The organism is Endozoicomonas atrinae, assembly GCF_001647025.1.
Classification (GTDB): Bacteria; Pseudomonadota; Gammaproteobacteria; order Pseudomonadales; family Endozoicomonadaceae; genus Endozoicomonas; species Endozoicomonas atrinae.
The window spans coordinates 1-44,384 of record NZ_LUKQ02000016.1 but is presented as its reverse complement, the minus strand read 5'-3'; the positions used below and the strand labels follow the sequence as shown (position 1 = coordinate 44,384).

Genomic DNA, 44,384 nt, shown 5'->3' with positions numbered 1-44,384 from the left:
GATCATCCTGAGTTTTAATCTGACTGGCTATTTGATCTACCAGTTTTTCGTTGATTTCAACGCTCATTGTTATTCTCCATTTTGGAGTATTAACGACAAGCGTTTACACAATTTAAATTACATTCCCGACTGAAAGTAGTCTATAACTGCTTTACCAATCCGCTGAAGGAATAATGCCATGTATCCTTCTGACCTGAGTGGGAACTCCTTAAACCCCTGTTTCCAGATTCAGGCTACGATACCCCAAAAAATGGAAGAGCACGTGATTGGAGTTATCGCCTGATACTCAATGCCATTTTCTACATCTCAAAATCAGGGTGTCAGTGGCGAATGCTTCCATCAGACTTTCCTCCATGGAGCACTGTACATACCTATTTCCGGAAGTGAAAGATTGATGTCACATGGAAAAAAGTACATGACGCACTTCGTGACATGGTGCGAGAACAAGCCGGTAAGGAAGCTCAACCAACAGCAGCCTGCATAGACTCCCAGTCTGTAAAAACATCGGTAAAAGGGGATGTCGAGGCAGCCCTATAGAACCGACCTATGCTGATAGATTCATTTTCGGTCTTCACGATGCGTCTCCTCTGTTGACATGAATCCCTGTAAGGCTTCACTGGCAAAGCCTATGTATCCATTTAGAATACCTTAGCTCCGCTATCAAAAATAAACACCTGAAATGATTATCCGGTACAATCGGCCTTCTGGCTCCGGAGTATTGAGAAGGCCTTGTATGTGTAACTAGTGGTGTGAGTAAAGGGTCTAGTCTCCAAGTAAAGTCTGAATAACTCGACCAGGAGACCTCAAAATAGCCTGGTCTGAACTACAACGTTACTTTGCCCAGGGCGTTGTGCTTTGTGTGGATGATTCACTGGATCTGATTGAGGTTAGCTACCAGATCTCAGTCGATAATAAGTCAGCGGTAGAAGCCTGGGTGAAACAGGGCGTATTGGGAGCGGTTAGTGATGAACAGGCACAGTCCTGGTTTGCAGACGACCGTGATCTGTGGGCTGTTGTGGTTAGACCCTGGGTGCTTGTTCAGGAAAGGTTTTGAGAAAAGAAAGGAGGTGACAGTCTGAATGCTGGAGATTGCTGACGGTATCATCATTACCGAAGATGACATTGAGTTCAGTTATATTCGAGCCCAGGGCGCGGGAGGCCAGAATGTCAACAAGGTCTCTTCCGCTGTCCATCTGCGCTTTGATATCAGGGCCTCCTCATTGCCTGAGTTTTATAAAGAGCGATTGCTTGCTTTCCGCGATGCCCGTATTACCCGGGAAGGTATTATCATCATCAAGGCGCAGCGGTTCCGGACCCAGGAAAAGAATCGTGAAGATGCTCTCTTGAGGCTCAAGGAACTGATCAGTAAGGCAACTGTCGTTCATAAACAGCGTAAGGCAACTCGTCCAACACTGGCCTCAAAAAAGCGGCGTGTTGATCAGAAAAAGCGACGAGCTCAGACAAAAACATTGCGTGGTCGAATTGACCATTGACTTGGGTTTACCGTGATTCCAATAGTCTGTCCTATGGAGAGGAATTGGCTGAAAAAATAGGACAGATCGGTTCCACTTATTTTTGCCAGTTTGGAAGCTAAGGTAGGTTTAGTACGAGTATGGGGATACTGGTGTGAGGTAGTTTGTTGTTCGAGTACACTGGCTTTCAGCAGGCTTTTAAATAAATATAAATTTATAGTAAAGAACATTAATTTGTTAAAGTGAGAAAACAATCTATCTTCACTAATTAAATCGGATTCTTCTAAATGGATTTTATCTGTTTTCTTTAAATTAAAATGATTAGAGGTGTGGTTATTATTTTAATGACTCTAATTTTTTTAGTGCAAAGAAATATTTTTCTGAACTGTGAGTTGATAATTTTGGGTTGAAAAATTGATTCGCGACTTTGACAATTTTTACTGATCAGTTTGTTGACTTTCAGAAAATAGGTGGTGGTATCTTTATTGAAATATGAATGAATAGTGTTGTTGTATAAGAATTGATCGTATGTTTACTTTCAATTTTGCTGTTGCCTATTAAAAAAATGAAAGCTGCTGGGGGGGGAGTTAGGAAATATTTGGAAACAGTATCTGAATTTACAGTAAGACTGCCGATTGGATTCGAGTCAATCAAGCTCCATTTTTAACTATCTTCGACTCTGCTCAAGGTGAACGGAATTGGAAATTAATTTCATGATAAATCTTTAGTGAACAATGAGGAAATAATCCTGCTTATTATCGGATATGGTGTTTTTTTAATTGTATTTGAATGCAATCAAAGAGAATGAATTATGATTCAGAATGACAAGTCCCCCAACCAGATTTATAAACATAGTATAATCCCGGAAGGAAATAGTGCACAGTTGCCAGACCCCTTGCGGGAAGGTTCCCAGTCTGTAAGTTATCGCCGTTGGGATGTTCAGGTTGCTTCCCCCGATGATGCGACAGAAGGTAGAGGCTCATTAGAAGAATCTTCACGCATGATAAGTCAAAGGTCATGTGCCCAACACGATTCAGGTTGGAGGTCCTGTCAGACTGGCAGGTTACTACAGCCTGAAGTTACTGTTCCATCACCGCAACCTGTTTTTGCTTCAGGAGTAGAAGAACAACAAGTCAAGCGTCTACAAGATCTTCTGATTGGTGGGTGTCTCTTTGGGCTCGGTGTATCAGCAGTTCTCACAGCGGTATTCGATTCGAAATACCATGTTGACAATCATGACCATCACCACCAAGACGCTCATGGACATAGCCATGATGACGTTGATGATGCATACGATGAGTTTGTGGGGCGAATAATGCGACAGCTAGGTCATGGCGTTGAAGGAATATGCACGACCTCTGCCGGCCTTGCGAGAATTTTTGGTGCACTGTTCTTTAGCAATAAGCACTACAGCAAATGTAAGGTTATCTCCAATATTCTACAAGCTTTTGGTGCTCTTGGAACTATAACTGCTGCAGCTGGTGACCTGTGGCATGGGCACAAATCCCATGCTGCAGGCCACTTTTCTCAAGCAGGGTTTGCGCTCGGAATGCCTTTGCCAGAGCTATATTTTTGCATGAAAAAAATCTGTACGGGGGAAGAGCTAGATATTATCCAGCAGGAGAATCAAAGAGCAATTTGCAAAAAAATAGCTGCGGCGAGTAGCATCTTGGATGCTTTACCTGCCCTCTATTTAGCTGTAAGTATGGCGTCACCATTCTACGCGATAGAAACGGCTTTAAGCCTACTCATGGGCTGGGGAAATGCTGTCTTTTATAGGATACGTAAAAATGGGATACCCTTTATAAAGGTCGAAGTTTCAGGAAATGCCTCCGGTGATGAACGAGATAGAGAAAGTAAAAAATTTGTCCTTATACCCCAAGAGCAATTCGATAGAATTATAGAAATTTGTTATTCCAGAGGACTAGTAGGCCAAGCTTTACATACCAATGAAGATGCTGTTGAAATGATTGAATCCGGTAATGAGTTGGAAGATAGTGTAAGTAATATAGAGGAAGTAAAAAAGCTTATAGAACAACAATCTTTTAATGTGGTTCTCCCCAAAGAACTATCTAAACACTCTCATTTACTAAAGGTTTAGCTAATGAATTGAGCTTATGTTTTTTTGGTCTTTGTGTTTTCTTGTCAATAGGTGATGGCTAAAGAAGTCGCGGTGAGATTAAATGAAAATAAATTTAAATGGTGGATTTTTTTCTGTTTTTTTTAAAATCCAGGGGAAATGTCGGCGAGTATTTTTTTATTGGATTTAGCATTTTCTCAACTTATAGCTGCTCTTATGGGTAGCCATTCTCTGGTCGTCCTTTTTCAGTCAATGTAGCATTGATCGTTTAACTCCAAAAATGGTGTGTTCTTATTCTATCGCTCACTGCTTTAAAGGTTGGTTTGTACAATAATTTGGGTAATATTGTTGGAGGTCAGCGCAAGTTTGGTTGCCTTTCAAGTTGCCAAATCGCAACGTCAACAGCCTGGACACTAACGATTATCTGGAAGTAAACGATGACTCCTGCCATTAATACGCTTAAAAAAGCCAAAGCTATCCATCAGGTTCACCAATATCACCATGACCCCGACAGCCATTCCTATGGAGAGGAGGCGGTTGAAAAAATGGGGCAGGACCCTCAGCGGGTCTTTAAAACCCTGATGGTGAAACTGGACGGTAAGCAACTGGCCGTCGCGGTGGTACCGGTAGCCGCTAAACTGGACTTAAAAGCCATGGCCGGTGCCTGTGGCGCAAAAAAGGCGGCAATGGCGGAGCAACAGGAAGCCGAGCGGAGCACTGGTTACATTCTTGGCGGCATCAGTCCACTGGGCCAGAAAAAGCGTTTACCTACGGTGGTAAACAGCAGTGCAGAGTTCTTTGATACGATGTTCGTCAGTGCGGGGCGTCGAGGTCTTGAAATTGAACTGGCCCCTGCTGATCTGGTCAGGCTGACTTCAGGTTGCTTAGCTGATATTGCCAGGTAATGAGCAACAATAATAAATATCGAAATTACAGCAAGAACCGTTGCTATTGTTAGCAGCCGTCAGAGTAAACTTTCGACCGCGTGTGGGCTTTTTTAGATCAGGTTTTCACTGCTTTCCCCTTTGAATACCTGAAACGGTATTCCAGGCAGAGCTATCCACCCATTCCAACTTCACAGGTATTTGAGGAGCTAATGCTTGTTGCTATTCAAGGGCTCGCTTTGACTTTTTTCTTGGTAAGGTAGCTGGCCCGGAGGATTCTAACATGGCAGTTCTTTTAACCTTAGAGCGTCCTGATCGTCTACCTAGCAAGTTTTCTTCAACATAGCTTTGCCAGGTGCCGTGGGTTTCACTCAGGTGCCAGTATAGCTGGATTGAGAAATCAACCTTGTTGGCAATCTCTTCTGGCAATTGTCCAATGCTTATGTATAAGGCCAATAAAGTATTTTCACACTCATCTGTTAGTGCCGGGCGGAAGGTTCCTAAACCTGACCATATTACTAAGCAGCTGTTCCATAAGTCTTTATCATCGGTCTCAAATTCCTCGATGCTCATGGCTAACATTGACTTTAATGGAACACCCTTTTCTACGGCTTTATGTAAGATTTTGCAAAAACCTTTATTGGCTTTATTGACGTTATAAAGCATTTTGCTTTCGTCAGAGAGTTTCTTAAATTGCTGGTTAAATGATTTCTCAACATCAGGCTGAGTCATTTTGCTCTTCTTTGATTCTGATGGGTATCTGGATTTTTTGAGTGCCGATCGTGCTTCTAAAATTTGTTCGGTGGTTGGTTTTCCAACAAGATTGATATCAAAGTTAATTGGTTGTTTTTTACTTTCAGCACGGTAGTCAAAAAATAATTCCTGTCCAGCGCTTATATCAGTGATGGCTTGAACGTCTATTCTCAGCTGATCTAGCTTCTCCCAGGGAATTTCAGGGCTTTCCTTATCCTTATACTTTCCATCTATTAGCACCCATAATGCGCAATTTGGCTTGGGCGAGTGGTTAAGTTTATTTAGCCGCGTCGTTCCAGATATGCCGATTTCATAATGTGTGCCTTCCAGAAATACATTTGTCCAGGCAACATACTTATCTTCTTCGAGAAATATAACTTCCTCTGTTTCTTTTTCCATTTTGAAAGCAATAAACTCTTCACCCGATGTAGGCTTTCGGAATACTATATCTCCCTGGTATTCGCCGATTTTCTCATCAGTTTTAATATCTTTATCTGCAAAGCAACCTTCTTCTTCTTCATCAAAAGAAGATCTTTTGACAGAAACTTTTGATGCAATGGTCAGGTGATTTTTTTCGAGTGATGTTTCGGTTGGGTGTTCACTGTCGATTGCTGACTGAAGCCGATTGAGGTACCCGTATAACTGAGTCATCATATCAAGTGTTTTGGTACGTTGTTCTTTTTTCTCTTGGGCTGTTGCATCAGGTATTTTCTGTAGTCCCAACTGGCAAAAATGTTCAATCTGCGAACATGGATCGTAAGCGCCTTTTTCAAAACTGCTGTTAATCTCAGTTTGAGTGGCAGTCGTATCTTGATGCTGTATTACAGGACTTAGCCGGGTAATAGTATCTATTTTAACAAATCGGGTTCTATCAGCGATTGTCGCTTGTTTGGGCTGACCCTTGGGGCAGAGTAAGGCATGGCAATTTTTTTTTATGGGTGAATCCAGATCCATATGAATAGTTGCTGGCCAGAAAAGACTAACAGGCCGGCCATCCCATTCAAGATCTTTGTCCAGTTTTATAAATACGTCTTCTACTCCGCTGGGGCTGTTATTAGTACTCAATATTCCTTTTGTCCCCATCATTTTTTCTCACTCCAGTCAGGCTGTAAACTTCAGGAAATGCGGTGTTCGAGAAGTATGCGAAAAGTTTTCGGACGTCCACAAAATAAATACTTGTTAGTTCTTTCAGAAATAAAAAAGTTCCTTTATCTTCATCTGTTTTTTCAGGAGAAGCTAGAGGGCGTTACCAACTGGTTGTATGGCAAGTTGGTAACGCCCTCTGGGGTTCAGGCTGCAACTTTCTATTAATTGCTTTTGATTGAATTATCTGGTTAGAGAGGCAATTAGCACAGTTGCGCCACAACATGTTGTTCGACGCAATGTATTCAAACGATAATACCAGGATTACTTTGTATAGGCTGGGCATGTGACGAGGTGATCATTCACCAGCCCCATGGCCTGCATGTAGGCATAACAGATGGTACTGCCCACAAAGCTGAAACCGCGTTTTTTCAGGTCTTTGCTCATCCGGTCTGAAATCTCGGTGGTGGCCGGCACTTCACTCATTGACTGTCGATGGTTGATGATGGGCTGGTGGTTTACAAAGGACCACAGATACTGGTTGAAGCTGCCAAATTCCTCTTGGACCTTGATAAACGCCCTGGCATTTTTAATGGCGCTCTGGATCTTCAGTCGGTTGCGGACAATGCCTTCATTCTGCATCAGCGTTTCAACATCCTGTTCTGTCATTCTGGCGACTTGTTGAACATCAAATTGATGAAACGCTTTCTGGTAGCCTTCCCTGCGCTTCAGAATGGTGATCCAGCTCAGGCCCGCCTGGGCCCCTTCCAGAATCAGGAACTCAAAGAGTTTTTGGTCGTCATGACAGGGAACGCCCCACTCATCATCATGGTATCGGGTGTAGAGTTCATCGCCATGACACCAGCTGCATCGAGAATCGCTCAAGAGAAAAAACTCCGTTTGTTAGGCGCTTTCAAATAGGGTTTGCCTGCCAATTACACCAGAAACCGCATTTATTTGCAGTTTTCTGGCTCCTGATAGCATTGGCAGTTAAGATAGTTGTTTACTTTGTTAAAGGCGTAAACAGATGAAGATAGCCAAAGAGAAAGTGGCTCTGTTCCATTACACTCTGAAAAATGACGCGGGAGAGGTTCTCGACAGTTCTGAAGGCGAGTCCCCCATGGCTTATCTTCACGGGGAGCACAATATTGTAGAAGGTCTTGAAAATGCCCTCGAAGGCAAGCAGGCCGGAGACAAGTTTGAAGTGGTTGTTGAGCCAGCTGAAGGCTATGGCGAGTACGACGAAAGCCTGGTTCAGCCAGTACCAAAAGAACAGTTTGGTGACCATCCGGTAGAGGTGGGTAACCAGTTCCATGCAGATACTGCTATTGGCCCACGTATTGTGACGGTCGTCGCTATTGATGACGAAGGCGACCAGGTTGTGATTGATGCTAATCACTCGCTGGCGGGTGAGAATCTGCACTTCAGCATTGAAGTGGTTGAGGTTCGTGAAGCTACCAAGGAAGAGCTGGACCACGGTCATGTGCATGGACCTGGTGGACATGTTCACTGATGATTAAAAAAACCGGCATTTGCCGGTTTTTTTATGTCGATATGATCTTCTGGCATTGATTAGATGGTTATGTACACGGCATGCCGGGTTTTGTGATGAGTGAGCAACTGAATATTGGTTAGAACACCACTCTCAACCATGGACCGGAAACTGGCGGCTATTCTCATTTTCTGCAGGTCATCCTGATGTTCCCAAAGGCCCAGCTCCTCCATCAGCACCCGGATCTTAAAGGTTTCACCTTTTTGCATGGCGTCTATTACGTGCTGTAACGGTGCTAACAGAAGGTTCAGGCGCATACATCTCTCCTTACCAATTCGTTTTTCCCAAGCCGCTCAGGGCACTGCTTTAAAAAAATCTGGTTGTTATAAGTGATCTGCTTATATCCGCAGAATCTATAACTATGGCTCTGGAAATGATTTTTGACCGTTAGACCTTCGTTTGAGTCACTTGATCACGATTTGAACCTGCGGCCTCGTCAATATGGGTTATATACAGGCATTCATGTATGTATGTAAAATTATAAATAGATACTAATATGCAAAAAAATAAGCAGAAGCCCATGAAATTCAGCAAAGTTGTTGTTATCAGTCTGGTGCTGGCGGCTCTGGCGCTGGCCGGTTATCGAATTCAAAGCAGTGGTGACTCTGCTGCCGTGGTTTATGAGACGCCACCGGTTCGGGTTGATGTGATGCAGGTCGCTCCAGGAGAGCTGTCGGCCTGGGCTTTTGCAGAAGGCACCGTGGAGGCCTTGCAAAAGGCATTTCTCAATTTTGAACAGCCTGGCAAGGTGGTACACATTGGCACTCTGGCTGATGGCTCTTCATCGGCTGAAGGCTCCCCACTGCGTGAAGGCGTTCGTGTTTTTGGTCCCAATGATGATGTCCGCTTAGGGCAGTTCCTGGCCAGAATTGATAACCGGGAAAATACGGCTGAAGTGGTTGCTTTGGAGGCCCGGCTACAGTCTGCCAGAGAGCGGCGGAAAGAAGCCGAGGCCGGTGTTCATATGGCCCAGAATGATAAACAGCAGGCTGAAAAAGATTTTGCCCGGATTGAAGCGATCTACAAAAAAGGCGTGGTATCCAGAGATGAATACGATCGCTATCGAACTGGAATGCTCAATGCCCAGGTGGGCGTTGAAGCAGCAGAAAGCAGCCTGCAGGCCGCACGCTCTGAGGAGAAAGGGGTGGCAGCAGACCTGAACCGGGCTACGGTCAACCTTGAAAAAACCAGCCTGTTTGCTCCGTTTGATGGCGTGATCACGGCAATGAATGTACTGCAGGATAATTACTATTACCCTCCGGCAGGCATCAGTACCAACAGGGAGCGGGAAGCGACCAGTGCCATCGTGGTAGTAGACGACAGTCGTTATGAAATCAGTCTTGAAGTTGCTGAAGCTGAAGCACGTTCCATTCAGGAAGGACAGCCTGTCTATCTGGCTCAGGATGACCGAATACTTTATGACTCTGTTGATGCAGGGTTTGATCAGCGAGGAGTGGTAAAAGGGAGCGTCTGGTCCGTAAGCCCTGCCCTCAGCCTTCAGAATCGCTCACGACAGGTGAAGGTCAGGACCGAGGGGGATGCCCAGGCAATACAGGATGGCATGTTTGTCAGGGCCTGGATTGCCACCGAACAGAAAACCGATGTCTTGACGCTGCCCTGGCAGGCAATCTCATTCCGAGATGGCAAGCCCTATGTATTCGTGGTTAAGCCGGATAACCGGGTTGAGCTACGCTGGTTGTCTATTGGTATTCAGGGTTTATTGAACCTGGAAGTGGTTGATGGTCTTCATAATGGCGACCGGGTTGTGGTCCGTGGTCAGCACCTTCTGGCTGATGACAGCTCTGTTAACGTTATCAATGAGCTGAAGGCAGGAGGCGCCGAATGAACTGGCTGTCTCGAAAGCTGTTTCTGCAAACGCTCTTTGCCCGCCTGTTACTCGGGTTATTTCTACTCTCTGGTGTGCTGTCCTATAACACCATGGTTCGTGAGAACTACCCGGATCTTGAAATTCCCAAAGCGTTGATCACCGTCTCCTGGCCCGGTGCTGCTCCGGAACAGGTTGAGAAAGAGGTGACCAAGCCTCTGGAAGATGAAATTCGCAGCGTTAAGGGGTTAAAGACATTTGCCAGTGGTTCCTACCATTCTTACTCAATGGTGGCTGTTGAGTTTGAGGCTGATATGCCGGTTGCCGAGGCACTCCAGCGGCTGCGAGCCAAGGTAGACAAAGCTGAAAGTCAGTTTCCATCAGAAGCGGATATTGATAAGCCGGAAATTGAGGAGATGTCCGTTGCGGATATGCCGGTGATCAGCCTGGTGCTTCACGGCAACGTTGATGATCTGATCCTGACGGATGTTGCGAAGCGTCTGGAGTCCCAGTTTGAAACCATTCCCACCGTTAAGAAGGTGACGCTTGGGGGAATGCGGGAGAAGAGTCTTCATATACGACTAAAGCCATATAAGTTGAGAGAGCTGGGGATTTCACCGCTGTTGGTCAGAGATCGACTTCAGGCTGCAAATCAGGACATGGCATGGGGTGAGTTTGAAGGCAGTGAAAGTACCTTTACACTCTATCTTGCCGGGCGTTTTGACAGCGTTGAAAAACTCAAAAAACTGCCCATCACACGGCTTGATGAAAACCGTCCGGTCAGGCTTGGTGAGATTGCTGATGTCAGTCTGAGGCTGGACCGGGAAAAAAGCCGCAACTATTTCAGCCTTGATCACGGTGAGTTTACCCGTGGTATTACTCTGGATATCACCAAACGTCCCGGTGAAGATACTTTTGCGGTTATTGGGGCTGCAGAGCGGCTGGCTGATCAGGTCGTCAGAAGTGATACCTGGCCCCAGGGGCTTCAGCTGACGAAGGTCACTGACGATGGTGAACTGATTGAGCTGGCATTTGAAGATATCTCCGGCTCCATGTATCAGGCAGTCATTATTGTCTTTGTTGTTCTGATGTTTCTGTTGACCTGGCGAGAAGCGTTGATTGCCGGTATTGCGCTTCCGGTAACGCTATTGGCAACACTGGCCGGTATGGCTGTGCTCGGTTATACCCTGAGTTCGACAGTGCTGGTGGGAATGGTGCTGGCGCTCGGATTGCTGGTGGATGTGTACATTCTGGTGATGGAAGGCATGCACGATGGGCTCTATGTCCGTAAGCAGTCTTTTTCACAGGCAGCACTTTCAACGGTTAAAACGTTCCTGTTACCCGCCACTGCTGGACAGCTGACTACTATTCTGGCGATGGTTCCTCTGATGCTGGTCGGTGGGATTCCCGGTAAGTTCATCCGAATACTGCCCATGACCATTACCATCAGTCTGCTGGTCAGTTTGCTGGTTGCTTTTCTGGTCTGTATACCACTCTCCCGGTACTTGCTGGAAAAAGACTCCGGCCGTTCCAGAGAACTGCTTATTGACCGTTTGAGTATGAAGTACCGGGGACAACTGACTGACTGGTTGCTGGTTGCCGTGTTAAAAAACCGTATTACTGCCATTTCCTGGGTCGCTGGTGCGTTTGGGTTGTTTGTCCTGAGCCTGCTGGCGGCCGGCCAGCTGCCGGTGATGATGTTCTCGGAAAGTGATGACCGGAAAATTGGTGTTGCCATTCAGTTAGGGCCTGATGCAACGCTGGAGCAGGCTCAGCAGGTTGCCGACAAGGCGGGGGCTTATCTACGGAAGCAGCCCTGGATTGAGAAGAATATTGCTTATGTAGGGGAAAAAAGTCCGGTGACCAGCAGCTCGCTGAATGAAGCACTGCTGCCATCCAAGGCCTACAATCAGGTGGGGTTTACCGCCATCCTGGTACCCCGGAAAGACCGGGATCGTATATCGTTTGAATACCTTGATGACATCCGTGAGGGATTGAATGAGGCGCTCAGCGGCGAAGCCGGGCTGGAAATATTCCTGACCCATGTGGGGGGGGAATCCCTACAATGCGGCTCCGGTTCAGATTGAAATTCTGGGTGAGGACTATGGTCTGCTCCGTGATATTTCTGCGGAAGTTCGCAGCAGGCTTTCCCAGATCCCTGGAGCCCAGGGAGTGCGTGATAACCTGGGGGCTGCACACCGGGAAATTCGCTTTCGTCTAATCCCTGAACGCCTGAGTTTTCACGGGCTTTCTGAACACAGTGTTGCCCAGCAGATACGAATGGCAATGGAAGAAGACGACTTTGGTCGTTTCAAAGTGCCCGGTATACAGGATGATCCGGACATCCGGATCAGCATGGCCTGGGCCAGCCGTGGCGGTGAGCTTGGCAGTCCCCAGCATCTTGCCGAAATGCAGCTGATGAGGGTAATAACGGATGATGGGCGAAGTGTGCCTTTGCTGGATCTTGCTGAATATGAGTTGATGGCTGCACCACAGGTCTATGTTCATACTGATGGCCAGCGAGCGGTAACGGTGCAGGCAAGAGCAGAAGGGCAGACGGCAACCACCATTATGAAAGCGATGATTCCCCACCTGGAAGCGATGAAACGGGAATGGCCTGTGGGCTATGACTATCGACTGGCGGGTGAAATGGAGTCTACGGATGAAAGCTATGGCAGTATGGGAGGAGCCATGCTGCTGGCCATGGGTATGATTTTTGTTCTGCTGACCTTGATGTTCAACTCCATGCGCCAGCCATTGATTATTCTTCTGGTGGTTCCCCTGGCATTAACCGGAACCTTTATTGGCTACTTTCTTGCGGAAATACCAATGTCGTTTATTGGTTTGATGGGCGTCGTCTCCCTGGCTGGTATTGCGGTGAATAACGGTATTGTTCTGATTGAAACCATGAACAGTCACCGAAAGTCCGGTCTGTCGGTGGCTAACTCTGCGGCAAGAGGAGCCGCTGACCGCCTGCGTCCAGTAATCAGCACCAGTTTAACTACTGTGCTTGGCCTGATTCCCCTGGCCAGCAGTGATCCCCAGTGGTATCCACTGTGTATGGCAATTATTTTTGGTCTGGCTGCTTCAACAGTTTTTGCCATGGTGGTGGTTCCTGCGCTGTATATGTTATTAACCTCTGAGGTGGAAGCTACAGTTGCCAGCTCTGATAATAGCTCTGAAAAAGGTGCTGAATTACCTGGATTTCAGGCAGGTTAAACACTATGGCTCGTCGTACAAAGGAAGATGCTGAAAAAACACGGCTACAGCTGCTGGAAACTGCGTTGGCGCTGTTCAGTGAAAAAGGAATTGCCAATGTCACTCTGGCTCAGATCGCCAGTACTGCCGGTGTAACCCGGGGGGCTATTTACTGGCACTTTAAAGACAAGTCCCAGATGCTGGAAGCTCTCTGGGAAAGGGTCTTTGATCCACTGGATCAGCACTTTGCCGCTCAGCTGGAAGCCGATGATGAGGACCCACTGGATGTGCTGTGTAATCTTGGTAAGCGGGTCCTGCAGGAAGTTGCTACCAATCTGCAATTTCAGCAGGTGTGCCGGATCAGCCAGCAGGCAGCCTTTGATCTGCAGATGCTTGAGCGGTGGAATCAGTTCTGTTTGAGGAGCCAGACGGAGGTGACTCTGCTGATGGAAAGGGCTCAGGAACGAGGGTTGTTACGCGATAATATAACACCTGAGGCGGCGTCACTGGTTGCCAGCGGTTGTTTTCATGGCGTTATTGAGCGCTGGCTCTCTGTAGGTGGAACTGTGGACCTTGAGCTGGAGGGGGATGTTATTGCTGATACTGTTTTTGCCGGCCTGAGGCGATAAGCCAAGCACTCAATTCATTAAATGAGTTGAGTGCCAGGATCAGTTTCAGCCAATAAAAGGGTTGAGAAGAAGGTAAAGATAACGTGCAGCGACGCCGGCACAGATACCGCCAATTGTATGAGCCAGAATGGCTTTCGACGTCAGCTGGCGGAAGCCTAGAGAGTCCAGCATGGCTGTATGCGTGCTCAGGTAACCACTCCAGCACATGCCCATGGCGGTAAATACAGCGATATCACTGCCACCGATAATACCCTGGCTGATAAAGTTTGGTACCAGTGACATGGCTGCACCTACCGCACCAAGAGAGGTAATGGGGAAGGCAACCAGTTCAGCATGGTCAAAGCCGAAGAGCAGTTCAAACAGCCAGGTAACATGACTGGCCAGTTGAGGCAGCAAAGCAACGCCTTCAAATGCACCACCAGTGTAGCCTGTTGTTGGTGCGCCAAACGTCAGCACCATAACAAACGTACTGATGATTAATACACCGGGAATAATCGCCACCCCCATTTTGACGCCGCCTTTACCACCATCCAGCAGGGCATTGAGGAATCTCAACCAGACTGGGTCTGTAGAACTGTGATCATCCAGCAGTTCACTGTGAGTATCTTTAATGCTCAATTCATGCAGTCTTGGGTCATTACGGATAAAGCGCTGCATCAGGCGTGTAGATATGACTGCGCCAACAAGAGCACCGGCCAGACCGATCATTGCGGGTATAAAGTAGGTGGCACCGGTTTCACTGTTCTGCAGCGTAGCTATAAAGGTGATGACAATAAGGCCCATACCAAAAGAGGTGCCGAAGTTCGTCAGGGAAATGATCTCGTAAGCCTTGAATGAGTGGCTGAAACGGCGATCCTTGGCCAGTCCAATAATTGCAGGATTATCTGAGAAGAAGGTCATCATTGCCGCCATGGCAGCACGACCGGGAAGATTGAACACTGGCCTCATCAATGGCACCAGCATCCGTTCAATCAGAGAAATAACATGAAACTCCATCAGCAAACGGCCTGCTGCACCGGTCAGAACGGTGATTCCCATCAGGAACAATACGGTGTTTAACAGAAGCTGGTGTGCGGTGTTAAAGAGGGTGTTGAACATGTGGGTAACACCCATGGTCTGGCCAAGGTAGCCAAACAAAAACCCTGCGAGAAGGAGGAGGGCTAACGGCTCTACGATTTGACGTACACCCGTTGAGGTTTCTGATTTGGTCGAGACTGCATCACTCATAGAAATACCAGAAAGAATTAAGCATCTAGATTAGACAATATTTTAAGAACCTGCAGTATTGGTATTAGTCAGATATGGAATAAGTGCAGGAAGGATAACTGAATAACAAAACGATGGAACTAATAGAAGTTACAGGCGGTCAAACATAGATGTCTGTAACTTCTGATACCGCCCTAGGGCGGTCTATTCTCGAACAGCCTCCTGGGTTAATGCTCTCGGGTTGTGCGGAAAGTCACATCCGGGTAACGTTCTTCAGCCAGGGAAAGATTAACTCTGGTTGGAGCCAGGTAGGTCAGGTGGCCACCACCATCAATTGCGAGATTCTCTGCACATTTACGCTTGAACTCTTCCAGTTTTTTGTTGTCACTGCAATCAATCCAGCGAGCGGTATTCACATTCACAGGCTCATAGATCGCTTCAACTTTGTATTCGTCTTTGAGGCGACGCATAACTACGTCAAACTGAAGTACACCCACTGCCCCGAGGATCAGGTCGTTGTTGTTAACCGGCATGAATAGCTGGGTGGCACCTTCTTCTGAGAGTTGTTGAAGGCCTTTTTGCAGCTGTTTCAGTTTTAACGGATCTCGCAGACGAACCCGGCGAAACATCTCGGGAGCGAAGTGCGGGATGCCCATAAACTTCAGCATTTCACCCTGGGTAAAGGTGTCACCAATCTGGATTGTACCGTGGTTGTGCAGGCCGATAATATCACCGGAAATTGCCTCATCCACATGGGAGCGGTCGCCCGCCAGAAAGGTCACTGCATCAGCAATTTTTACATCCTTGCCAATACGAACATGTTTCATTTTCATGTTCCGGGTGTATTTGCCAGAACAGATTCTCAGAAAGGCAATGCGGTCACGGTGTTTGGGATCCATATTGGCCTGAATTTTAAAGACGAACCCGGAGAAATTCTCTTCATTGGCGGCAACGGTACGCTCATTGGTTTCGCGGGGCATGGGGGATGGGGCCCACTTCACAAAGTCATCCAGCATTTCCCGAACGCCGAAGTTGGCCAATGCGGTACCAAAGAATACCGGAGTCATTCGACCAGCAAGGTACTCTTCCAGGTCAAACTCATGACTGGCGCCTTTCACCAGCTCAATTTCCTCCATCAAGTCCTCATGCAGATCGCCCAGCAGGGTTCTGGCTTCTTCTGATTCCAGTCCTTTGATCTGGATATCTTCAGGAACCACACTGGCCTGACCGGGCTTGAACACATGAATGGTATCGGTATAGAGGTTATAAACACCTTTGAACTGTTTACCCATGCCAATAGGCCAGGTAATAGGTGCACACTGAATTTTCAGAATATCTTCAATTTCATCCAGTACTTCAATCTGATCACGGACTTCACGGTCCATTTTATTAACGAACGTGAATATTGGAGTATCCCGCAGGCGACAGACTTCCATCAGTTTTATGGTTCGATCTTCGACACCTTTGGCGCCATCGATAACCATAAGACAGCTGTCTACAGCGGTCAGTGTTCGGTAGGTATCCTCGGAGAAGTCTTCGTGCCCGGGGGTGTCCAGAAGGTTTACTGTACGACCGTGATAGGGGAATTGCATAACCGACGTGGTGATGGAGATACCACGCTCCTGTTCCATCTTCATCCAGTCAGAGGTGGCCATGCGCCCGCTCTTACGGCCTTTTACCGTACCGGCAAGCTGAATGGCGCCACCCAGCAGCAGGAGCTTTTCGGTAATGGTAGTTTTACCGGCATCTGGGTGGGAGATGATAGCAAAAGTGCGTCTGGCTTCGACTTCCCGGGGGAGTGATGACATGTTTTGTTTCCAAATTGTGTACGCATATCTGTACACAATGGGATGTGTACAACATGACAAATAATCAAAATCTGGGTGAATTATCCAAATCGGGGGGATGACTGCAAGTAGGCTAAGAGTTTTCCTGTAAATCCGGTGCTTCTGTTGTTTGAAGAAAAAACACCGGACTTATAATTTAAATACTCTGAACTGGAGAGCTTGTACCTGTTAGATAATTAATTATAAGGTGTATCCAGGCTTGAGGGCTTGAAATCAATCACAATTCGGGATGGCTGATGATACCAGTTATAAAAGTCATAATTAGGATAGCTTGTGCTGGAAACCAGTTTATAGCGACTGGTGTCATCTGGAATGTTCCTGGTTGAGATGATTTTTGCGCTAATTTTACCAGACCTGATTGTATTGGTAACTTCCCTTGTCACATTGACCGTAATTTCCTCCACAGTTTCAGTTAACTCATTGTGGCGACTGAAGGTGATATTTGCATCCAGAGGATAGTCAAATACTCCCCAGGCGTGCTCCTGATCAAGAAGCAGAAAATATCCAGTCCGGTTTTTATCGATATCAAACATGCCATGGTCTTCAAGACGAGCCATTAACTCATGATTGTTTGTGAAATCCTGAAAAGTCACTGGCGTTCCTTTACTGAACTTATAACCTGAAATCATCCATGTTGAGTCAGGGGAAAGTTCAACCGCTGTCAGGCTGCTTGCACTTGTTGCAGGTGCAAGAACAGAGAACGGGAATATCATGGTAAATAGAAATGGGTTATTTATTATTGCTACATTAGATGCAAATACATAATCCCGTGAAGAAAGCTGATGTATCAATGATGGATCCAAACGTATAAATGAAGCAGAAAGCGGAATATGTGGCAGGTGCCCATTTTCAAACCAGCGACGAACTTTCAGGGAGTAAAGGTCCATAGAAAGATAGTCAATAGGGGGAATGTCTTTCGCATTTACTGTGCTGGAAAAAGTACAGAAAAGTGAAAAATAGACAGAAAAAATAAATGTTCTGGTCAATAGATTGTTCAATACATTCATAGCAGATTGTTTCATAAGTTTTGATTGAAAATTAAAGTTCCTTTCACCATGAGGCAGTTCCATAGAATATCGAGAGCTATTTTTTTAATGCTAGGGGGTGTTACCAACTGGTTGAATGGCTAGTTGGTAACACCCCCTAGGAACCTTAACGGTATCCAGCACTTGTAAAGTCCACTATTAACCTGGATGGTTTATGGTACCAGCTTGAAAAATCGAACCATGCAGGGTAATCCATTCTGGTTTCCAGTTGATACTTCTGCTGGTTTTGAGTTGCGTGAATAACCCGAGGTAAGATGGTTCCGGCTTTCATGCCATTCGTGACTTCACGTTGAACATTCACCGTTGCCTGTTCAGTGGCTTCACCGGAGACTTCATCAAAGCGGGTGAATGTTACGTCTACATCAACAGGGTAATCGACGATGCCCCACCAGTTCTCCTGATCAATAAGAAGAAAGCGGCCTTGCTTCGTTTTCTGTCGATCGAACATTTCATATTCACTCGCGTTGATCATGGCTTCTTCGTTAAAAGCAAAATCTGAATATCGTATCGCTCCGCCATGTGCGGCTTTATAACCGGTGATTTTCCAGGGGGAGTTTTTCGGAAGCTCAATCGACGTCAGGCTGGCAGCACCAACATACGGCCAGATTGCATGCGCCACTGAGTAGATGGTTGCCGCTGTAACAGCAATTACCACCACCACAACAGCGACCCCGATCAGTCCGTCCGAAACCCTGTCACTGAAGGAAGAGTCACGGTCATTGGAATAGCTTCCCCAGAAAAACGGAACATCCCACCATCCCCAGTGCGTATGATGATGAGTGTGTTCAACATGAACATTGTTGGGGTTGCCTGAACCGGAAGGGTGGTAATAGCGATTGAGTTTAAGCTGGTACAAAGCCATATGCCGGTAGTCAACAGGCGGTGAGTAATTGCTATAGTTTTGTCCGGAATATCCTGTAAAGCCACTGGCATAAGTATTCAGTTGCGGGTAAGAGATAAAAATGGCCAGAGACAGCAGTAAGGCTATTTTTGGTAGCTTGTTGACAGTTTTTATGGGCATTCTTGCGTTCCGAGTGGAAATTTCTAAACCTGTTTGCTGGTGCTGTGATTAATTCCATTGGAACCAGGTTGTATAGAAAAGTTCCCTTAATTGCATTGCCCGCTTAGAACTGTTAGCAGATTGCGAGTTTGATTTGTTGTATTGTTCTGTGATTTCGAGTGTTTGGACCCAGTTAATAATTATGAATCGAAAAAATACTTTTTAAATTGTCTTAATTAATTAACCATTCTATCAGAAAAAAATTAGCGGTATGGGCTGACAGTATTTCGCTGGAAATAAAACCCAGGAAAAGAGCGCCGGAAATAATTAACATAGGCTCAAGCAGGGCCATAATTCCAATGTATATCTGGCTCATTCCCAGTGTCTGATAAAGCAGTATTTCCTGGCGTCGCTCCCGAAGATTACTGGTTAATGCATAAAAAAGGGTCAGCAGGCACAACCCGAGAGTTACAAAAGATATGAAAATCAGGCTGACAGTTGCCCTGTTAAGGTAACTATAAAGTAGCTCCAGCTCTTTGGCTGGCATCGCAGCGGTTATCTCCAGGCCTTGTTTAGTGGCTGATCTAACTAGGTTTTTCTCCAAAGCCAGAAGGGCCATGCGATCCCTCAGTTTTATATCTATAAAAGAAATATCATCAGGGCTTGACCAGCTTGGCGTATTACCTCCAGCGTATTTTTTTCTTGCTTTTATCAAGCCTTCAATAGGGATATAAATACTATCATCCTGGTGGGTATTCTGGCGTGGCAAAATACCAGCAATGGTAAATAAATCTTTGTACTCTTGTTCTGCTTTCGGTTCGTTACCATCGGCAATAGTAATTTGGTCGTTGACTTTGTAACCAAGGTTAATTGCTATGTTTACCCCAATATAAGCCGTCATTGAGGTATTAGTTGAAGGTAATGTTTCAGAGCTGATCTTCTGTTGGTGGTTTCTCTCCAGGTATTTAGAATTTCTGTCTGAAAGTCGTGTCAGTTGTTCTATCCCTTCGGTGCTGGTACCAATAACGGTGAGTCCTCGATGGGTTTCGCCATAAGCATAAGGGATGGCGTACTCAATCTCCGGGTGGCTTATCAGCTCATTCAGCAGGCTCAGACTCATTTCCGGTGGTGGTGAGCCCACATGGAATAGCGAGAACAGAACCAACGGCATCGGCGGTGTTTCTTTACTGATGATCAGGTCACTTTTCAGTGAATAGCGATCAATGTTTTCAATGAGTTGTTTCTTGATACCTTGAAACAGAAAAACAAGGTAAAAGCCAAAAGCCAGAATCAACAGCATGGTCAGCGTATTTTTTTTGCGATGGTTAATGCTCCTCATTGCATGCTGAAAGGTAAGTAATGTATTGCTGAGCCAGTTAATGTTTACCATAGTTTGGCCACCTGTTGTGAATGGTTGATTTCTGACATATCAAGACAGCGGTCAAACCCCGGGTATGGGGTATGGTCAATACAGATCAATGTTTGTTCATACTCTCTGGTCGTTTTCAGCAGCATGTCATACATGGTTTGTCGAGCTTGCAGATCAAGTGCTGATGCGGCTTCATCTGCCAGAATCAGGGGAGGGAAGCCTATCAGTGCGCGGGCAATAGCTACCCGCTGTTGCTGACCAATACTCAGCATACCGGTACTCTGGCGCAGTAGCTCAGGGTTCTCCATATTGAGTGCGGCCATCAGCTGGTATGCTTCATAATTTGCCGTGGTTTTCCGGTCTTCCAGTCGCTGCTGGCGCAATTTAGATAAACGACAGGGGAGTAAAATATTTTCCAGTGGATTCAGGTAAGGGATCAATGTTGGCTGCTGGAAAATGTAGCCCACCAGGCCAGCTCGAAATGTTTCCCGTTCGGATCTGGATAGTTTTTCAATTTGCTGACCAAGTATGTCAATTCTGCCTCTGTCGGGTATGAGTAACCCTGTCAGCAGTTGCAGCAGAGTGGTCTTGCCAGAGCCATTCAATCCAGTAATCTGAACGCGTTCCCCGTTCTCTACAGCAAACAGCGGTATAGACAGGCAGTTTTTCTTTCCTCTGCTCAATTCAAGATTTTCTACTGTCACTGCCTGACTCATATGAGCATCCCTTTTTAATCGTTAAAAAAGTCCAGAAGGAAATCAGTCATGTCTTGTTCTTTCTTCAGCTGAACTTCTCTTTGCTCCTGGCTCAGTTGTTGTTTACTTTGCCAGTTCTCACTGATCAGCCAGACGCTGGTGTGTTTTAAGTCAGGTATTGCCTCGAAACCAAGAAATTTGAAGTGAGACAGATTTTCCGGGTTTTGACATTCATACTCGAGATAGCCGCTGATTTCTTTGGGACTGGAGTTTGCAGAAAGCGATTCAGCCTTTAGGTAAGGCATGTTTACCGGCTCAACAAGAAACTGCTTTTGCGTTTGTCTGCATTCTGCTTCTTTTGGGAGCCTGACCAGCGGCGTGAATTCTTTCAGATACTGAGCCAGAGAATGAAGTGGCAGCTTTGTGATAGTGTTTGCCGCCTCTGGGGAAATGGATAGGAACAGGCTAAGGGTATCCTTTTGCAGGTTAATATCCAGCAGAATGGAAGCTGGCTCATAGGCTCGGTGGACATTCTGCCCGAAGGAGCGGCCTTTCGCATGGCTTGCTGCTATCGTGATAGCAATGCCCAGTATGATGTAGAAAGTAACTTCGGTAATGACTTTGTGGTAACTGTTCATGGGCAATTTTCCTGAAGATATCTCTTTCCTGAGTCAATCAGCCCGGTATCTTTGAGAAAATTGCGACCAATTAGTAACTGTTGAGGAAAATTGCTGCGACTGATTAAGGATGTCTCTATCGTGCGTGTAATCTGGCCGACTTTTATTGTGTTCCGGACAACCGCCCGCTCACTGGGTGCACCTTTATGCGTGATTATTCTGGCAACCCGGCTTACCGGTTGATGCATGGGCGTTTTCTGGCTGCTTTCCCTATGCACGAAATCATAGTAAACCCAGCGGCCTCCATTTCTCTTAATATGCATGCGGATGTTCCGGGCATCCAGAGCGGTGGTGGTAGCACCGCTATCAACCAGTGATTCAACCTTATGTTGGTTAATATTGACCAGTGTGGCGTTTTCCAGATAGCCAAACAGCGCTCGGCCTTCCACGGTGCAGGGTTGGCTGGCTTCTAAGGCAGGCAGCGGCAAACCTGAAACGAAAACTATCATAACCAACCGTAACAGCAGTCCTGATGGCTGAGTGGATAGGTGTTTGATTACCCTGTTCATATCTCTGGTGACAGCTTTACCCTGTTCAGCATTTATCTGAAAGCTATCGGCTATGTAGGGGATGGTTTGATAGGTGGCTGGCTCTAAAACAGCTTCGTTACTGAAGCACTGTGTTCCCATTTAACTCAAAAGAATTTTCTTTCCGACACGGTTTGTCTATTTGAGGGGATTCGTAGTTAAATACAGACTTTTAATTTCCGCTGCGACTGAGAAATGACCAAGCTCCCCTGCTTCAAGGCATACGATATCCGTGGCCGCCTGCCGGATGAACTCAATGAAGATATTGCTTACCGCATAGGCAGAGCCTATGGCGAGTACCTTAAGCCGAAGGATGTTGTGGTGGGTGGTGATATCCGCCTGACCAGTGAGGAACTCAAACACGCCTTGTCTGAGGGCCTGCGTGATGCTGGGGTCAATGTTCTGGATATTGGCCTGTCTGGCACGGAAGAGATCTACTTCGCCACATTCCATCTGGGGGTTGATGGTGGTGTTCAGGTGACGGCTAGTCACAACCCGATTGACTACAACGGTATGAAACTGGTGCAAGCCGGTGCGCAGCCCATCAGTGGTGATAATGGTTTGAGGGAAATTCAGCAGCTGGCAGAAGAGAACCGGTTTGCGGAACCTGTGGTAAAGCGAGGTGACTATCAGAAGGTCTCTGTTCTGAATGATTATGTCAGCCACGTTCTGGGCTATATCCAGACTGACAGCCTCAAGCCGCTGAAGCTGGTGGTCAATGCTGGTAATGGAGCCGCAGGGCATGTGGTGGATGCTATTGAGGAGCGATTCCAGACTGCTGGTGTGCCAGTGGAATTTGTTAAAGTCCTCCATGAGCCGGATGGTAATTTCCCCCATGGTATCCCTAATCCATTACTGCCAGAATGCCGTCAGACTACTGCAGATGCTGTTCTGGAGCATCAGGCAGATATGGGAATTGCCTGGGATGGTGACTTTGATCGCTGCTTCCTGTTTGATGAGCAGGGACAGTTTATTGAAGGGTATTACATTGTCGGGTTATTGGGGGAGGCATTCCTTGCTCACGATCCACAAAAGATGGCAGGGGCAAAAATCATCCATGACCCCAGGCTGACATGGAATACCATTGATCAGGTCAAAGCAGCGGGTGGTGAGCCTGTTCTGTGTAAAACCGGCCATGCCTTTATCAAGCAACGGATGCGTCAGGAAGATGCGGTTTATGGCGGTGAGATGAGTGCGCACCATTATTTCCGTGACTTTGCCTATTGTGACTCCGGCATGATTCCCTGGCTGTTGGTCGCTGAGTTGATGTCCAGAAAGGGGCAGCCCTTGTCAGCACTGGTCAGTGAGCGTATCGCCATGTTCCCATCTTCTGGTGAAATAAACAGCAAGTTGACCGATCCCCAGGCTGCTATCGATCGAGTGCTGGCACACTATCAGCAAGATGCGCTGGAAGTCGATAACACCGATGGCATCTCTCTGGATATGGGGCAGTGGCGCTTTAATCTGCGTCTTTCCAATACCGAGCCGGTGATTCGTCTGAATGTGGAAAGTCGTGGAGATGAGGCGTTGATGCAGGAAAAAACTGCAGAATTGCTGAAGATGATTCGCGACTGATATTTTTCAAGAGACTGTTGCTTGAAGGCAGTCTCTTACTTTGAGTTGGATAAATAAAGAGCCTTAAATGCTTAAAAAATGCCTTTTTCCAGCAGCAGGCTATGGAACCCGCTTCCTGCCAGCCACCAAGTCCATGCCCAAAGAGATGATGCCAATCGTCAGCAAACCACTGATTGAGTATGGCGTTGAAGAGGCGCTGCAGGCCGGTATGTCGGATATCTGCATTGTGACGGGTCGAGGCAAGCGCTCGCTGGAAGATCACTTTGATGTGAACTACGAGCTGGAGCATCAGATTTCCGGTACGGACAAGGAAAACCTGCTGTCCGATATTCGCAGTGTGATTGATCAGTGCACCTTTTCCTACACTCGTCAGCGTGAGATGAAGGGACTTGGCCATGCAGTGCTGACCGGACAGACTCTGATTGGTGATCAGCCGTTTGGTATGGTGCTGGCGGATGACCTTTGTATCAATCTGGGTGGTCCTGGTGTTCTGGCTCAGATGGCACAACTCTATAAGCAGTTCCGTTGCAGCATTGTTGCGGTTCAGGAAGTACCTGAAGATGAAGTGCATAAATACGGAGTTATCTCTGGCCAGTACATTTCAGAAGATCTGATCCGTGTTGAGAATATGGTTGAAAAACCCGCCAAAGAGGATGCGCCAAGCAATCTCGCGATCATTGGTCGTTATATTCTTACACCGGATATCTTTGACCTGATTCATGATACTCAGCCCGGAAAAGGGGGAGAGATTCAGATTACCGATGCCCTGATGGCACAGGCGCAGCGTGGCTGTGTGATGGCCTATAAGTTCAAAGGTGAGCGTTTTGATTGTGGCAGCATTGAGGGCTTTATCGAGGCTACTAATTACTGTTATGACAACCTTTATCGATAAATAACTGTTAGATATTGTCAATATCATGTGGGGCTGAATAAACTTGTCAACCCCATTTAAAACTCCTCTTATTTAACCTTTTGCACTATCAATTCCGAGCGATACATAGCGCTCTTATCTTATGTTGCTACTGGGTGGCATTGCGGAGGAGCTCCGTCTATACACTATAGCGGTCTTCACCTGACATTTTCCTAACATAGCCTGGTAAGGAGCTGTTTATGTACGCGAATTCTGCTCAAGTTCAAGCTGGAGGTGCATCGCCGCTAATGAGGTCAATGGCAAGCCATGCCGATCGTCCGGGAAGTCCGGATTCATCATCAGGATGTTTGAATGGACAAAATGTATGGCAGGTTGATGGCGCTGCTCTGGTTAATCCAAAATGCCCCAATACCAATGAGTCTCTCACTAGGCAGCTAGCTACCTTTGGTGTTAAAACAGTTGATTGCGGAAATTTCTATTCTATTCAGGTTCCGGGGAACGTTGAAGTTAAACAGTATGAGCCTGGTAGCGATGAGCACTGTAGGCGGGTGCGAAAGGTAAATGATGCGATTGATGCCTGTACAGGCCGTTTTTTTATCGGTCGACTAGGTCAGTCATCTTGTCAATTTACTTCCCCAATTTTAGAGGCTGAATGTGATAATGTGACATTTACTGCACTTGTTGGTAAGCCCCCCTTCGGTTCAGCACTTACATCGCGTTTGATTTCATCTTATTTTGGAGGTGGTCGAAATGGCGAGATGCAAGTGGATGGTGTTAGGCACTTTCTTCACTTTCATAAAATGCAGGGGAACTCAGATCCGGGCTGCCTGAATTTGACGAATAAAAACTCAATCGTTGCTGTGCTTGCAAATGGTACTGAGCAAGAAAATGTGCAGAGTCAGGAGGTCAAAAGCCTGTTAAATGGTGCAACGGTTAAAAATTACACAATGGCCGAATTGATGGATTATCCAAGAGTGCAGAGCCAAGGTAACACTTAAGGATTGTGATAAGAAAAGAAGCTACAGGTTAGTAGCTTCTGGCAACCGCAAAGTCTGCAAGATCCGCCATAGCACTGCGGTATTCACCTTCAGGAAGCAGGTTTAAACAGCGTTTGGCTTTGGCCGCGTATTCCTGTGCCTTGGCTGCAGTGTACTTCAGTGCGCCACAGCTGCGAACAGCTTCCACAACGGCTTCAATGTTTTCCCGTCCGCCCTGCTCAATGGCTTCCTTTACGAGGGCCTTCTGTTCACTGGTGCCATGTTTCAGGGTATAAATCAGTGGCAATGTCGGTTTGCCTTCGGCCAGGTCGTCCCCAAGGTTTTTACCCATGGTTTCGGCGTCGCCTTCATAGTCCAGCAGGTCATCGACCAGCTGGAAGGCAATGCCAAGATAGTTACCATAGTTGGCCATGTCACTTTCCAGTTCCGGGCTGGCTTTGCTCAGCACAGCAGCCGTCTGGCTCGATGCCTGGAACAGCATGGCAGTTTTGCAGCGAATGACTTCCATGTAGTCATCTTCAGTGACATCTGCATCATGGATGTTCATCAGCTGCATGACCTCGCCCTCGGCAATGACATTGGTGGCATCTGCCAGAATATGCAACAGCTTGAAGTTCTCCAGTCCTACCATCATCTGGAATGCGCGGGAATAAAGAAAATCGCCCACCAGAACGCTGGGGGCATTACCCCAGAGCGCATTGGCGGTGTCTTTACCCCTGCGTAAATCCGATTCATCCACGACATCGTCATGAAGCAGGCTTGCGGTATGCAGGAATTCAATAATGGCCGCCAGGGGCACATGGTTGTAGTCGTTATAACCACAGGCCCGGGCGGTCAGCAGTACCAGCAATGGACGCAGCCGTTTGCCACCGGACTTAATGATGTATTCACCGATTTTGCTGACCAGGGCAACGTCAGAGTGCAACTGCTCATGGATGCACTCGTTCACCCTGCGGAAATCGTCATGGACTGCGGTCTGAAAAGAGGCTTGTTGTTTGTCCGGCATCTGGCTTATTTGGTGGGGCGAAATGAGGCATCGTATTTAGTGCTACTGCAACTGTCAATAGCAGCCTGTGATGAAGGCACTAATACAGAGCCTTTGCGCGGTGCTTACTTATTTCTGAGAAGTAAGCTGCAGGCCTTTTGAGACCTCTTACCGGGCTGTGCAGGATAAAATGCCAACAGGTCTTGCCAGTGGGGCTGGACTCCCTTAAAATTTGCGCCCCTATCTGAGAATCCGGTGCGGTGTGCCGTTTTGTCATGGATGCTGGTAAATGGCTGATTTCAGCTGTATTTCAGCTCATGAGGTGCCGCCCATCCCTGATGGTGCCTGCAATGCCATAATGGCAGGTTCAGCCCGCAGGAGCCGTCAGCTTCAATAAGGAGCGTCAGCTTCATAAGGAGTGGTTTTTAGATAGCTAAAAAATTCTGCTATGCCTTTCCAGGGCAGGCGGATGCCTTTGACAAAGAGGCTCTTAAGGATTTTCGGAGATCAAATCATGTACGCAGTTATCAGAACTGGTGGTAAGCAGTACCGCGTTACCGAAGGAGAAATCCTGAAGGTAGAAAAACTGAGCAACGCCGCTGGCGAAAGCCTGGAAATCAACGACGTTCTGCTGATCGCCAATGGCGAAGAGCTGAAAGTTGGTGCTCCAGTGGTTGAAGGTGCCAAGGTTACTGCTGAAGTTGTCAGCCACGGCCGTGGTCCAAAAATCAAGATCATCAAGTTCAAGCGTCGTAAGCATCACCGCAAGCAGATGGGCCATCGTCAGTGGTTCACTGAGCTGAAGATCACCGGAATTGCCGGTTAATTATTGCTGATGGATCCGGTTTTCGGATCTGTTTAAGACTTCTAAGGACGGTCTCTGGTGTGGTAGCCGGCGACAGGTCCGGGATAAAAGGAGAGCAAGATGGCTCACAAAAAAGCTGGCGGTAGTACCCGCAACGGTCGCGATTCAGAAAGTAAACGCCTTGGTGTCAAGATCTTTGGTGGTCAGGCTATCCAGGCAGGTGCCATCATCGTTCGTCAGCGTGGTACCAAGTTCCACGCTGGTGCTAACGTAGGTATCGGTAAGGACCACACCCTGTTCGCCAAGACCGACGGTAAAGTCGTGTTTGAAGTGAAAGGTCCTAAAAAGCGCAAGTATGTCAGCGTAGCTGCTGCATAATGGCGTTTGGGTTGTCAGTGATTATCTGATGATTACTGACGACTCGCCCAGAAAGCCCCGCTGTCGCGGGGCTTTTGTGTATCTAAGAGCCTGTTTGTGCCTTAAAAGAGTATTGGCAGGCTCTGAAATTGTTATACCAGACAGTGCCTACAGGTAAGCTCTGAAACCGCTTATTGTTCAGGGTTTATCTGCAGGCATTGGCAGATGACTGGTTACGCTGCAATTATTGTTGCAGGAGAGTTGCGCAATGAAGTTTGTAGATGAAGCGACAATCACGGTTCAGGCGGGTAAAGGTGGTAATGGCTGCCTGAGCTTTCGCCGTGAAAAATTTATTGAAAAAGGCGGTCCGGACGGTGGCGATGGCGGTGATGGTGGCAGCATCTATGTGATTGCTGACAACGACCTGAACACCCTTGTGGATTACCGCTACCAGAAACACTACCAGGCGCAGAATGGTGAGCCGGGTCGTGGTCGTAACTGTACCGGTGCCAAAGGTGCGGATATCGAATTGAAAGTACCGGTGGGTACTACGGTTGTGGATAACGAGACCGAAGAAGTTATCTGTGACCTGACTCATGTGGGTGAACGGGTCAAGGTCGCTCAGGGTGGCTTTCATGGCCTGGGTAATACCCGCTACAAATCCAGTGTGAACCGTGCGCCGAGACAGACCAGTCCGGGGTCTGAAGGGGAACGTCGGGATCTTCGCCTTGAGCTTAAGGTGATTGCTGACGTCGGTCTTCTGGGTATGCCTAACGCGGGTAAATCAACATTTATTCGTGCCGTATCCCAGGCTCGCCCGAAGGTTGCTGATTATCCATTTACCACCCTCGTTCCAAATCTGGGTGTGGTGGCAGTGGATCGTCATCGTGGGTTTGTTATTGCCGACATTCCCGGTCTGATCGAGGGCGCTGCTGAAGGTGCTGGTCTCGGTATTCGCTTCCTCAAGCATCTGGCTCGCTGTCGCATCCTGCTGCATCTTGTTGATGTGGCACCTTATGATGATACCGATCCGGCTGAGTCGGCCAAGGCGATCATTCATGAGCTGGAACAGTTCAGTGAAACACTGGCTCACCGGGATCGCTGGCTGGTACTGAATAAAGTGGATTTGCTGCCGGATGATCAGCGTGAAGCCGTTTGCCAGCATATTATCAATGAGCTGAACTGGACTGGACCCGTTTACCAGACATCAGCAATTTCCGGTCTTGGTACCGAGATTCTTTGCCAGAACATCATGACCTTCATCGAAGAACGTGCTCTGGAACAAAGTGAAGATGAAGAACTGGCCAGACACGAAGAAGAGCAGCTGAGCAAGATGGAATCTGAGGCTCGTATGCGCATGCGGGAGCTGGCCGAAGAGCGCCGCGCTCGCCGTGCTGCGAAAAAAGCGGCTGATAACGATGACGACGATGATGACGACGATCATGATGTCGAGGTGTTCTACGTATGAGTGAGCGCAATCGGTTACGGACAGCCCGGCGCTGGGTAATCAAAATTGGCAGTGCGCTGTTAACCAATGAAGGTCAGGGGCTTGATCTTGATCGAATGGACGCCTGGGTGACCCAGATGTGTCAGCTGCGTGATCAGGGAGCGGAGGTTGTGCTGGTCTCTTCCGGTGCGGTTGCTGCAGGAATGGAGAAGCTGGGCTGGATGGAGCGGCCAACGGCGCTTCATCAGCTGCAGGCGGCAGCGGCGGTTGGTCAGGCTCGCCTGGTGCAAGCCTGGGAAGTTGGTTTTCAGAAATACGGTGTGCAACCTGCACAGGTGTTGTTGACCCACGATGACCACAGTAATCGCAGGCGTTATCTGAATGCTCGAAGCACCCTGAAAACCCTGCTGGAAATGGGTGTGGTGCCGGTCATCAATGAAAATGACACCGTTGTTACCGACGAACTCCGTTTTGGTGATAACGATACGCTGGCAGCATTGGTTGCTAACCAGGTTGAGGCAGACGTTCTTGTGATTCTGACGGATCAGGATGGCCTGTTTACCGCCGACCCAAGAACCAATCCTGATGCGAAGCTTATTCATGAAGTGCGTGCCCGGGATGAGTCACTGGACGCCATGGCGGGTGGTGGCAGCGGCCGCCTGGGGCGTGGGGGTATGCAAACCAAACTGCGCGCATCCCGGCAGGCGGCGGCGTCAGGTGCCGCTACGGTGATTGTGGGCGGTCGTGCGGACAATGTGATTACCCGGGTTTTTGAGGGTGAAGAGCTGGGTACTTTGTTACTTCCGGATCAGGAGCCGATGGCGGCACGCAAACAGTGGCTGCAGGGACATCTGAAAACCGCGGGTGAGCTGATATTGGATGCAGGCGCTGTTCGAGTACTGAAAGAGCAGGGCAAGAGCCTGTTGCCCGTGGGGGTAAAAGCGCTGAAAGGCAGCTTCCAGCGTGGTGAGATGGTTACCTGTCTGGATGAAAATGGTAATGAAGTCGCCCGTGGGCTGATCAATTACGGTGCCAGCGAAGCTGAGCGTATTATTGGCAAGCCCAGTCATCAGATCAAGGCACTGTTGGGTTATCAGCGTGAACCTGAGTTGCTGCACCGGGATAATATGGTTTTTGCTTCTTAAGCTGATAGGCATAAAAAAAAACCGGCAAAAGCCGGTTTTTTTTTATGTTTCCTGACAACACAGAGTGGTTGTCAGACTCAGGAAGACTTAGGCAGTAGCCAGAGCCTTGATCTGAGCGTTCAGGCGGCTCTTATGACGAGCAGCCTTGTTCTTGTGGATGATGCCCTTGTCGGCCATGCGGTCGATCACAGGTACAGCTGCAGTGAAGGCAGCTTTAGCAGCTTCAACGTCTTTAGTGTCGATAGCCTTGATTACCTTCTTGATAGAAGTACGAACCATGGAACGCAGGCTGGCGTTGTGCTGACGACGGTTTTCAGCTTGACGAGCGCGCTTGCGAGCAGAAGGAGAGTTAGCCATTTTGGTGCTCCTGGAAAATCAATTTCGTTCGGGTTGTCTCAGGGCGGCTTTGGGGCACCCTGCATGGAATAGGTTGTTTGCCGCAGTTACTGTCAATGCCCCGGGTAAGACATTGCCAGCCCATATCCCACTTTAATTTAGCTCAGAGCTGTATCCAGCTCAGGGCTATTTAGCCGCCGAACTATGCCGACTTAGGCCGGTCTTGTCAATACGGCATACTGCCTGCAGGGCTTTGAATCTGCCGGACTGTGGCGTTTTCCGGTAGCCTGGGAGGTGGTGCTTTTTATGGGTAAATACAACGACTTTCAGAATAAATGTGGCAATCGCTATTACCTTGGATATGATGGAGCGTTTATTCTTATGCTTTTTAATGCAATTGCAACATGAGTGATTCCGATAACAGTCCGCCATCCAATCAGCCCGAACCGAAAAAGTCTGGATTGCTGAAATCCAGCCTGGTGGTGGGGATAATGACCATGCTCTCTCGAGTACTCGGTCTGGCCAGGGATGTGGTGGTTGCTGGCTATTTTGGCTCTACAGCCTCCGCCGATGCTTTTTTTGTGGCCTTTAAAATCCCGAATTTTCTCCGCCGCCTGTTTGCCGAAGGGGCGTTTTCACAGGCCTTTGTGCCTGTACTGTCGGAATATCGTTCCCAGAGAAGCTTTGGCGATGTCCGTGAACTGGTCAGCCGCGTAAGTGGAACCCTGGCAGGGACGTTGTTCCTGGTAACGGTTGTGGGTGTTCTGGCAGCTCCTATACTGATCCGGCTATTTGCGCCGGGCTTTATCAATGAACCTGAAAAGCTGGCGCTTGCCGGTGACATGCTGCGGATTACTTTTCCCTACCTGTTGTTGATTTCCCTGACGGCACTGGCAGGCTCAATCCTGAATACCTATGGCCGGTTTGCGGTACCGGCATTCACTCCAGTACTGCTCAACCTGAGTTTGATTGGCTCAACGCTTCTGCTAACGCCTTATTTTGATGAGCCGGTCATGGCGCTGGCCTGGGGGGTGGCGATAGCGGGTATTTCGCAGCTGCTGTTGCAGATTCCATTCCTATTGCAGATTCGTCTTTTGCCCATGCCCAAATGGGGGCCTCAGCATGAGGGCAGTCGAAGAATCATGAAACTGATGGTGCCAGCGTTGTTTGGAGTTTCTGTCAGTCAGATCAACCTGCTACTGGATACCGTGCTGGCCTCTTTCCTGCAAACTGGCAGCGTTTCCTGGCTTTATTACTCTGATCGATTATCCGAGCTGCCTTTGGGAGTGTTTGGTATCGCTATTGCCACGGTGATTTTGCCCAGCCTCTCCACTCGACATGCTGAAGCGGATGGTACGCACTTCTCCAGAACGCTGGACTGGGCAATTCGGCTGGTATTGCTGATAGGCATACCGGCGGCTGTTGCGCTCTTTATACTGGCTGGGCCATTAATCGCGACCCTGTTTGATTATGGTGAGATGACCGACCGTGATGTGTTGATGTCAGCCATGAGTCTGAAAGCCTATTCCCTGGGTTTGATTGCTTTCATGCTGATCAAGGTGCTGGCACCTGGTTATTTTGCCCGGCAGGACACTAAAACACCTGTAAAAATTGCCATTAAGGCGATGGTGGCCAATATGGTGTTTAACCTGATTCTGGTATTCCCGCTTCAGCATGCGGGCCTGGCGCTGGCGACAACGATGTCTGCCTTCCTGAATGCCGGTTTGCTTTATCGTGGTTTGAAACAGTCTGAGGTTTATCAGCCTGCAAAAGGTTGGCTGCTTTATTTTGCACGGCTGTCAGCTGCGAACCTGGCCATGGCCGCAACACTGATCTGGCTATCGGCAGATATCGAGAAATGGCTGGCCTGGTCTCTATGGGAGCGGGCATCCCAGACCGGCCTGCTGGTTCTATCCGGGATAGTGGTTTACCTTATTGTGCTATTGAGCAGTGGTGTCAGGCCAAGGCACTTCAGGCATTAAATATTTTTTTGTGAATGTGCTCTAGCCGTATATAGCGACTAGAGTTTGCATTGATATTGCACTGATGATATGAATTTTGAATATCCATACTATGATGGAGTGATTTTAATAGACCTTTTCATTGTGGATGTCAGCCATTACCGTAGGTGGTGTGCTTAGTGGTTGTAGCTTCTGTCGCTCTTCCCGAGAAAGACTTCAGTCCCTTGTCTATTAGTATGAATCTGACCATTAATTCAGTCGTCTCCGTTGTTACTAAGCTACCAACGGATTGATTATACTTTTGATACTCTTCCTTATTATCTTCCATTCTTTTCAGAGCCGCCATCGCATCCTCATAGGATGGATCTTGTGGATGTGAATGTGCACCTCTTCTGAAACTGTTTGGCCCATAAAGCCGCAGCTCCTCGAAGAGTTTCCTTTTGAGGTCGGGCAGTTCATGGGTGATGATCGGGAGATTTAGCGGCTCTTTAAATTCATGTGTCAGCAACAGCATGGCATCTCTACACATTTCAAAGTGTGAAATTAGCTCTTCAAGGGCTAGTTCTCCCTGGAAGATAAAGCCAGGTTCTTCCATAGCCTGAAGAAGATCCAGTCCGGGTTTTACCGCCAGTTGAAAAAGTGATAGAGCGTTTTCAAGAGTTCTTCTGGCACTTTCCAGTTGCTCTACGGTTGTCTCCATTGATAGACGCAGGAACTTTTTAGGGGAGAGTTCACTGGGGGAAAAATAGTTGGCAAGCCATTCACTGGACTGTTTTCTATTTACGAACTCTTCTTTTGGCCTGGATAAGGCAGAAGTGAGTTTTTCATGGGTGTTTGTTGCAGCAGTCATGGCTGTACTGGTCATGGCTATTCTTTGACGGCTAGCATGAAAGCATTGAAAGGCCATTTCTGTATATAGAAATAGTCTGTCACTATCAAAACTGAGTTCTCCATCCATGTGTTTTGCAACTTCTGCCCGAAGCATTTCAAAGTCTTTTGAAAAATCCATTTCTCGACAGAAGTTTGCGACTTTGTCGACGAACAGGCAGGTAGATATTTCTGTTTTCTGTTCTTGTGGTATTTCACTATTTGGCTCCGGGGTTTCCTCCACGCTGGTGGCAGTTCTTGATGTTCTGGCTGGCTGCTCTTTGTGGGGTTTGGGTATTTGTTTAGATCTTTTTTTATTTAATTCATCTATTTTCTCAGCCCAGCGATCAGCATCTTTTTCAAATTGTCGAATTGATTCATCCTCATCAATTTTTTTCTTAAGCGTTTCTTTTTTCAGTCGAATAGAATCTTCGATCATAGGAAGTAGTTCAGGAGGAAGGGACTGTTCTTCTGCTTTATGTTTCTTCAACGCCATCGAAGGCCATTGGAGGTAAGTGGTTTTCTCGCCTTGGCCTGGCTGCCAACCGGCTATTGTTGCTAATAACCGGTTCAGTATTGGGTGCCATGCTTCTACGGATTCCATGACTTTTTTTGATGTGGTGACGTCTGTGTTCCAATGGCAACGCCTTTGTGTATTGTCTATCATGCAGCGGGTAAAACCCGATAGATGATTGATAAATTCTTGATGATTTCCCCTTTCAGCCATTGTATTTCTTGGGCTGAAAAGTGGTAATGCTGATATCGCATGTAATGTGGCAAGGTAATATGGGGTCAAATCAGTTCTTTTGCAGCAGTATTTCAATACTTCAACTACCTCTCTTTGTAGTTTTCTCGTTAAGAACTTTCCTGCTCTGATCAGCTTGTCTTCAGGGGTGAGTGGTTTCCCTTTTTTGGCTTGAAGCTTTTTTCTTAGTTTCTCTTTTTGCTGTTCCTGCCTTGAAGAGTCACTGGATTGGACTGATGCAGATAGCGCTTGCCCTTTTATCGTACCTAGCATGACTGATGATAATTGTTCTATGGCGGTTTCATGACTGAGCAGGGTTAATAAGCCCCTGACCAGCTCTAAGTATGAGGCATTTGTTTTATCAGAAAATCGTCTGCTTTCTGTAATATGCTCAAGAAGGTAACCAATAATCGATATAAATTGAGATATATTTTCCAATGATGGCTCATGTTGACAGTACAGTAAGGCTGTTAATGCCATGTGAGAAATGAACTTGCTATGAAGTAATACCTCGCTTTCTCTGTCAGAATCTGACTGCTTTCCAGCAGACTGGCTTATCAATGCTTTCGCCTTTACTTGGAATGTTTCTTCAAGAATAGAAAATATGCCCATAATGCAGGCTATCTGATTATTTGTAAGCTCCGTTAAAGCTTCTGCTCCAAATACATCTCTAACCTCTTTGTTTTTTCTGCCAGCGCTGACTAGTGACTGGGTGGAAGAGAAAGGAATGCAATAGCCCGGCAAAAACTGCGCTGAAAGTGGCATATTATGACTTGGCGTGTAGGGTAAAAATGGGGAGATACACAGTAAAATGAAATAATCAGGGCTTGAAGCTCCGCCATATACTGCCATCCGTTTACCCTGTGCAGGTTTCACCACTCCAGTGAACTCACTCTGGCTTGCTTTCAGCTCCTTATACTCTCTGCTCCGATCCATATATTTTGCGATACTGGCAAGAATTTGCTGTCGTTCAGCGTACTTGGGAATGCTGGAGTTGTAATGCAGATTATTATTATCTTGAACTTGTACCAGATAGTCATTTGAGCTTCTACCTCTGGGCAATTGGTGTGAATACAAATGCTGTAGATAGAGGATATTCATATCGGGATCCATATCCACTTTCTGCCTGTGCTTGCTTATAGCAGGTAGTGCTCCAAGGTCTATATCAGGCACCCATAGCATCATTTTTTCCATTCGTTCAAGACTGCCTGTCTCTGGTTGGGATTTACTGCTATGGCGTGAAACCGGGGGGCTTGGGGCAAGAGCACTTGTTGAACTTTCCTGGTGTTCTACCTGATGTTGAGGTGCTGAGGAGCGCATAGGGTCGGTTTCAGGTTCCGCTTTGGGGGAGGTTGTAGTGGGGAAAAGTTCTTCAGGTAGTGGTGCCAGTATTTCTGGTGTGCTTGGTGGCTCTGTCTCCGTTGAGTTCGCCTGATTCTCTGGTTGCTTCTCGTTCAGGCTTGTATGCTGATCGGTGACTTTTTCAGATTCTTCTTGATATTCTGGTTCCCCCTCTCCAATTGTGCAGCTCTGATTGTCAGGCTGCCTCAATAACGGGTGCTGCTTATCTTCCGGTGACTTTTCCTGCTTGGTTTCACTATGCTGGGATTCGCTTATGGTTAAACCCTCAATAATATTTTCTCTGCCTACAGGGTTTTCACTTTCTTCTTTACTTGTTCCTCCTTGGGATTGTGGCTCAACTGTTATTGCTGACATTTTTGATGAACTAAGACTCCTGGGCGTTTGGCTTGCCTCAGGTTTTGGCAACACTTCTGAAGGCTTGTGTGAGGACTTCCTGGCGGGTTGTTTACCGGTACTGCGGACTGTTTTCAGATGTTTGTAATACTCTTCTCTTTTTGGACGCAGGGCTGGTTCCAGTTGTGGGGGAATTAACGCCATGGGAGAGGTAAACGAGGACTGTTTAGTGTTACAGGCAGGAGGTTTCAGCTGATTTACAGACTGGTATGGAGGTACAACTGCCTGGGGTAAAACGTTCGGAGCCTGCGTGTTGCTGTACGCAGATATATGAACTGTTGTCGTATGTTTAATCGGGGCTGTGTTATTGCCTGTCGTTGAAAAGCTGAGAGGCGGTATTTCAGGGTTGTAGGCTGGGGGGGCGCACGAATGGTGTTGAGTAACAAGGGGTGTCTGATTACTCATGTTTACTATTTCTGGCTGTTGTTCTACTGCGTTTGGGGGAGAAAAGTATGTTTCTGATTGAGAGCCCTGAGGGGGAATATGAATTGGGTTTAGCTGCTGAATATAAACGGTGTTTCCGTAAAACTCTGGATTGTAAACTGTAGCCTGTGCCGTGAAGACTTGAGGCGGCATGGGTTGCATTTGCCCTGCAGGTGGTTGAAAGCTGTACACCATTTGAGATTGCTCTATTCCAGTTGTGCTTGTCGAACTCTGTATGGGGAGATACTCGACATAGTAGCCACAGCTTGTTTCCACCGTGACAGGAACAGCTTGAGGTTTCGGGGCGTTGCTAACAGGTTGTGGGATCTGTATCTGCTGATAGCAGTTTTCAGGGTTTTCATATTCAGGGGGGGGAATAATTACCGCAGGGTGAAGAGGTATGGGAACCGGGTATGACAGGCTATTTCCCTGGGCCAATGGCTGCTGGCATGAGTGGTTTGTTTCATGATGCTCTATCATTCTGCTTTGTAATGCATTGTTCATGGGCGGGCCTGCAACGTATTGTGGTATCGGAGCCCTGAACTGTTGGGAAGGTACTACTACTGTGGATTGCTGATGTGGGATGCTTTGTAGTTGCGTGAAAGGTTGTTGGGATCTCTGTGGGGGAGCAACGTTCTGCAACACTCGGTTGTCCATTATTTCAATCCTTTACCTTGTCTCGTTGTATAAGAGTTTTGGGAGAAGTGAGAGGTTAGATTGTAGATGGCGTATTGCTCTGGTCAGTGTTATTTTTTTTGGGATTTTTTACCCACTTTATGCTTTTTATACGGCAGTTGTTTTTATCTTCTGCCAGGGTTATCACTTTTTGCTGATATTCAGTTGCTGTAAGCTACTCTCTCATCCCAAAGCTGTAGGCATTAGTCAGTGCTTTTGTTGTCGTTAATATGATTACTTCATTTTAACCAGCCACACAATTTGAGGTGTAGGCTGGTAAAGCGTAAACAAAGGCAGGTATTTTAAATATTATCTCTTCCAGTTTGAGCTGCATGCTCGGCGTTTAGTCTCTCAAATAGGTGGGTAAAACCTCTCTCAAGTTGCTTGGGGTTTACCTTGGCTTGTCTGGTTTCTTCGGCCAGCTTTGTATTGGACGCGTCATAGTCTACTTTTTGCTGTTCGAACAGTTTAAGGGTTTCCAGGTGGGCATCTCTTTCGGGATTTTCTACTGGTGGGCGATGTGAGAAAAAGCTGCCAGACCCATAGAGTCGCAAACACTTGAAGAGTTCTTTTCTGAGCGAAGGTAATTCGCAGGATAGAATTGGCTGTTCAAGGGCTTTCTGAAACTGTTGCAAAGGGGCCATTGCATCCCGGCTCATTTCTGTGTGGGTGATAAGCTCTTCCAGTGTTAGTTCTCCAGTAATCTCTGCGCCCTGTTCCAGCGCTTCCAGCAAACGGTAAGCCGCTTGCATCCCTTCCTGAAAAAGTACAAGGGAGCAATTGATGTAGGCCCTGGCTTTTTCAACCTCAGAAAGTTTGGTTCGGCTGGAAAGCATTGCCAGGTTTTTCAAAGAGATTTCGTTATGTGGGAAATTCGTTCGTATAAAGCCGGTTGCTTGAGATTTGCTATCAATAGGTTCAGGAGGGTTTGTAATAACCGTTGAGAGATTCTCATGGAGCTTTTTAACTGCTTCCATAGCGGTGCTGGCTGTTGCTACAAAAGATGCTTGAGGGTGAAACCCTTGAAAAGCCAGATCAGTTAAAGCCCAAAAGTGATGAGCAGGGTGGGTAAGCTGCTCTCCTAATGTGCTCTGTACCTGCTGGATGATTACATGTGGCGGCTTTAAAAAGTCCAGTTGCTCATAAATGCCAGCGACCCCTTTAACCAGTAGTGACGGTGGTTGTGATATTGGCTCGTGGGGAGAGGCTGGGGTCTGATCTGATGCTTTCTGGTCCTTTGATTCTGGTTTTGATGGGCCTTTTGTTTTGCGAACCTGTTGCTGGGAAGCCTTAGGGCTTTTTTTCTTTTCTATTTCTTCAATACTCCTAACCAGTTTTGCTATTTCACAGTTTAGCGTTATTGATAAAACTTGATCCTGCTTTTTATACTCTTTTATTTCCTTTTCAATCTGACTGATCAGGTTGGATACTGTTTGCAAACTGGCAGCTGACTCATCACTTAACCCTTGCTGGGCGCTTTTTACTTCCAATGCTTTACCTGCTTGAGAGTCCTTTTCTTTTTTTACTTGGCCTGTGGTTGGTAATGATGACATTTGTAAACAGCGGACATTTTTTTTCAGGTGATGTAGCCAATCTTTTTCCAGAGAATCGATTAAGCCACGTCTGATATTATCAGCAGTACAGTCTTGTCTGTTTTCTTTTAAGCTGTCGATGAGCCATTGAGTAAATTGTGCTAAATGATGGAGGTATCTTTCTAAAAGAGCAGGCTCTTGAGGCTGTGATTGTGTAGAAAAGATACCTGCTTTAATGGTGGCTCTTAACGTTGCTAGATAATAAGTGCTGTTTTCGCTTTCATGGGTGAAGTCCAGTGCCAGGATCAGCTGTTTTTGTAGTCTGCTGATAGAGGGAGTTCTTTCCTCATCCGGTAATGTTGCAGTTGCCCCTCTTTTACTGGATACCCTGCTGGGGGGAACTGCCGCCTGTGGTTCATTGTCTATCAGAGGCATACCTTTCTGAACAAAAGTATTGTGACTGATCAAGGTATTCAGGCCTCTCAGTAGCTCTAAGTACTCATGACAGTTTGGATTGGTAGTCTCCATATGTGTTAGGAAATGAGAAACGACAGAAGTTAGCCTAACTTTACAATCGTTTGAAGGGTCATGCTGGAAATAAAGCAGGCTGGTTAGCCCCATATGCGTTAGAAATTTACAGTGCCATAATGCATGCTTGCGCTCAGAGTGTTGGTACGATGAGGTGTCTACCTTCTCAGGATATGTAGTTGCCATCATCTCTACCAGTGTATTGATTTTGCTTAGCTGCCCTTCGCTTGTGCAGCCTGCTGGTAATGCGCATCCTGCCAACTTCTCCAGCTGCGCTTTTAAAGTCTCTTCTTTTAAGGCTATATCCATTGTTGAGTCTTTTGTTGAAAATGGAATAAGGTATGGCTCCATAAGGTCTCCCTTAAGGGTTACATCAAATGTCTCGCAATGAGGCAAAAAAGGCATGATTCCAAAGTAAATGTGGTGTTTAGGGCTACTCATTACATCGTATAGCCGGATATGCTGCTGTCTAATTCCCTTAAGTAGAGTTGCTCCCTGATTAAAACCCCTGACAGCCTGCTGAAACGGTCGGGTGTTTTCAAAGCCACGGGACAGGCTTTTCAGCATAGTTTGTCGATCTTCATAACCGGGCACGGATCGGTTTTCAAATAAATCAATGTTATTTTTCAAGGTCTGTACGGCTATGTTCTGCTTACCAATCATTGATTGGTGGGTTTCTGCAGTATTTCTCAGTCTGAACTCTGCTTTTCTTTGCCTGACTCTTGTTGGTAGAAATCTCTCAGGAATATTTTTCATATAAATTATTGCCATGTCCTCATCCATTTTCCCTTGCGTTGGTGAGCAGTTTGATCTTGATAAAAGGTGGATTGAGGGAGGCCAGCCTCTTTCTTGTATGGTATCTGTAGAGCTGAACTCAGGATTTGTATGACTGGTCTCTTGAACTTTGATTCTAACGGCACCAGTGGAAGGGGCTGACGCTGGGGTTACCGTGACAGCCATGCTGCTGAGCTTGCAGCTATCATTTGATTTAAGAGCGCTACTATCTGTGCTGTCATCTGCTCCCTCTGGTTCGTATCTGTAAGAAATCTCTGCCTGCCTGGCTATTGTCTTTTGCTTTTCCTTTATGGAAAGAGGTGGTGCTTTTGAATGTTGATTCTCTCCCGCAGTTTGAACTATGGAGGCAACAGGTAGCTGTATGTCAGAACTCACCGAATGATGTGCACTCATGACAGGTTGTTGAGATGTTGTCTCTTTTAGAGGCTGGCTCTTGGATGGAGCAGGAGCTTTGCTGTGGGTTTGATGCTCCTGAGATATGCTTTTTTGTGCATTACCCGAGGCTTTGGGAAGAGGAGGCTCTTTACTGGTTTTTTGCGTGGGTGTAGGTACGCTGCTTTTATGAAGACAGGTTGCACTTTCACCTTTTTTAGTGCCCTCGGTAAGTGCTGAATTATCCAGTATTATCGGTTCCTCGAGTAAATTAAGCCGAGTGCCAGGTTGAACTGAATCAGATTTAGGACGGTGTTCAAAAGCCCTGGAAGGGGGGCGTGTTTGTTGTGTGCTGGTGTTATGAAGCTTCTTCCCGCTCTTGTGGAATGCATCTCGTTGTGGTCGCAGGATAGGCTCCAATTGAGGTGGGGTGAACAATGGGGGTTGTGAAACAGGAGCTTGATTCGTGGATGGGGCTGGAAGCTTTTGCTGATTTCCGGGCTTTGATGTGTGTGGCATTGTTTGAGGCAGTTGGACTGGAATTTTCGCGCTGCTGTATGAATAGGTATTCGTGGTTGTCGTCTGCGTAATGGTAACGGTACTGCTGCCTGATGGCGGCAAGTCTCGAGCGGGTGGAGGGTTGAAAGTACGGGCATTCTTAGGGGCGGCCAGAGCTTCCATTTGATTTACCGACTTTGATGGCGGCGGCAAGGTTTGAGGTAGCTGGGCCGGAATATTAGATGAACAGGTATTAGTTGTTGTCACATATGAGTGACTACCTGGCAATGAGAAGTTTTGTGGAGGGATGTGTGAGGTATAAGAGGGAACTTGAGCTGTGTTTGTTTGATGCCCCATGGAAGCCTGGTAGCTAACTCCTATTGTCTCAGGCGGTTGCTCTAAAACTTGCTGACCGGTAAAACACTGCACCATTTGAATAGCTTGAGGAGGGTTGGCAACGGCGTTGCTAATTGGCCGAAGACCGTCTTGAGAAGGTATGTAATAGGTATAAGTGGGAACTTGAGCTGTGCTGTTTTGATTGCCTGTGACAGTCTGATAGTTAATGTTTCGTGGCGCAGATGATTGCTCTGAAACTTGCTGTCCAGTATAGCACTGCATCATTGGAATAGACTGGGGTGGGCCCACAGTTAACGGCTGTATATAGCTGGCATTTGCGTGGAGCTCTGGAGTGTAAACATAGGTTTGTGCTCCTAAGAATGGCGGGTTTGAGAGTTGAGGCTGCTCGATAGGGGGGGGGCAGATTGTTCCATCAACCGGGCTGTACTCTTGATGAGAGGGGGGAACGCCAATTGGCTGGGGAGGGTTTTGCGCGGGACAATACTCAATATAGTAACTATCACCTGTATACCTTGTTACCGGTATAAATTCAGTTGCCGGGCGGTTGCTCTGGGGTTGTAAAGCTTGATGTGTCTCTCCGGGAAGACAGGGGGGCGGTTGTTGATAATGGTTATTAACAGGGCTGGGTTCGGGGACAGGGGGATGAACAACTCCCGGATTGAGTTGTGTGGGAGCAGGATATGATGGGATATAACCTTGCATACTTGTCTGATGATAGGGGGGCTCTGGCAGTGGAACAACCATCCTGCTCTGTACAAAACTGTTTGCTGGCTGGTTTTCAGGTTGCGGCTGGTATGCTACCAAATGTTGCTGTGGAGGGACTTGAACCACAATTGGAACTGGTGCAGACATATTTTGCGGTAGTACCGGTGGAATAAGGTTTGATTGTGCCCCCTGCGAGGGCACGCAGCTATTCACCGTTGGGTTATTCATTGTTTCAATCCTTTACCTGATATAGTTGTATAAGAGTTTTGGTGAGAAATGGAAGGTTAGATTGTAGATGCTGATTTAATTGGTAGTGGTATATCTGCAGCTTCTCCGTTTGTTAATGCACTCAGTTAGATTTTATTCTCATGGATAATCAGCAGATTTGATGTTTTTAGATTTAACTGCTTTTCCTGTTAATCTTTTTTAATCTTTTTTAATCTTGGCTCTGAGGAGGAAGTTGCTGTTTCACCAGTTTGTACTCACTGATTAAATGAGGCAGGTCAGTTGTGCAAAATGCCCCAGGCTCATCATTATGGTTGTTAAATTGATTTCTATGCTTCGAGAACTCATCTTTCAATTGGAGTATTAACGCTCTTTCACGGAAAGCCGGAGTTCCTCGCTTGGGGGCTGAGGTTTGCCTGTGCAGTTCAAGTGCAGCGAATATATCGCTTCTATTATTCAGAGCTTTATTGACGGGAATTGTTGTTGATAAATCCCGTTTCAGGCGATCTGCTATTTCCAGTGTGGTTATGCTGGTGTCCAATAAAAAAATGACATCCTCCCTGGATGGTATGGCGCTTACACTACCGGTTGAATCGTGTGTGTCACCCTGTGGGGGCTCCCATGTAGTGTCTGTATCTATGTAGGGTGATATAACCTCAAGAGCATGTTTAAGAATAGTGGCAACTGAATTAATAGACTCTTTAGCCTGAGTGAGCTTTCCCAGCTGGATGGCTTCCAGAGTTTTAACGATGTTTTTGCTTTCCAGCTCTCCTTTTGGAAAGTAATAAGCCAGCCATTGAAGAGCCGTTGATCTGTCAGGACGTAATTCGGGTAAGTCTTTAATAGCCAGTTCTGTCTGCTTATGCAGAACCTGAATGTCTTTAATAGCTTTCACCAGTCTTGCCATCGTTTTATCCTGAGAGCGCAATAGATGAAGAGCTACTTCTGCATGCAGGCAAAAGCTTTGCGATGGAAGAGCTTTTCCATCCTCAAGCTCGGAGTGAATTAAAGCTAATATACATTCAGCAGGCTTTTGTTGGGGGATAGTTTCAAGAAATTCTGGCAGGCTTTTGGCAGGAGGGGACTCTGAAGCTTCTTGATGAACAGGCGGTTGGGGTATTTGCTCAACAGATGATTCACTGAACCTTTCTGAGGCTTTAACAGAATGTAGCTGAGTCGGGGGAGGGGGCCGTTTTACGTTTTTCATTGCGCCCTTGAGTTGACGGGAGTGAGGTATTTCCCCTATCTCAGCAGCAAGCCGGTCAATTTCAGCGTCTTCTTCAGCCCTGAGTTGTTGGCAGAGCTCTTCGGTTTTTTCTCTCAGAAGGTGCAGGCTTTCAGCAAGTTCGTCGACGTTTTCTTTAATAAAATGCCCTCTATTTTCTCTTTCTTTAATAGCCTGATAGGCTGCTGCCAGTTTAGCCTGAGTCTTCTCAGAGCTTTTCATCGTGAAAGTGCCGCCAGGCAGCTTATCGATATTGCAGGTCAACAGTGGAATCCAGACTTCCTGAAAGCTATTAAGCAGCTGTTGGCGCTTTGCAGGCTCTTCAGGGAATGCGCTTCCTGCGAGTTCATCCATTTTTGCAATAAGCCCAGATAGGTGCCTTGAAAATCTGGTGGGTTGCCCTGTGATATCATTGATAAACCTCACCGCATTAAAGACCCAGTCCGATTGTAGCTCTCTTAAACATCGGGGGCTATTGGGCAAAACAGGTTTGAGTTTGAGATTACTCGAATAACTTCAAGATACAGTTGCTGATAGTCAGGATCGTTGAATGTGGTATCAAGAGCATTCAGTAAAAGAGACTGGACGTTTCTTATTGTAATCAGGTATCTCATTGAACGCTCATCTTGAATAAACCGGGTTTTTGGAGATACAGACTGACACCATCGAGAGATAAGTTGGGGTATTCTCATATTGTCATGGTTTAACAAAGCTATTTGTGCTCGAACCATGTCAAGGTAAAGCGTTTCTTGAAATTCCTGCCTGGTGCTTGATAAATGGGCATCATGCATATGCGAATGAAGTGCTTCAGTCATGGCAATGTGGCAATTAATTATTGTCATGAAGTGATGGTTTCTGTCTTCCTGATAGATGGTGGTACCGCTCAAGTAGGTTAGTAAGCAAATTTGCAGAAGGTGGTTGGCAACGTTGACGTTGAGATGTAAATCATCAGCAGTTACTGTGCCAGGTGGAGCGTCTTGAGTATCTGACAGGTAGGATAAGAGCTTCATTGTGAAGGTATCTTTAAGCATCTGGAAGAGAGGCAAGTAATAACTGTATAAATACCTGTCGCTGTCGAAAAAATCGGATACATTGCATCTTTCAAGTTCCTGATTACCACCTAACCTAAGCTATCTTCTCGTCTAAACTTACGACACTGGTTTTCCTTGAATTAGGAGACGTGTCATGGCCAAAAACAAAATCCAGTTTCAGAAAGGCATGAGCCTTGTGGAGTTCTTTCAGCAATACGGACAGGAAGAGCAATGCCGAGATCAGTTTTTCAAATGGCGCTGGGCGAATGGTTTTGAATGCCCTCTGTGTTGTTGCCGGGAGTATTGCATCCTGAAAACCCGAGAGCTT

35 protein-coding genes and 1 pseudogene are annotated in these 44,384 nt (G+C 46.9%); 19 read left to right on the top strand and 17 right to left on the bottom strand.

Annotated elements, in window-relative coordinates:
• Window positions 1-207: 207 nt before the first annotated feature.
• The 5 genes and pseudogenes from AK963_RS31200 to ybaK all read left to right on the top strand — a co-directional run.
• Window positions 208-387 (top strand): annotated as a pseudogene (locus tag AK963_RS31200) (transposase); the annotation flags it as partial.
• Window positions 388-784: 397 nt separating this feature from the next.
• Entirely contained in the window at window positions 785-1,054 is a 270-nt protein-coding gene (locus tag AK963_RS03980) for a DUF2288 domain-containing protein (RefSeq protein WP_066014183.1), read from the top strand.
• A 25-nt stretch (window positions 1,055-1,079) separates the two neighbouring features.
• On the top strand, window positions 1,080-1,493 hold the full coding sequence (gene arfB / locus AK963_RS03975) for an alternative ribosome rescue aminoacyl-tRNA hydrolase ArfB (protein WP_066014182.1): 414 nt from the start codon (window positions 1,080-1,082) through the stop codon (window positions 1,491-1,493).
• Window positions 1,494-2,283: 790 nt separating this feature from the next.
• On the top strand, window positions 2,284-3,573 hold the full coding sequence (locus AK963_RS03970) for a hypothetical protein (RefSeq protein WP_066014181.1): 1,290 nt from the start codon (window positions 2,284-2,286) through the stop codon (window positions 3,571-3,573).
• 416 nt (window positions 3,574-3,989) lie between these two features.
• On the top strand, window positions 3,990-4,457 hold the full coding sequence (ybaK, locus tag AK963_RS03965; protein ID WP_066014180.1) for a Cys-tRNA(Pro) deacylase: 468 nt from the start codon (window positions 3,990-3,992) through the stop codon (window positions 4,455-4,457).
• 201 nt (window positions 4,458-4,658) lie between these two features.
• Here the strand turns inward: ybaK and AK963_RS03960 are convergent, their stop codons facing one another.
• Window positions 4,659-6,275, bottom strand: coding sequence for an SET domain-containing protein-lysine N-methyltransferase (locus tag AK963_RS03960; protein WP_066014179.1), 1,617 nt, complete (start codon window positions 6,273-6,275; stop codon window positions 4,659-4,661).
• Window positions 6,276-6,596: 321 nt separating this feature from the next.
• A complete protein-coding gene (locus AK963_RS03955) occupies window positions 6,597-7,157 on the bottom strand; it encodes a DNA-3-methyladenine glycosylase I (protein WP_066014178.1) in 561 nt (186 codons plus the stop codon).
• A gap of 142 nt (window positions 7,158-7,299) precedes the next feature.
• On the opposite strand from AK963_RS03955, the gene AK963_RS03950 reads away from it, so the two are divergent.
• Window positions 7,300-7,785, top strand: a complete 486-nt coding sequence (locus tag AK963_RS03950) for an FKBP-type peptidyl-prolyl cis-trans isomerase (protein ID WP_066014177.1) — start codon at window positions 7,300-7,302, stop codon at window positions 7,783-7,785.
• A gap of 59 nt (window positions 7,786-7,844) precedes the next feature.
• Here AK963_RS03950 and AK963_RS03945 read toward each other — a convergent pair whose 3' ends face one another.
• On the bottom strand, window positions 7,845-8,081 hold the full coding sequence (locus AK963_RS03945; protein ID WP_066014176.1) for a hypothetical protein: 237 nt from the start codon (window positions 8,079-8,081) through the stop codon (window positions 7,845-7,847).
• Between the two features lie 263 nt (window positions 8,082-8,344).
• On the opposite strand from AK963_RS03945, the gene AK963_RS03940 reads away from it, so the two are divergent.
• Genes AK963_RS03940 through AK963_RS03925 form a run of 4 tightly spaced genes read left to right on the top strand, consistent with a single transcriptional unit; the run spans window position 8,345 to window position 13,476 of the window.
• A complete protein-coding gene (locus AK963_RS03940) occupies window positions 8,345-9,670 on the top strand; it encodes an efflux RND transporter periplasmic adaptor subunit (RefSeq protein WP_066014175.1) in 1,326 nt (441 codons plus the stop codon).
• Window positions 9,667-11,736 carry an efflux RND transporter permease subunit gene (locus AK963_RS03935; RefSeq protein WP_066014174.1) on the top strand — a complete coding sequence of 690 codons (2,070 nt, stop codon included), beginning with the start codon at window positions 9,667-9,669 and terminating at the stop codon, window positions 11,734-11,736. The genes AK963_RS03940 and AK963_RS03935 overlap by 4 nt, the downstream gene beginning before the upstream one ends.
• Complete coding sequence (locus tag AK963_RS03930; protein ID WP_066014173.1) at window positions 11,693-12,868, top strand: efflux RND transporter permease subunit; 1,176 nt, start codon at window positions 11,693-11,695, stop codon at window positions 12,866-12,868. Before AK963_RS03935 ends, AK963_RS03930 begins: the two co-directional genes overlap by 44 nt.
• A gap of 5 nt (window positions 12,869-12,873) precedes the next feature.
• On the top strand, window positions 12,874-13,476 hold the full coding sequence (locus AK963_RS03925) for a TetR family transcriptional regulator (RefSeq protein WP_066014172.1): 603 nt from the start codon (window positions 12,874-12,876) through the stop codon (window positions 13,474-13,476).
• A 45-nt stretch (window positions 13,477-13,521) separates the two neighbouring features.
• Here AK963_RS03925 and AK963_RS03920 read toward each other — a convergent pair whose 3' ends face one another.
• From AK963_RS03920 to AK963_RS03885, 8 genes are all read right to left on the bottom strand, one after another.
• The gene (locus AK963_RS03920) at window positions 13,522-14,703 is read right to left on the bottom strand and encodes a CD0519/CD1768 family membrane protein (protein WP_066014171.1); all 1,182 of its coding nucleotides are present in this window, start codon (window positions 14,701-14,703) and stop codon (window positions 13,522-13,524) included.
• 206 nt (window positions 14,704-14,909) lie between these two features.
• On the bottom strand, window positions 14,910-16,490 hold the full coding sequence (locus AK963_RS03915; RefSeq protein ID WP_066014170.1) for a peptide chain release factor 3: 1,581 nt from the start codon (window positions 16,488-16,490) through the stop codon (window positions 14,910-14,912).
• Window positions 16,491-16,705: 215 nt separating this feature from the next.
• Window positions 16,706-17,551: a hypothetical protein gene (locus AK963_RS03910; protein WP_066014169.1), complete on the bottom strand. Its 846-nt coding sequence runs from the start codon at window positions 17,549-17,551 to the stop codon at window positions 16,706-16,708.
• A 130-nt stretch (window positions 17,552-17,681) separates the two neighbouring features.
• Window positions 17,682-18,596, bottom strand: coding sequence for a hypothetical protein (locus AK963_RS03905; protein ID WP_066014168.1), 915 nt, complete (start codon window positions 18,594-18,596; stop codon window positions 17,682-17,684).
• A gap of 211 nt (window positions 18,597-18,807) precedes the next feature.
• Window positions 18,808-19,965, bottom strand: a complete 1,158-nt coding sequence (locus tag AK963_RS03900) for an ABC transporter permease (protein ID WP_066014167.1) — start codon at window positions 19,963-19,965, stop codon at window positions 18,808-18,810.
• Complete coding sequence (locus AK963_RS03895) at window positions 19,959-20,660, bottom strand: ATP-binding cassette domain-containing protein (RefSeq protein WP_066014166.1); 702 nt, start codon at window positions 20,658-20,660, stop codon at window positions 19,959-19,961. The genes AK963_RS03900 and AK963_RS03895 overlap by 7 nt, the downstream gene beginning before the upstream one ends.
• A 14-nt stretch (window positions 20,661-20,674) precedes the next feature.
• A complete protein-coding gene (locus AK963_RS03890; protein ID WP_066014165.1) occupies window positions 20,675-21,277 on the bottom strand; it encodes a ZrgA family zinc uptake protein in 603 nt (200 codons plus the stop codon).
• The gene (locus AK963_RS03885; protein ID WP_066014164.1) at window positions 21,274-21,945 is read right to left on the bottom strand and encodes a putative ATP-dependent zinc protease; all 672 of its coding nucleotides are present in this window, start codon (window positions 21,943-21,945) and stop codon (window positions 21,274-21,276) included. The genes AK963_RS03890 and AK963_RS03885 overlap by 4 nt, the downstream gene beginning before the upstream one ends.
• A gap of 93 nt (window positions 21,946-22,038) precedes the next feature.
• On the opposite strand from AK963_RS03885, the gene AK963_RS03880 reads away from it, so the two are divergent.
• The 3 genes from AK963_RS03880 to AK963_RS03870 all read left to right on the top strand — a co-directional run bounded on the left by AK963_RS03880 (window position 22,039) and on the right by AK963_RS03870 (window position 25,287).
• Window positions 22,039-23,418 carry a phosphohexomutase domain-containing protein gene (locus AK963_RS03880; protein ID WP_066014163.1) on the top strand — a complete coding sequence of 460 codons (1,380 nt, stop codon included), beginning with the start codon at window positions 22,039-22,041 and terminating at the stop codon, window positions 23,416-23,418.
• 67 nt (window positions 23,419-23,485) lie between these two features.
• Window positions 23,486-24,310, top strand: coding sequence for a UTP--glucose-1-phosphate uridylyltransferase GalU (gene galU / locus AK963_RS03875; RefSeq protein ID WP_066014162.1), 825 nt, complete (start codon window positions 23,486-23,488; stop codon window positions 24,308-24,310).
• A 218-nt stretch (window positions 24,311-24,528) separates the two neighbouring features.
• Window positions 24,529-25,287: a hypothetical protein gene (locus AK963_RS03870; protein ID WP_139117235.1), complete on the top strand. Its 759-nt coding sequence runs from the start codon at window positions 24,529-24,531 to the stop codon at window positions 25,285-25,287.
• A gap of 28 nt (window positions 25,288-25,315) precedes the next feature.
• Here AK963_RS03870 and ispB read toward each other — a convergent pair whose 3' ends face one another.
• Window positions 25,316-26,293 carry an octaprenyl diphosphate synthase gene (ispB, locus tag AK963_RS03865; RefSeq protein WP_066014160.1) on the bottom strand — a complete coding sequence of 326 codons (978 nt, stop codon included), beginning with the start codon at window positions 26,291-26,293 and terminating at the stop codon, window positions 25,316-25,318.
• A gap of 493 nt (window positions 26,294-26,786) precedes the next feature.
• Here ispB and rplU point away from each other — a divergent pair, with 493 nt between their 5' ends.
• From rplU to proB, 4 genes are all read left to right on the top strand, one after another.
• Window positions 26,787-27,098, top strand: coding sequence for a 50S ribosomal protein L21 (rplU, locus tag AK963_RS03860; RefSeq protein WP_066014159.1), 312 nt, complete (start codon window positions 26,787-26,789; stop codon window positions 27,096-27,098).
• Between the two features lie 99 nt (window positions 27,099-27,197).
• Window positions 27,198-27,455, top strand: a complete 258-nt coding sequence (gene rpmA, locus AK963_RS03855) for a 50S ribosomal protein L27 (protein ID WP_066014158.1) — start codon at window positions 27,198-27,200, stop codon at window positions 27,453-27,455.
• A 247-nt stretch (window positions 27,456-27,702) separates the two neighbouring features.
• On the top strand, window positions 27,703-28,902 hold the full coding sequence (gene cgtA, locus AK963_RS03850; protein ID WP_066014157.1) for an Obg family GTPase CgtA: 1,200 nt from the start codon (window positions 27,703-27,705) through the stop codon (window positions 28,900-28,902).
• Window positions 28,899-30,026, top strand: coding sequence for a glutamate 5-kinase (proB, locus tag AK963_RS03845; RefSeq protein WP_066014156.1), 1,128 nt, complete (start codon window positions 28,899-28,901; stop codon window positions 30,024-30,026). Before cgtA ends, proB begins: the two co-directional genes overlap by 4 nt.
• Before the next feature lie 87 nt (window positions 30,027-30,113).
• Here proB and rpsT read toward each other — a convergent pair whose 3' ends face one another.
• Window positions 30,114-30,383 carry a 30S ribosomal protein S20 gene (gene rpsT / locus AK963_RS03840; protein WP_066014155.1) on the bottom strand — a complete coding sequence of 90 codons (270 nt, stop codon included), beginning with the start codon at window positions 30,381-30,383 and terminating at the stop codon, window positions 30,114-30,116.
• 383 nt (window positions 30,384-30,766) lie between these two features.
• Here rpsT and murJ point away from each other — a divergent pair, with 383 nt between their 5' ends.
• Window positions 30,767-32,344: a murein biosynthesis integral membrane protein MurJ gene (murJ, locus tag AK963_RS03835; protein WP_083232441.1), complete on the top strand. Its 1,578-nt coding sequence runs from the start codon at window positions 30,767-30,769 to the stop codon at window positions 32,342-32,344.
• Window positions 32,345-32,474: 130 nt separating this feature from the next.
• On the opposite strand, the gene AK963_RS03830 is transcribed toward murJ, so the two are convergent.
• From AK963_RS03830 to AK963_RS03810, 4 genes are all read right to left on the bottom strand, one after another.
• Entirely contained in the window at window positions 32,475-36,617 is a 4,143-nt protein-coding gene (locus AK963_RS03830; RefSeq protein WP_066014154.1) for a hypothetical protein, read from the bottom strand.
• A 473-nt stretch (window positions 36,618-37,090) separates the two neighbouring features.
• On the bottom strand, window positions 37,091-41,803 hold the full coding sequence (locus AK963_RS35060) for a hypothetical protein (protein WP_139117234.1): 4,713 nt from the start codon (window positions 41,801-41,803) through the stop codon (window positions 37,091-37,093).
• Window positions 41,804-42,011: 208 nt separating this feature from the next.
• Window positions 42,012-43,379, bottom strand: coding sequence for a hypothetical protein (locus AK963_RS03815; protein ID WP_066014151.1), 1,368 nt, complete (start codon window positions 43,377-43,379; stop codon window positions 42,012-42,014).
• Window positions 43,380-43,483: 104 nt separating this feature from the next.
• The gene (locus tag AK963_RS03810; protein ID WP_139117233.1) at window positions 43,484-44,035 is read right to left on the bottom strand and encodes a hypothetical protein; all 552 of its coding nucleotides are present in this window, start codon (window positions 44,033-44,035) and stop codon (window positions 43,484-43,486) included.
• 175 nt (window positions 44,036-44,210) lie between these two features.
• On the opposite strand from AK963_RS03810, the gene AK963_RS31195 reads away from it, so the two are divergent.
• The coding region (locus AK963_RS31195; protein ID WP_139117232.1) for a transposase at window positions 44,211-44,384 on the top strand (174 nt) is incomplete at its 3' end.

Bases quoted from the DNA above. Each gene is read 5' to 3' on its own strand.
- arfB (WP_066014182.1), top strand. From the start codon at position 1,080: ATGCTGGAGATTGCTGACGGTATCATCATTACCGAAGATGACATTGAG.
- AK963_RS03970 (WP_066014181.1), top strand. From the start codon at position 2,284: ATGATTCAGAATGACAAGTCCCCCAACCAGATTTATAAACATAGTATA.
- ybaK (WP_066014180.1), top strand. From the start codon at position 3,990: ATGACTCCTGCCATTAATACGCTTAAAAAAGCCAAAGCTATCCATCAG.
- AK963_RS03960 (WP_066014179.1), bottom strand. From the start codon at position 6,275: ATGATGGGGACAAAAGGAATATTGAGTACTAATAACAGCCCCAGCGGA.
- AK963_RS03950 (WP_066014177.1), top strand. From the start codon at position 7,300: ATGAAGATAGCCAAAGAGAAAGTGGCTCTGTTCCATTACACTCTGAAA.
- AK963_RS03945 (WP_066014176.1), bottom strand. From the start codon at position 8,081: ATGCGCCTGAACCTTCTGTTAGCACCGTTACAGCACGTAATAGACGCC.
- AK963_RS03940 (WP_066014175.1), top strand. From the start codon at position 8,345: ATGAAATTCAGCAAAGTTGTTGTTATCAGTCTGGTGCTGGCGGCTCTG.
- AK963_RS03935 (WP_066014174.1), top strand. From the start codon at position 9,667: ATGAACTGGCTGTCTCGAAAGCTGTTTCTGCAAACGCTCTTTGCCCGC.
- AK963_RS03930 (WP_066014173.1), top strand. From the start codon at position 11,693: ATGTGGGGGGGGAATCCCTACAATGCGGCTCCGGTTCAGATTGAAATT.
- AK963_RS03925 (WP_066014172.1), top strand. From the start codon at position 12,874: ATGGCTCGTCGTACAAAGGAAGATGCTGAAAAAACACGGCTACAGCTG.
- AK963_RS03920 (WP_066014171.1), bottom strand. From the start codon at position 14,703: ATGAGTGATGCAGTCTCGACCAAATCAGAAACCTCAACGGGTGTACGT.
- AK963_RS03915 (WP_066014170.1), bottom strand. From the start codon at position 16,490: ATGTCATCACTCCCCCGGGAAGTCGAAGCCAGACGCACTTTTGCTATC.
- AK963_RS03910 (WP_066014169.1), bottom strand. From the start codon at position 17,551: ATGAAACAATCTGCTATGAATGTATTGAACAATCTATTGACCAGAACA.
- AK963_RS03905 (WP_066014168.1), bottom strand. From the start codon at position 18,596: ATGCCCATAAAAACTGTCAACAAGCTACCAAAAATAGCCTTACTGCTG.
- AK963_RS03900 (WP_066014167.1), bottom strand. From the start codon at position 19,965: ATGGTAAACATTAACTGGCTCAGCAATACATTACTTACCTTTCAGCAT.
- AK963_RS03895 (WP_066014166.1), bottom strand. From the start codon at position 20,660: ATGAGTCAGGCAGTGACAGTAGAAAATCTTGAATTGAGCAGAGGAAAG.
- AK963_RS03890 (WP_066014165.1), bottom strand. From the start codon at position 21,277: ATGAACAGTTACCACAAAGTCATTACCGAAGTTACTTTCTACATCATA.
- AK963_RS03885 (WP_066014164.1), bottom strand. From the start codon at position 21,945: ATGGGAACACAGTGCTTCAGTAACGAAGCTGTTTTAGAGCCAGCCACC.
- AK963_RS03880 (WP_066014163.1), top strand. From the start codon at position 22,039: ATGACCAAGCTCCCCTGCTTCAAGGCATACGATATCCGTGGCCGCCTG.
- galU (WP_066014162.1), top strand. From the start codon at position 23,486: ATGCTTAAAAAATGCCTTTTTCCAGCAGCAGGCTATGGAACCCGCTTC.
- AK963_RS03870 (WP_139117235.1), top strand. From the start codon at position 24,529: ATGTACGCGAATTCTGCTCAAGTTCAAGCTGGAGGTGCATCGCCGCTA.
- ispB (WP_066014160.1), bottom strand. From the start codon at position 26,293: ATGCCGGACAAACAACAAGCCTCTTTTCAGACCGCAGTCCATGACGAT.
- rplU (WP_066014159.1), top strand. From the start codon at position 26,787: ATGTACGCAGTTATCAGAACTGGTGGTAAGCAGTACCGCGTTACCGAA.
- rpmA (WP_066014158.1), top strand. From the start codon at position 27,198: ATGGCTCACAAAAAAGCTGGCGGTAGTACCCGCAACGGTCGCGATTCA.
- cgtA (WP_066014157.1), top strand. From the start codon at position 27,703: ATGAAGTTTGTAGATGAAGCGACAATCACGGTTCAGGCGGGTAAAGGT.
- proB (WP_066014156.1), top strand. From the start codon at position 28,899: ATGAGTGAGCGCAATCGGTTACGGACAGCCCGGCGCTGGGTAATCAAA.
- rpsT (WP_066014155.1), bottom strand. From the start codon at position 30,383: ATGGCTAACTCTCCTTCTGCTCGCAAGCGCGCTCGTCAAGCTGAAAAC.
- murJ (WP_083232441.1), top strand. From the start codon at position 30,767: ATGAGTGATTCCGATAACAGTCCGCCATCCAATCAGCCCGAACCGAAA.
- AK963_RS03830 (WP_066014154.1), bottom strand. From the start codon at position 36,617: ATGAACAATGCATTACAAAGCAGAATGATAGAGCATCATGAAACAAAC.
- AK963_RS35060 (WP_139117234.1), bottom strand. From the start codon at position 41,803: ATGAATAACCCAACGGTGAATAGCTGCGTGCCCTCGCAGGGGGCACAA.
- AK963_RS03815 (WP_066014151.1), bottom strand. From the start codon at position 43,379: ATGGATGAACTCGCAGGAAGCGCATTCCCTGAAGAGCCTGCAAAGCGC.
- AK963_RS03810 (WP_139117233.1), bottom strand. From the start codon at position 44,035: ATGAAGCTCTTATCCTACCTGTCAGATACTCAAGACGCTCCACCTGGC.